This window comes from Chitinophaga sp. 22308, from assembly GCF_052045305.1.
Taxonomy (GTDB): Bacteria; Bacteroidota; Bacteroidia; order Chitinophagales; family Chitinophagaceae; genus Chitinophaga; species Chitinophaga varians_A.
This window is the reverse complement of record NZ_JBQEOP010000002.1, coordinates 749728-806990: the sequence shown is the minus strand read 5'-3', so window position 1 is coordinate 806990 and position 57263 is coordinate 749728. Positions and strand designations below refer to the sequence as shown.

54 protein-coding genes and 1 tRNA gene (1 of these 55 running past the window's edge) are annotated in these 57263 nt (G+C 51.6%); 22 read left to right on the top strand and 33 right to left on the bottom strand.

Annotated features, from left to right (window positions below; translation table 11 throughout):
* Positions 1-7: 7 nt before the first annotated feature.
* Entirely contained in the window at positions 8-1018 is a 1011-nt protein-coding gene (locus tag ACTJJS_RS10040; RefSeq protein WP_440663570.1) for a helix-turn-helix domain-containing protein, read from the bottom strand.
* Positions 1019-1107: 89 nt separating this feature from the next.
* Between ACTJJS_RS10040 and ACTJJS_RS10035 the strand changes: the two genes are divergently transcribed.
* A complete protein-coding gene (locus ACTJJS_RS10035) occupies positions 1108-2280 on the top strand; it encodes an FAD-dependent oxidoreductase (protein WP_440663569.1) in 1173 nt (390 codons plus the stop codon).
* Positions 2281-2438: 158 nt separating this feature from the next.
* Entirely contained in the window at positions 2439-2768 is a 330-nt protein-coding gene (locus tag ACTJJS_RS10030; protein ID WP_440663568.1) for a cyclic nucleotide-binding domain-containing protein, read from the top strand.
* 206 nt (positions 2769-2974) lie between these two features.
* Here ACTJJS_RS10030 and ACTJJS_RS10025 read toward each other — a convergent pair.
* From ACTJJS_RS10025 to ACTJJS_RS10015, 3 genes are all read right to left on the bottom strand, one after another.
* Positions 2975-3047 (bottom strand) — tRNA-Lys (locus ACTJJS_RS10025).
* Positions 3048-3125: 78 nt separating this feature from the next.
* Positions 3126-5555: a penicillin acylase family protein gene (locus ACTJJS_RS10020; RefSeq protein ID WP_440663567.1), complete on the bottom strand. Its 2430-nt coding sequence runs from the start codon at positions 5553-5555 to the stop codon at positions 3126-3128.
* 54 nt (positions 5556-5609) lie between these two features.
* Complete coding sequence (locus ACTJJS_RS10015; RefSeq protein WP_440663565.1) at positions 5610-6725, bottom strand: aminotransferase class I/II-fold pyridoxal phosphate-dependent enzyme; 1116 nt, start codon at positions 6723-6725, stop codon at positions 5610-5612.
* Positions 6726-6806: 81 nt separating this feature from the next.
* Between ACTJJS_RS10015 and ACTJJS_RS10010 the strand changes: the two genes are divergently transcribed.
* The gene (locus tag ACTJJS_RS10010) at positions 6807-7403 is read left to right on the top strand and encodes a tRNA-(ms[2]io[6]A)-hydroxylase (RefSeq protein WP_440663564.1); all 597 of its coding nucleotides are present in this window, start codon (positions 6807-6809) and stop codon (positions 7401-7403) included.
* A gap of 78 nt (positions 7404-7481) precedes the next feature.
* Here the strand turns inward: ACTJJS_RS10010 and ACTJJS_RS10005 are convergent, their stop codons facing one another.
* Entirely contained in the window at positions 7482-9683 is a 2202-nt protein-coding gene (locus ACTJJS_RS10005; RefSeq protein WP_440663563.1) for a patatin-like phospholipase family protein, read from the bottom strand.
* A 200-nt stretch (positions 9684-9883) separates the two neighbouring features.
* Here ACTJJS_RS10005 and ACTJJS_RS10000 point away from each other — a divergent pair, with 200 nt between their 5' ends.
* Positions 9884-11341 (top strand): MFS transporter, encoded by a 1458-nt coding sequence (locus ACTJJS_RS10000; protein ID WP_440663562.1) that lies wholly within the window; start codon positions 9884-9886, stop codon positions 11339-11341.
* Here ACTJJS_RS10000 and ACTJJS_RS09995 read toward each other — a convergent pair.
* From ACTJJS_RS09995 to ACTJJS_RS09965, 7 genes are all read right to left on the bottom strand, one after another.
* Positions 11336-12319 carry a GSCFA domain-containing protein gene (locus ACTJJS_RS09995; RefSeq protein ID WP_440663560.1) on the bottom strand — a complete coding sequence of 328 codons (984 nt, stop codon included), beginning with the start codon at positions 12317-12319 and terminating at the stop codon, positions 11336-11338. The genes ACTJJS_RS10000 and ACTJJS_RS09995 overlap by 6 nt on opposite strands.
* A gap of 3 nt (positions 12320-12322) precedes the next feature.
* Positions 12323-13171, bottom strand: a complete 849-nt coding sequence (locus ACTJJS_RS09990; RefSeq protein WP_440663559.1) for a hydroxymethylglutaryl-CoA lyase — start codon at positions 13169-13171, stop codon at positions 12323-12325.
* Positions 13172-13238: 67 nt separating this feature from the next.
* Positions 13239-14048, bottom strand: a complete 810-nt coding sequence (rlmB, locus tag ACTJJS_RS09985; protein WP_168872790.1) for a 23S rRNA (guanosine(2251)-2'-O)-methyltransferase RlmB — start codon at positions 14046-14048, stop codon at positions 13239-13241.
* Positions 14049-14073: 25 nt separating this feature from the next.
* Entirely contained in the window at positions 14074-14634 is a 561-nt protein-coding gene (locus ACTJJS_RS09980; RefSeq protein WP_168872789.1) for an NUDIX domain-containing protein, read from the bottom strand.
* A 26-nt stretch (positions 14635-14660) separates the two neighbouring features.
* Positions 14661-15101, bottom strand: coding sequence for an N-acetyltransferase family protein (locus ACTJJS_RS09975; protein ID WP_440663558.1), 441 nt, complete (start codon positions 15099-15101; stop codon positions 14661-14663).
* 122 nt (positions 15102-15223) lie between these two features.
* On the bottom strand, positions 15224-16135 hold the full coding sequence (locus ACTJJS_RS09970; RefSeq protein WP_440663557.1) for an EamA family transporter: 912 nt from the start codon (positions 16133-16135) through the stop codon (positions 15224-15226).
* A complete protein-coding gene (locus ACTJJS_RS09965) occupies positions 16128-17540 on the bottom strand; it encodes a pyridoxal phosphate-dependent decarboxylase family protein (protein WP_440663556.1) in 1413 nt (470 codons plus the stop codon). The genes ACTJJS_RS09970 and ACTJJS_RS09965 overlap by 8 nt, the downstream gene beginning before the upstream one ends.
* Positions 17541-17919: 379 nt before the next feature.
* Between ACTJJS_RS09965 and tnpA the strand changes: the two genes are divergently transcribed.
* The gene (gene tnpA, locus ACTJJS_RS09960) at positions 17920-18381 is read left to right on the top strand and encodes an IS200/IS605 family transposase (RefSeq protein WP_440663555.1); all 462 of its coding nucleotides are present in this window, start codon (positions 17920-17922) and stop codon (positions 18379-18381) included.
* 88 nt (positions 18382-18469) lie between these two features.
* On the opposite strand, the gene ACTJJS_RS09955 is transcribed toward tnpA, so the two are convergent.
* The 4 genes from ACTJJS_RS09955 to ACTJJS_RS09940 all read right to left on the bottom strand — a co-directional run bounded on the left by ACTJJS_RS09955 (position 18470) and on the right by ACTJJS_RS09940 (position 20603).
* Complete coding sequence (locus tag ACTJJS_RS09955) at positions 18470-18958, bottom strand: methylated-DNA--[protein]-cysteine S-methyltransferase (RefSeq protein ID WP_440663554.1); 489 nt, start codon at positions 18956-18958, stop codon at positions 18470-18472.
* A gap of 1 nt (position 18959) precedes the next feature.
* Entirely contained in the window at positions 18960-19871 is a 912-nt protein-coding gene (locus ACTJJS_RS09950; RefSeq protein WP_440663553.1) for a DNA-3-methyladenine glycosylase family protein, read from the bottom strand.
* 126 nt (positions 19872-19997) lie between these two features.
* Positions 19998-20225: a hypothetical protein gene (locus ACTJJS_RS09945; protein WP_440663552.1), complete on the bottom strand. Its 228-nt coding sequence runs from the start codon at positions 20223-20225 to the stop codon at positions 19998-20000.
* Positions 20226-20249: 24 nt separating this feature from the next.
* Positions 20250-20603, bottom strand: coding sequence for a SnoaL-like domain-containing protein (locus ACTJJS_RS09940; RefSeq protein ID WP_440663551.1), 354 nt, complete (start codon positions 20601-20603; stop codon positions 20250-20252).
* Between the two features lie 96 nt (positions 20604-20699).
* Between ACTJJS_RS09940 and ACTJJS_RS09935 the strand changes: the two genes are divergently transcribed.
* A complete protein-coding gene (locus tag ACTJJS_RS09935) occupies positions 20700-22139 on the top strand; it encodes a PLP-dependent aminotransferase family protein (RefSeq protein ID WP_440663550.1) in 1440 nt (479 codons plus the stop codon).
* A 48-nt stretch (positions 22140-22187) separates the two neighbouring features.
* The gene (locus tag ACTJJS_RS09930; protein WP_440663549.1) at positions 22188-23618 is read left to right on the top strand and encodes a PLP-dependent aminotransferase family protein; all 1431 of its coding nucleotides are present in this window, start codon (positions 22188-22190) and stop codon (positions 23616-23618) included.
* A gap of 200 nt (positions 23619-23818) precedes the next feature.
* On the opposite strand, the gene ACTJJS_RS09925 is transcribed toward ACTJJS_RS09930, so the two are convergent.
* The 3 genes from ACTJJS_RS09925 to ACTJJS_RS09915 all read right to left on the bottom strand — a co-directional run bounded on the left by ACTJJS_RS09925 (position 23819) and on the right by ACTJJS_RS09915 (position 25940).
* Positions 23819-24583 (bottom strand): SDR family oxidoreductase, encoded by a 765-nt coding sequence (locus tag ACTJJS_RS09925; protein WP_440663548.1) that lies wholly within the window; start codon positions 24581-24583, stop codon positions 23819-23821.
* A gap of 142 nt (positions 24584-24725) precedes the next feature.
* On the bottom strand, positions 24726-24995 hold the full coding sequence (locus ACTJJS_RS09920) for an ArsR/SmtB family transcription factor (protein ID WP_168872777.1): 270 nt from the start codon (positions 24993-24995) through the stop codon (positions 24726-24728).
* A 66-nt stretch (positions 24996-25061) separates the two neighbouring features.
* Positions 25062-25940 carry an AraC family transcriptional regulator gene (locus tag ACTJJS_RS09915; RefSeq protein WP_440663547.1) on the bottom strand — a complete coding sequence of 293 codons (879 nt, stop codon included), beginning with the start codon at positions 25938-25940 and terminating at the stop codon, positions 25062-25064.
* Between the two features lie 88 nt (positions 25941-26028).
* Between ACTJJS_RS09915 and ACTJJS_RS09910 the strand changes: the two genes are divergently transcribed.
* Complete coding sequence (locus tag ACTJJS_RS09910; RefSeq protein ID WP_440663546.1) at positions 26029-27117, top strand: alkene reductase; 1089 nt, start codon at positions 26029-26031, stop codon at positions 27115-27117.
* Between the two features lie 84 nt (positions 27118-27201).
* Positions 27202-27657 (top strand): hypothetical protein, encoded by a 456-nt coding sequence (locus ACTJJS_RS09905; protein ID WP_440663545.1) that lies wholly within the window; start codon positions 27202-27204, stop codon positions 27655-27657.
* A 62-nt stretch (positions 27658-27719) separates the two neighbouring features.
* Here the strand turns inward: ACTJJS_RS09905 and ACTJJS_RS09900 are convergent, their stop codons facing one another.
* The 7 genes from ACTJJS_RS09900 to bla all read right to left on the bottom strand — a co-directional run bounded on the left by ACTJJS_RS09900 (position 27720) and on the right by bla (position 36933).
* On the bottom strand, positions 27720-28274 hold the full coding sequence (locus ACTJJS_RS09900; protein ID WP_440663544.1) for an outer membrane beta-barrel protein: 555 nt from the start codon (positions 28272-28274) through the stop codon (positions 27720-27722).
* Between the two features lie 4 nt (positions 28275-28278).
* Complete coding sequence (locus ACTJJS_RS09895) at positions 28279-29538, bottom strand: TolC family protein (RefSeq protein WP_440663543.1); 1260 nt, start codon at positions 29536-29538, stop codon at positions 28279-28281.
* Between the two features lie 5 nt (positions 29539-29543).
* A complete protein-coding gene (locus tag ACTJJS_RS09890; RefSeq protein WP_440663542.1) occupies positions 29544-32624 on the bottom strand; it encodes an efflux RND transporter permease subunit in 3081 nt (1026 codons plus the stop codon).
* Positions 32625-32631: 7 nt separating this feature from the next.
* On the bottom strand, positions 32632-33738 hold the full coding sequence (locus tag ACTJJS_RS09885) for an efflux RND transporter periplasmic adaptor subunit (RefSeq protein ID WP_440663540.1): 1107 nt from the start codon (positions 33736-33738) through the stop codon (positions 32632-32634).
* A 217-nt stretch (positions 33739-33955) separates the two neighbouring features.
* A complete protein-coding gene (locus ACTJJS_RS09880) occupies positions 33956-35320 on the bottom strand; it encodes a HAMP domain-containing sensor histidine kinase (RefSeq protein ID WP_440663539.1) in 1365 nt (454 codons plus the stop codon).
* A gap of 2 nt (positions 35321-35322) precedes the next feature.
* Positions 35323-36003: a response regulator transcription factor gene (locus ACTJJS_RS09875; protein ID WP_440663538.1), complete on the bottom strand. Its 681-nt coding sequence runs from the start codon at positions 36001-36003 to the stop codon at positions 35323-35325.
* A gap of 36 nt (positions 36004-36039) precedes the next feature.
* Entirely contained in the window at positions 36040-36933 is an 894-nt protein-coding gene (bla, locus tag ACTJJS_RS09870; RefSeq protein ID WP_440663537.1) for a class A beta-lactamase, read from the bottom strand.
* A 180-nt stretch (positions 36934-37113) separates the two neighbouring features.
* On the opposite strand from bla, the gene proB reads away from it, so the two are divergent.
* Together proB and ACTJJS_RS09860 are read left to right on the top strand one after the other, a co-directional pair.
* Positions 37114-38148 (top strand): glutamate 5-kinase, encoded by a 1035-nt coding sequence (gene proB, locus ACTJJS_RS09865; protein WP_168872767.1) that lies wholly within the window; start codon positions 37114-37116, stop codon positions 38146-38148.
* A 12-nt stretch (positions 38149-38160) separates the two neighbouring features.
* Positions 38161-39405 (top strand): glutamate-5-semialdehyde dehydrogenase, encoded by a 1245-nt coding sequence (locus ACTJJS_RS09860; RefSeq protein ID WP_440663536.1) that lies wholly within the window; start codon positions 38161-38163, stop codon positions 39403-39405.
* A 121-nt stretch (positions 39406-39526) separates the two neighbouring features.
* Here the strand turns inward: ACTJJS_RS09860 and ACTJJS_RS09855 are convergent, their stop codons facing one another.
* Positions 39527-40600, bottom strand: coding sequence for a class I fructose-bisphosphate aldolase (locus ACTJJS_RS09855; RefSeq protein WP_440663535.1), 1074 nt, complete (start codon positions 40598-40600; stop codon positions 39527-39529).
* A gap of 126 nt (positions 40601-40726) precedes the next feature.
* On the opposite strand from ACTJJS_RS09855, the gene ACTJJS_RS09850 reads away from it, so the two are divergent.
* Positions 40727-41617 carry an NAD-dependent epimerase/dehydratase family protein gene (locus ACTJJS_RS09850; RefSeq protein WP_440663534.1) on the top strand — a complete coding sequence of 297 codons (891 nt, stop codon included), beginning with the start codon at positions 40727-40729 and terminating at the stop codon, positions 41615-41617.
* Between the two features lie 2 nt (positions 41618-41619).
* Here the strand turns inward: ACTJJS_RS09850 and ACTJJS_RS09845 are convergent, their stop codons facing one another.
* Complete coding sequence (locus ACTJJS_RS09845; RefSeq protein WP_440663533.1) at positions 41620-41793, bottom strand: hypothetical protein; 174 nt, start codon at positions 41791-41793, stop codon at positions 41620-41622.
* A gap of 101 nt (positions 41794-41894) precedes the next feature.
* On the opposite strand from ACTJJS_RS09845, the gene ACTJJS_RS09840 reads away from it, so the two are divergent.
* Positions 41895-42482, top strand: a complete 588-nt coding sequence (locus ACTJJS_RS09840) for a histidine phosphatase family protein (protein WP_211092683.1) — start codon at positions 41895-41897, stop codon at positions 42480-42482.
* Between the two features lie 54 nt (positions 42483-42536).
* On the opposite strand, the gene ACTJJS_RS09835 is transcribed toward ACTJJS_RS09840, so the two are convergent.
* Positions 42537-45911: a M43 family zinc metalloprotease gene (locus ACTJJS_RS09835; RefSeq protein WP_440663532.1), complete on the bottom strand. Its 3375-nt coding sequence runs from the start codon at positions 45909-45911 to the stop codon at positions 42537-42539.
* Positions 45912-46382: 471 nt separating this feature from the next.
* Positions 46383-47897, bottom strand: coding sequence for a glycoside hydrolase (locus ACTJJS_RS09830; RefSeq protein WP_440663531.1), 1515 nt, complete (start codon positions 47895-47897; stop codon positions 46383-46385).
* Between the two features lie 281 nt (positions 47898-48178).
* Between ACTJJS_RS09830 and ACTJJS_RS09825 the strand changes: the two genes are divergently transcribed.
* The 6 genes from ACTJJS_RS09825 (at position 48179) to ACTJJS_RS09800 (ending at position 52923) form a co-directional block, all read left to right on the top strand.
* Positions 48179-48931, top strand: a complete 753-nt coding sequence (locus ACTJJS_RS09825) for a glycoside hydrolase family 16 protein (protein WP_440663530.1) — start codon at positions 48179-48181, stop codon at positions 48929-48931.
* Between the two features lie 178 nt (positions 48932-49109).
* Positions 49110-49538, top strand: a complete 429-nt coding sequence (locus ACTJJS_RS09820) for a MarR family winged helix-turn-helix transcriptional regulator (RefSeq protein ID WP_440663529.1) — start codon at positions 49110-49112, stop codon at positions 49536-49538.
* 9 nt (positions 49539-49547) lie between these two features.
* A complete protein-coding gene (locus tag ACTJJS_RS09815) occupies positions 49548-50156 on the top strand; it encodes an isochorismatase family protein (protein ID WP_440663528.1) in 609 nt (202 codons plus the stop codon).
* Positions 50146-51510, top strand: a complete 1365-nt coding sequence (locus ACTJJS_RS09810) for an MFS transporter (RefSeq protein ID WP_440663527.1) — start codon at positions 50146-50148, stop codon at positions 51508-51510. The genes ACTJJS_RS09815 and ACTJJS_RS09810 overlap by 11 nt, the downstream gene beginning before the upstream one ends.
* 48 nt (positions 51511-51558) lie before the next feature.
* On the top strand, positions 51559-52275 hold the full coding sequence (locus tag ACTJJS_RS09805) for a hypothetical protein (protein ID WP_440663526.1): 717 nt from the start codon (positions 51559-51561) through the stop codon (positions 52273-52275).
* A gap of 75 nt (positions 52276-52350) precedes the next feature.
* Positions 52351-52923 carry a dihydrofolate reductase family protein gene (locus tag ACTJJS_RS09800; RefSeq protein ID WP_440663525.1) on the top strand — a complete coding sequence of 191 codons (573 nt, stop codon included), beginning with the start codon at positions 52351-52353 and terminating at the stop codon, positions 52921-52923.
* Here the strand turns inward: ACTJJS_RS09800 and ACTJJS_RS09795 are convergent.
* The 3 genes from ACTJJS_RS09795 to ACTJJS_RS09785 form a co-directional block, all read right to left on the bottom strand.
* Positions 52870-53850: a S41 family peptidase gene (locus ACTJJS_RS09795; RefSeq protein ID WP_440663524.1), complete on the bottom strand. Its 981-nt coding sequence runs from the start codon at positions 53848-53850 to the stop codon at positions 52870-52872. The two genes, ACTJJS_RS09800 and ACTJJS_RS09795, sit on opposite strands and share 54 nt — an antisense overlap.
* A 78-nt stretch (positions 53851-53928) precedes the next feature.
* On the bottom strand, positions 53929-54708 hold the full coding sequence (locus tag ACTJJS_RS09790; RefSeq protein ID WP_440663523.1) for a helix-turn-helix transcriptional regulator: 780 nt from the start codon (positions 54706-54708) through the stop codon (positions 53929-53931).
* A gap of 15 nt (positions 54709-54723) precedes the next feature.
* A complete protein-coding gene (locus tag ACTJJS_RS09785; protein ID WP_168872753.1) occupies positions 54724-55719 on the bottom strand; it encodes a GlxA family transcriptional regulator in 996 nt (331 codons plus the stop codon).
* Positions 55720-55854: 135 nt separating this feature from the next.
* Between ACTJJS_RS09785 and ACTJJS_RS09780 the strand changes: the two genes are divergently transcribed.
* The 3 genes in view from ACTJJS_RS09780 to ACTJJS_RS09770 are tightly spaced (at most 28 nt apart) and all read left to right on the top strand, a layout consistent with a single transcriptional unit that may run on beyond the window.
* Positions 55855-56340: a VOC family protein gene (locus ACTJJS_RS09780; RefSeq protein WP_440663521.1), complete on the top strand. Its 486-nt coding sequence runs from the start codon at positions 55855-55857 to the stop codon at positions 56338-56340.
* Between the two features lie 28 nt (positions 56341-56368).
* The gene (locus tag ACTJJS_RS09775) at positions 56369-56773 is read left to right on the top strand and encodes a hypothetical protein (RefSeq protein ID WP_440663519.1); all 405 of its coding nucleotides are present in this window, start codon (positions 56369-56371) and stop codon (positions 56771-56773) included.
* A protein-coding gene (locus ACTJJS_RS09770) for a dihydrofolate reductase family protein (protein ID WP_440663518.1) crosses the window boundary here: on the top strand, positions 56770-57263 show its 5' portion. The gene runs 115 nt beyond the window's last position; 494 of the gene's 609 nt are visible here — the first part of the coding sequence; the start codon lies at positions 56770-56772; the stop codon falls past the right edge of the window. Before ACTJJS_RS09775 ends, ACTJJS_RS09770 begins: the two co-directional genes overlap by 4 nt.

Genomic DNA, 57263 nt, shown 5'->3' with positions numbered 1-57263 from the left:
TATTCAATCATTCTTCTGTCTGCACATTAGTTTGTCTTTTTGCTTTTTGGAAAGTTTTTGGGTTTTCTCCAATGTATCGCTTAAACAGTTTGGTAAAATGACTTAGATTGGAAAACCCTAGTTTATAGCCGACTTCGGAAACGGTCATATGGCCTTCAAGCAATTTGGAGGCTTCAGAAATTCTAATTTTCTGATGGTAGTTATAAATTGGTGATCCAAAAATTTGTTTGAACATACGGTTTAGTTTGCTTTCGCTTATTCCTGAAAATTTCGCTATTTCTGATAAATTAGGCGTTATGGAAAGATCCGAAAGCAAGTTATCTCTGACCTGATATACCAATTTTACGTCTGCGGGATTTAACGGATAGTAATCAAGACTTTTCCTTTTAAGGAATTCCAGCAAAAAATAATAAATCAACTCTTCACACCTTATTCTTAAACTGAATACAGACAGTTCGCTATTAATATCAGTTAGCGAAATTTTTGAAGCAATAGCCCGAATGGCTGGTGATACAAACTCTTCATACAAGAATGGCTTATCATTCAAGATGATTTTCTGTAAAAGGCTTTTCTCATTGAAAGTATATATGAGGTCTAATAAAAATTCTTTGTGAACCGATATAACCAAACTGTTAATTATCGTGTTGGGTGGATAAGAAAAGCTAACGTTCATATCACATGTACTTACTTGTACTGCCGTAGTCTCACCTTTTGATTTTGGAGGGGTATTAAAATTATTTTTTTCAACATCGTCTCCTTTAAATACGTTGCGAAAACTGAAAACAATAATATCTTTCTTAAGAGGGTCACTTTTTTTTTGTCCTTCCAGCGCTACTAAAAGTTGATAATTGTGAATCATCAGATTCATGGATTTGCCAAGTTCAACAATCATCATATAGCCTTTTCCCAGGTGTGCTGGTATCGGCAGCTTCACATTTCGCTCTGCATTATCGGGAATGAATGCTGTATTCTCTGTAATCTTGTCTTGGCCCGTTTCGGTTTTTTCAATTTTAGCCATCCTCTTTTGAGCTATTTTTTGGCAATTTACAGGTATTTTAGCATACTATCTATGTTTAACTTTGGGTTTCAAATCAAGATTATAAGATTATGGCATATCTCATTCAAAACAAAAAAATAGCAATTATCGGTGGTGGCCCGGTAGGCTTAACTGCTGCCCGTCTTTTACAAATGAAAGGTGCAAACGTCGTAGTTTATGAACGCGATACAAATGCGGAAGCCCGTATGCTTGGCGGAACACTGGATATTCATAAAGATACCGGTCAAAAGGCGATAGAAGAGGCTGGCCTTTTAGCAGAAATTTATCAATGGTCCAGGCCTACCACTGAAAGGATGGGCGATAAGGATGGAAATATACTCATCGAACTGGCACCAAGTGGCGACAACCTGTATATCCGCCCCGAAATTGACCGTCCGGATCTTAGGAATATACTCTTGAAAAGCCTCTATCCAAACACTGTAATCTGGGATTCTCACGTGATAAGCGTGAGCATGACTGATCATTTGCCGGTGATCCATTTCGAGTCTGGAGCATCGGAGTCAGCTGATCTCGTCATCATTGCTGACGGATCTATGTCTAAGGCAAGAGCGTCCGTCACAGACGCAAAACCCAAGTTTACCGGAACGTATTGTATTGAAGGGGAGATCTTTTATCCGGAGATTAGTACACCTAATTTTTATAAGCTGATCAATAGCGGAAATCTCGCCATCGTAGAAGATAAAAAGACCCTGTTTGTGCATACGAAAGGAAATGGGCATCTCAATTACTATGTAACTTTTCGCGAGCCGGATTCATTTAAAACCAGAGCGTTAAACTTTAAGGATACTGTCGGCGTCGAAAATTTTCTTATAGATCGATATAGTGATTGGAGTGAAATTTTTAAAGAATTATTCTATGGGACCGACGAATTCCATGGGTTTCCATTTCGGCTCCTTTCAGCGTTTGATAATTTGAAGGCACACGCCAATGTTACTTTGATTGGCGATGCCGCACACGTTATGCCTCCATTTGGTGGGCTGGGAGTAAATCTAGGCCTCCTTGATGCCCTAACCTTGGCTACTAATCTTACCTCTGAAGAATTTTCTACGATTCAGGAGGCCATAGATGATTATGAGCAAAAGATGATTGCTTATACAAAACCGTTATTGCTGGAGACTGGGAAAGCTGATGAAGAAATTCATACACAAACTTTAACAACAGCTGAACGAAAAGCAAAGAGAGACAAAATTAGCAAACTATTTGACAGAGAATTTAACGGGTGATTACATTATCTAATAACCTCGCCGGGAAGGAAAAGCAGCAGCATATTTCAAGAAGGGGGCAGGATTGTGGTAAAATGAAAAAAGAAGAAAAGCTGCTTCCACCGCCTGGAAGTTGCTGCCAAAACCACGCTTTTACATGAAGGCGAGATCTCAAAAAAATGTTCCTGATTGAAAAGGGCTGCATCCGTGTGTGGTTTAACAATAAAGGTAAGGACGTTACTTCCCAGTTCTTTTTCGAGAATGAAACGGTTGGCTCTATTGAAAGTTTCCGGAAAAATATTCCGAGCCAGACAAATATTGAAGCCATTGAACCGAGTGTGGTATGGTATGTCTACAAAAGAAATTTAAGCAGGATTCTGGACAAGATCAAAGAAATTCCACATTTAAGGGATATGTTTATTGATAAAGTTTTTGAGAGGACATTCGACTATATGAAGTATTTCATTTCGTCTACATGGATACACCACAACAACGTTACCCCATCCTGATAAAAGAAAGACCGAAATTGTAAACCGTGTTCCACAGCATTACATTGCCTCCTATCTTGGACACTAAACTTAGACTTTTTTTGTGTATCCTTTTTTGTATCCTTTCAGATTCGTTTGATATGATTTATCTTTTCATACCAAAAACAGAAAAGCCGCATAAATCCTACGATTCAAGCGGCTTTAATTTCCTTTGATAATCTTATCTGTGATCCCGCTGGGACTCGAACCCAGGGCCCATACATTAAAAGTGTATTGCTCTACCAACTGAGCTACGGAATCTTAACACCCCGTTTGTTTAACGGAGTGCAAAGATAGGAATAATTACTTTTCTTCCAAATTCTTTTCTAAAAATTTTTCCTATTTGCCTGTAAACACCACCTTGTAGCGGATGAGCGGGTCATCTTTTTCCTGATGGTCAAATACGTGCAGCATGTAATACTTGCCAACGGCCCAGTCATTGACAGCGTTATCGTAGTATGGACTTCCGGGGTTACCGCTTTGTCCGCCGGGGTAGATGCCGTATGCTTCTGTTTTATCTGAGAGCTGTACTACCATACGCCAGGAAGGGCCGTGGAAGCGCTTCGTGGCATTGACGATATGTTGCCCGCCGCCGGTATTGAGGTGTAAGGCGCTGAAGGCTGGTATGCCACGGGAGAGATGGCGGATATCTGTTCCACGGGCTTTGCCCAGCTCCAGTTTACCGGCTTTGTTCAACTCTGCCATTTCTTTGATGATGGAAGTGAAAGAGCCCTGTACCAGGCCTGACAATGTTTCTTTCTGCGGAGTGTTGATATTGTCCACAAAATGCACGGCGCTGTCGCGCAGCAACATCAGTAAAGCGGTGGTGGCCTGCGGCATGGCCAGTATGGTAGAATCTTTCGGCTCCAGTTCGTCCAGGAAAATGGTGTCTGTCAGTTTTCCCCACAGGGAATTGAAGATGGTAGCGGCCTTGCTGTCGGGAGAGGAGACACAGTCCCACTGCGACAACAACTGCCAGTAAGGGCGTTGATCATCGGTGAGCGCGGCGGTATCTATATGTTTGCGGATGAGCGGCATGGCTGCGGCGGCAAACAGGTTTTTGTTGTCATTCTGTAGCGTCATCATGTCCTGTGGCGTGATCTGGTTCATCTCGGCCAGGCGGCGGTTGATCCGCTCACCACGGAACAGGTCATAGTCGGAGCTGTACAGATTGTAAGGATACGTGTTGTCAGTAGGACGCTGATTAGCGGAACTGACGAAGTTACGTTCCGGATTTTTGATATGTGGCAGCTCATCATGGGGAATATATCCCTGCCAGGCGTAGGTGCTGTCGTTGCCGGGCATGATCCATTTACCCTGGTCTTTCCAGCGCAGCGGATACTGGCCGTTGTGCCAGATGGCGATATCACCGCCTTTATCGGCGAATACGAAGTTCTGTGCAGGGCAGGTGTATGTGCGCAATGCCTCCAGGTAATCCTCGTAATTACGGGCCTTATTGAGCCGATAGAAAGTGCGCAGCTCGTTGGAGGAATCCAGGGCTTTCCAGCGCATGGCGAGGAAAGTCTGTCCGGTTATTTTTTCCGGGAAGGTGTTGTCGAAGGTGACTGGTCCGAATACGGTGTAAGCCACGGTATCATATACAGTAGCGCCGCCTCTTACCTTGATGGCTTCCACCCGCAGGTCTGCCGGGCGGTAGTTGCCGTTGAACAAGTATTCTTTTTTACCGTTGCGGAACTGCATCCGGTAAAAGTCTTTCACATCTTCTTCGCCGTTGGTAACGCCCCAGGCGATATGGTCATTAAAGCCGATGATCACGCCGGGTGCGCCGGGCAGGGAAGCGCCGTAGACGTTCATGCCGGGGGTATGGATCTGTACTTCGTACCAGAGGGAAGGCAGGCTAAGTCCCAGATGGGGGTCGCTACAGAGGATGGGCGCGCCCGAGCGGGTTTTACTGCCGCCTACGGCCCAGTTGTTACTGCCATTGTCAGGATCGGGTTTGTCCTGCTTAAACTTCATATATGCGGCATCGACGGCCAGCACGCTGTCCGGCGGCGCCACCGCTTTGGCGGAAGCAGCCGCAAAAGATGTTCCTTTGGGAATAATGGGATCTAATGTGTCCTGGAAATCAGGGTATAACAGGTTGAAATCGGCCATAGAGAACAACCGGCGCGCATTGGTAAATTCCAGGTCATTGCAGGACCCGGCCAGGTCGGCCGACATGTACTTGAGCAGCAGGGCGGATTTGATCACGTCCCACTTCTCCGGCTTATAATCGAGGATCTTGTATTCTACCGGCAGTGTGGCGGGCGTGAGCTGGGCAATGAAGGCATTTATCCCGTCGGCATACGAGTGAATGGCTGTCCTGGTGGCCGGGTCAGCCTCCATCACGGCTACTGACCGCTCTGCGCCGTATACCATCCCGTCACGGCGCTTGCTCCTGTCGTAGTTCACCATCCCGGGCCCTAATATCTCAGACAACCGGCCGGCAGCGGCAAATGTCTGCAGCTCCATCTGCCAGAGGCGGTCACGCGCAGTTACGTATCCCTGCACATAATAAGCATCTGCTTCGTTTTCAGCGAAGATGTGCGGCACGGCACGGTCATCGTACCATACCTCCACTTTTCCGGTCAAACCGGGCAATACCATCTTCTCATGTGGCCGCTCTCCTATTACTTCTGCATTCTGCCAGAAACCTGTTTGCGGGCTTAACAATTTTCCCATCGGGGGAAGCTTACCCAGCTTGGTGTTGAGCGCATAGGTAAGAGACAATGTAACGGCGGCGGTGATAACTGCTGGGATGATTCTCATAAATAGTAGCTCAGATGTATATATGTAAAATACGCCATTTTTTCGTCAAACGAGCTAATGCAATAAGACTTTTATCAGCAGGTCCGTTTCTTCCTGCGTGTTGAAGCTATGTAACACGATCCGCAACCGCTCCTCGCCCTGTGGCACCGTCGGATGCAGTATGGCCCGCACGTCCAGCCCGGCCGATTGCAACATGGCCGCAATAGTACGCGTGTTCTCGTTTCCCCGCGTCAATACGCCCTGAACAGGCGTCTCTCCGGGCAATAACGTCAACGAATGCACGCCGGTCCTAAACTGCCGGATAAGGGCCGACAGGTGGGCACGGGCTTCATCCATATAGGGAAAAAGACTGTAGCTGGCCTGGATAGCGGCGATGGCCGTCGGCGGCAAGGCGGTGGTATAAATAAGCGACCGGGAAAAATTGATCAGGTAGTCCCGCAATGTGGCAGAACCTAATACTACAGCGCCATGACAGCCCACTGCTTTACCGAAGGTATGCACCCGTGCAAAACAGGCGTCTTCCAGGCCCAGTGCCTGTACCAGCCCCGCTCCTTTCGGACCCGCCACACCGGTGGCATGGGCCTCGTCCACAATCAGGTATGCTCCATATTCGTTGCATAACGATACAATGGCCTGCAGAGGCGCCATATCGCCATCCATCGAATAAACCGACTCCACAGCCACAAAGCAGTTGCCACTGGCATTATTGATCTTTTTACGGAGATCGTCCATATCATTATGCCGGAAAGAAAAGGTCTGCGCATTGGACAAACGCATGCCATCACGGATAGAGGCATGCGCCAGCTGGTCATATACCACCGTGTCGCCTTTCTGCGGCACACTGGAAAAAAGACCCAAGTTGGCATCATAACCAGAATTGTAAATCAGCGCAGCGTCAGCCTGATGAAAGGCCGCCAAATCAGCTTCCACGTCATTGATCCATTGATAGTTGCCAGCCAGCAACCGCGAACCGGTACTGCCATGCCATACCGGCCGCTCCTGCTGCAGCTCGCGGACCTTCTCCTGTAAAGCGGTACTGCGCGCCAGTCCCAGATAATCATTGGAACAGAAATCAACAAGTTGGCCCGGCAACCGCAACTCCCGGAATGAATGATGTTCACGCCGCTGTAACAACGGCTGCAACAAAAACGGCTCTGGACTTCTGTGCATATACAAATGGGCTTTTAGCAAATTAACAGATTCAATACTATCTTCGCACGACAAAAATAATCAATACCAGAAAGCGAAAACATGAGCAAAGTATCCATACTCGGATTAAAATTACCTACCGATCCCCGTTGGGTGAATCTCGCAGCGATCTCCCTGCAGGACATCCTCACGGACCATGCCTACTGTGAACAGAAAGCTGCCTCCTCCGCCATCTCCCTTATCCAGCGTAATCCGGAAAGAGAAAGACTGGTAGCGGAACTGGCGCCCATCGTCACGGAAGAATGGGGACATTTCCGGCAGGTACTGGCCGAGTTGAAGAAAAGAGGCCTCCCCCTGGGGAAACAACGGAAAGACGATTATGTGAACGCCCTCATGGACAACCGCGTCAAAGGCGGCAGCGCAGATGATGCCTTCCTCGACGCCCTGCTGATCTTCGCCCTCATCGAAGCCCGCAGCTGCGAACGCTTCCGCCTGCTCAGCGAAGGACTGGAAGATGAATACCTGCGCGACTTCTACCGCCGCTTCATGATTTCCGAAGCCGGCCACTACAGGCTGTTTATCGATCTGGCCAATGAATATTTCCCGGAAGAAAAAGTACGTAAAAGATGGGAGGAATGGCTGAAAATGGAAGCCGAAATCCTGAAGAATATTGAAGTGCGCGGTGACCGTATGCACTAATATTTTTTTATTTTGATATTTCACGGGGCCTTTCATCATAACAGCCCGGTGAAATATCAAACTATCAAAATAAAAAAATTAAAAGTTAAACCCGAGATTGACATAAAACTTCAGCTTGCCCGACTGATCACTATACATCATCGTGGCTTCTATCGGCCCCAGGAAACTGGCGTATCCCGCTCCCAGCCCATAACCTGTCAACCCGCTGTAAGTACTTTCGGCACCAATCAGGCTGCTGTTGTACAAAGCCGCCCCTACTCTCGGTATCGCATAAAACTTCCGTATAATTTCATATTGCCATGCTGCCTGCACTGCCGCCACCTTTGAAGACATCACCTCTCCTTCAAACACTCCCACGAACGGCACCTGGTTACGGACCACATCATTCATCCCGCCCACGACAAAAGCACTTACGACCGATTCATGATAGTTAAAATTCCATCCCAGGTTACCATTGAACTGCAAGGCTGATTTCCGCCCCAACGGCACGTAGTATTTGGCATTGACCAGCAACCGCTGATAGTCATTGAACCGGACGCCGGCGCTGTCCAGGTCCAGCGGAAATCCGCTGTTATTGACATTGATACCGGAATGCTGGTTGTAGATATATCCACCCTCTATGTTGAGCAGCAACCCGCTGGTAGGATACACCTTGCGGTTGACAGAATTTACGCCCAGGAAAGCATAGCTGTTCAGCTGGTTGGTACTGCCCCTTATCTCCACAAACGTCGAATACTGCGGCTTGAATTTGATGTACTCCCACCGTGTGCCGGCGCCGAAAGCAACATTACCGCTGGGAGAATATTGCAGGTTGATGTCTACATTCGCGTACTTATTGCGATAGGGCTGCATCTTGGTCAGGTCTTCATCATAAAACGTCAGTCCGGTATTTTCGTAATAGGCGCCCAGCCCGAAACCAAAGCTGCGGCTGCGTCCCAGGTACTTGAAATACTGCGCCTCCAGCCGCGGGTTTTCGCTCACGGCCACGCTCACAAAAGACCGGGAGTTAGGCACGATAAAATTCCGCTGCGTAAGGTTGAGTATAGCACTGGCGCCGGTAAGGGTGTTATAGTTGATCGCAAACTTAACGTAGGTGAGCGGGTTCTCTTCTGCAGTAATTTCCATCCTGTATTGACCGTAACCTTCGGGATGCAGGTTATAGGTGATCAGTTTGAAGAAGCGGGTGCCATACACCCGTTGGATGGCCTCGCGCAGCTGCGCATTGGTGTAGCAGCCACCGGGCTTCAGGTGCAGCCTTTGCAGGAAAAATTTCTCATCGGAATGTACCAGCCCCGACACATGGATACTGCTCAATTCAATATCAGCCGCAAACGGCAGCCGGTTCACCACTTCAAGGCGCGCATTCAGCGAGTCTGCCAGATGTTTGAACGCCGGGTACATCTCCCGCCCTTTCCGTTTGCCAATCTCGATAATAGAGTCCACACTGCCAAAAGCGGCCGCAGAATAGCTTTCCAGCTCTTCATTGATCGGAATATAGATATTGCACAGTTTCCGGGCTTTTTCAAAATCAGCAGCGTCTTTATAAAATCCCAGCTGGTACAGGATATCAAAAGGGGTCACCAGCTGATCTGCCTTACGCAGTCCCCCGCTCACATTGGAGCCGATCACGATGTCTGCCCCCATGTCTTTGGCGGTGATCACCGGGAAATTACGGACCACGCCACCGTCTACCAGTTTGCGGTCCCCTATTTTTACCGCCGTAAAAATGGAAGGAATGGCCATACTGGCACGCATACTCGTCACAATCTCTCCTGAATCCAGCGTAACAACCTGGCCTGTGGCCACGTCCGTGGCAATACATTTGAAGGGGATATCAAACGTCGAAAAATCTTTTTTGTCCTTCACCGGCCAGCTGAGCTTCGCCAGCTCCAGCCACAGGGCCTCACCGGAAATAACACCGGAAGCCAGCTTGGGACGGCCATACTCAAAGGGTATCTCGATAATATATTTGTTGTACTCGCTTTTTTCTTCGTAGGAAACATCTGTCAATACCGGCTGGTTGGTAAATAGGCTGTTCCAGTCCAGCCGCCGGGCCACGGCCTCAATGGAATCGCCGGAGTAGCCCATGGCATAGAGCGCGCCCACAATACTACCCATACTCGTTCCCGTGAGATAATCGATTTTGAGCCCTGCGCTGTCAATGGCCTCCAGGATGCCGATGTGCGCAAGGCCGCGGGCGCCGCCTCCACTGAGCGTCAGCCCTATCCTGGGGCCGTTATGGGCAGGCTGCTGCGCCTGTAGGCCAGTACAGAAAAACAACAGACTGAATAAAAATGTAAAAAATAATCTACTGAAATGTAATAACTGTCCCTGGTTCATCATAGTTTATAGCAGCTGTCATTAAAGATAAGGCTTTATTCCGTTCAAGATTCCTGTGCCGGCACTTGCACCCATAATAATTATTTCCTATCTTTTTCCCTTAACCGACAACCAAAACCCATCGCTTAAAAAATCTCATAATGCAACAAACCGGGACTAAAACCATCTGGCAGGTGATCATGGCCTCTTCTGCCGGTACACTGATAGAATGGTACGATTTCTACATTTTCGGCAGCCTGTCGGCCATTATTTCGGAAAAATTTTTTCCGCCCAGCAATCCGGAACTGGCGTACATCGCTACGCTGGCCACCTTTGCTGTAGGCTTCATCGTAAGGCCCTTCGGCGCCATCGTTTTCGGCCGCCTCGGCGACCTGGTAGGCCGGAAATACACTTTCCTCCTTACCCTGCTGATCATGGGCGGCTCTACTTTCGCCATCGGCCTGATACCCAGTTACCATACCATCGGGGTACTGGCGCCTATGCTGGTGCTGATACTACGTTTATTACAGGGCCTCGCGTTGGGCGGCGAATACGGCGGGGCTGCCACCTATGTGGCGGAACACTCCCCCAATCATCGCCGCGGCTACTACACCAGCTTCATTCAGACAACCGCCACGCTGGGGCTGTTCGTCTCCCTGGCCGTCATACTGATCACCCGCTCTGTCATGACACCGGCCGACTTTAACAACTACGGCTGGCGTGTTCCTTTTCTGTTGTCCGTGTTGCTGGTGATCATGTCTTACTACATCCGCATTCGCTTACAGGAATCCCCTTTATTCATCCAGATGAAAAAAGAGGGCAAAACATCGGCTAATCCCATCAAAGAAAGCTTTGGCAACAAGGAAAACCTGAAACTGGTACTGATAGCGCTCTTCGGCGCGGCCATGGGACAGGGCGTGGTATGGTATACCGGACAGTTCTATGCCCTCTCTTTCCTGCAGAAAACGATGAACATCGAATTTGTGCAGTCCAATATCATCATCGCGCTGGCGCTGTTGCTGGGCACACCGCTGTTTATTTACTTCGGCTCGCTGTCCGACCGTATCGGCAGGAAAAAAATAATGCTGGCAGGCATGCTCATCGCGGCACTGGCCTACTACCCGATCTACAAAGCCATGGACACCATCGGTGATGTGAAACAGAAGACGGAACTGACAGAACTGTACAAGATTGAAAGCAACCAGTCAAAAAATGACGCCGGACAATTTGTACAGCATACCACCAAGGTGCATACCTATTCCGATGGCAGCGTGCTACGCATCAGTGAAGGCAAACCGGAACTAACGGTCAACAATACACGGATGGCCATGCTGGTATTCCTGATTTTCGTACAGGTAGTGTTCGTGACCATGGTTTATGCGCCCATAGCCGCTTTCCTGGTGGAGATGTTCCCTACCAGAATACGGTATACCTCCATGTCGCTGCCATATCATATCGGCAACGGCGTTTTCGGCGGACTGCTGCCCACTATCTCCACCATACTGGTGACCAAAACAGGTAACCATCTGGCCGGATTAATTTATCCTATAGCCGTGGCCGTTATCTGTTTCGCAATAGGCCTGGTATACATTAAAGACAATAAAGGAGCTGATTTATAGAGGCTGGTCTTCAAAACAACGAAGGAGATCATCCCATGCCAGCTGCGGGTGCGCCTGCATCAGCTGTTTCACCTTCTCAGCATATGTGCGGCGAAACTGCTGGTGTTGGCTGCTCTCCGGGTTAAACGGCCGGTGTTGCGCCGCCCTGTTGATCTCAGCGATGGTATGCAGCAACGGCTGGCTGCCGCTGTGGACGGCAGATTTCACTACATGGTCCCACACATAGTTGACAGCCGTTTCATTGGGATGCACCATGTCTTCCTTATAAAAACGGTAGTCGCGCAGGTCATCGATCACCAGTTCATAAGCCGGAAAATACCAGAGGCGGGAAAATTTGTTGACCATATGATGCACTGCCTGCAGCAGCACTGCTTTGCTGAGGTTGTTTTCCACCACGCCGTCGCGTACATAACGCACCGGACTAACGGTGAAGAGTATATTTACTTTCCGGTTGCGGAAAAACAGCCGGTGCATCATGTTATCGAGGGCCGTCACGATCTCTTCCACTGTCAGCAGTCTTTTATAGAAGCTGGCAGCCGGCACCTTGTGGCAGTTGCCTGCCAGGTGGCTCCCTTCTTTCAGGAAATAAGCGTGGGCTGAGCCCAGCGTGAGCACGAGCCAGTCGGCCTGCTCCAGTGTTTGTATAGCCGCCTGCTGCGCGGCATTGATCTGTTCCAGCACCGTTTCCGGTGTGGTACCGGAGAAGCGGCTGTGGTGGTCCCAGCTGTGCCAGGTGTCCTGGTGCAGAAAGAGGTCGTCCCGGGTATACACTTTACCGTCCAGGTAAGTGGTGAGTGCCTTTGTGAGGCTCAGCGGGTTAAAGAGGATACCGTGTGGATTGAGGAGGGTATTAAAACGATGCTCCTGCAGTTTAGCCCCTATCTCTTCAGCGAAACAGGAGCCCATGAGCATGATTTTGTCGGTATATTGGATGCCCGGTTCTATAGTATCTACCGGGAAACTCAGGTGAAATTGCATGTATTAATCTTTAAACACCACGTCTGCCAGCTGCCGGGCGGCCTGCAGGGCGGTCATATCGAGGGTCAGCGGCACCTGGCGCTGCTGACAGAACCAGATCAAATTTTCTGTGTCCAGATTGCCTACCAGTTCATCTTTTGCCATCGGGCACCCGCCAATTCCTTTGATAGCGCTGTCAAAACGCCGGCATCCCTGTTCCCATGCGGCCTGTACTTTCTCTTCCCAGTTGTGGGGAGCGGAATGAAAGTGGGCGCCAAACTCCACGCGGGGATAAGCGGGTATCAGGTGCCGGAACAGGCTGGTGATCACGTCCGGATTGGCTACGCCTACGGTATCTGCCAGTGAAATGGTCGTAATTTCCATTTTCACCAGTTCATCTATCCAGCGTAATACGATTTCGGGACTGTAGGGGTCTTCATAAGGATTACCGAAGCCCATGGAGATGTACACGACCAGCTCTTTGCCGTTTTTGATACAGAGTTCCTGCATGGTCTGCACCTGTTCCAGTGATTCAGCGATGGTTTTGTTGGTATTTCTAAGCTGAAATGTCTCGGAGACAGAGAAGGGGAAGCCGAGGTAGTTGATTTCCTCATGGACCACCGCTTCTTCAGCGCCCCTCACATTGGCCACAATGGCCAGCAGCTTGCTGTGGCCGGCTGACAGGTCCAGCCGTGACAACACCTCGCGGGTGTCTGCCATCTGCGGAATAGCTTTAGGAGATACAAAGCTGCCAAAGTCGAGGGTGTCAAAACCTACTTTAAGCAGCGCCTGCAGGTAGTTTACCTTTTCTTCCGTGCTGATCATCCTGTGCCATCCCTGCATGGCATCACGCGGACATTCGATTAGTTTCATAGTCATTAGCGGTTACCAGCTACAAATTACGAATTTTACGCCAAGCGAGATCCGTCATTGTCATTGGCTACACTGTCCGCTGTTTCATGGCCTCATAGAGGATGATCCCCGCTGCCACTGACACGTTGAACGATTCGAAATTACCCGCCATCGGTATGCGGAACAATACATCGGATGCTTTGATGAGCGCAGGATAGACGCCTTTATCTTCAGAACCCATGATAACGGCTACCGGCTCACGGAGGTCGCAATCATAAAGTTTGATTTCTGTTTCCATTTCACTGGAGAGGACTTTGATACCGTTGAGATGCAGGGTATCGATCGCTTTCAGGAGGCTGTTCACCCGGCAGATCGCTATTTTCTCAAGTGCGCCGGCGGAAGACTTCATGGCTTCCTCATTGAGGGCCGCAATGCCTTTGTCGGGGATAATGATGGCCTGTGCGCCGCAACATACCGCGCTGCGGGCAATAGCGCCGATATTACGGACATCTGTAATACCGTCAAGTATAAGGAAGAGCGGTGTTTCTCCCTGTTCAATCACATGAGAGATCACATCCTGTAAATCGAGGTAGCTGACCTGGCCGGTGAGCGCAATAACGCCCTGATGATTGGCCTGGGTGAGGCCGTTGAGTTTCTCTACCGGCACTACATTGATGGGAATATTACCAGTAAGGGCTTTTTCTTTGATCTGAGGGATGATATCGCCGGTGGCGGAGCGCAGCATGTAGATACGTTCTATCGGTTTGCCGCTGTTGAGGGCTTCCATCACGGGCTGCCGGCCAATAATCAGTGACGACTGCTTCGGCCGCGGGCTGGCGGGCCTTTTGGGACCGCCGGATCTTCTTTCACCTTTGAAAGCGTTAAATTTTCTTTCCATTTGCTGCAAAGAAACGCATTTTCTGTCAATCCAGCTCCCCTTCCAGCATCATCAGCTTTATTTTCTGAATAGCGACAACAGAGATAGAATCAGTGATATCATAGTTTTTAACCATTTGATAGACTTCCTCAAACGGTAATTTTTTCACGAACAGTTCTTCGGTGTCTTCCGGTTCTGCTGTCCTCTGTTCCAGCTCCCGGGCCAGAAACACCACCCCAATTTCGTCAGTCACGGAATTGGACACCGCCAGTTCACAGATCACGTCCCACCGGTTGGCCACCAGGCCTGTTTCTTCCAGCAGTTCCCGCCTGGCCGTATCCAGCGGATATTCTCCCAACGGGCCGCCGCCTTCCGGTATTTCCCAGCTGAATTTTTTCAAAGGGAAACGGTACTGTCCCACGAGGTAGGTATTCTGCTGTTCGTCCAGCGCGATCACGCCGATCGCCAGGTTCTTGAAATGCACCACTCCATAGATACCTGGTCCGCCAGCCGGATTTAATCCTTCATGGTGGACCACCTGAATCCATTTGTTGTCATATCTTACCTCGCTGGAATGTATCGTCCAGGGATTCTTTGTAATATCCATGCTGCAAAGAAAAGGAAATTCCTCTATCAGAGCGTCAGGTAGAAATAAAACGAGTTGGTGTCTTTTTTGAAGCCTTTGGATTGATAAAGCTTCTGTGCGCCGGTGTTGGCCACATAAGTCTGTAACATCACCCAGGCGGCATCTGTTTTCCGCCCATGTTCTACGGCGGCATCCACCAGCGCTCCGCCAGCTCCTTTGCCACGATGCTCTTCCAGCACATACACATCGTTGAGCAACCATCCGCGCTTCATGCCCAGAGAGGTAAATAACGGATACAGCTGGGCAAAGCCCACGATCTCGTCTTTTTCAAAAGCTACAAAAATAACACTGTCCTGTTGTTTAAATCTTTCACTGATAAACGCCAGCGCGCCTTTGAAATCCGGCGCCTGATCAAAGTAACTGCGGTATGCATCGAACAACACGGCGACTTCGTTGGTATGCATGGTTGATGCCTGGACAACTTCCATAAGATCTGATTTATTTTGCGGGATCACATACCTTAAATTTAGCTCATTTCAGCGGACAAAAAAAAGATGCTCATCCGGTAAAAACCGGGGCGAGCATCGGACTTAACTTCTACCTTAAATATTTATTGCAGTTGCTTCTGTTTGTTTTTATTGACCGCATCATTGACAAGATATACGCCCCCTATCGTCACGAGGCTGCACAGGCCCATCATCCAGGTCAGGTTCTCTTTCAGCAATATCCATCCCAACAGCACGGCCACAATAGGGTTGATATAAGCATACACAGACGCCAGCGACGGCGGCAGGTTGTTCAGCGTAAACACATAAGCAGAATAACTAAGCACAGACCCTACCAGCACCAGGTACAACAAACTTTCCCATAACTCGGCCGTGAAGCTGTCTGCCGAAAATTGTTGCCCCATAAACAAGGTAGCGATCAGCAACATCACAATGCCACTGAACAACATCTGAAAACCGGCGCCGAAAAGATAGTTTACGCCCAGCGCCCACTTTGCGGTCAGCACAGAGCCCAGTGCCCAGAAGATACAGGCGAAGAAACACAACATAATGCCGAAGCGAAAATCCGGGTTCATGAGACTCGACAAATAATTGTAGAAGATCCCCGCCACGCCCGCAAATCCGAGCAACATGCCCACCAGCAGCTGTATACTGATGCGCGTCTTCTTCACCAGGAAATAGCTGAAGATGGTGATCCAGATAGGCACCGTGGCACTGATCACGGCCCCCAGCCCGCTGGGAACGTACTGCATGGCCCAGGTCATCAGGCCGTTGCTGCCTACCAGCATCAGCAAACCCATCACAAAGAGTTTGGACAATACTATTTTTTCAGGCAGCTTATAGCCTTTCAGGAGGAAAAAACCGGTCAGCAGCAACCCGGCAGTACTCTGTCTGATACCTGCCAGCATGATGCCGTGAATATGTCTGACGCCGATTCGTGAAGCCAGATAGGTGGTCCCCCAAAAGATACTTACAATAGCCAATGCGATATAAGCATTGGTGCTTGATTTACGCATATGTATACAGATTCAAAACAGTAGCAACAACTTCTTTCATTGTCTGAAAAGCCAACTGTACGTCGTTGGCCGTGGTACGCCAATTCACCAGCGCCGCGCGGATGCCCGGCTGACCGGCATAAACGGTGCGTGTCATACACACTACGCCGGTGGCGTTCAGCGCCTGGAGGAACCGGTCTACCGCCTCTTCCTGTTCAGCTGCCTGCACGTTCAGTGTAAAACACACCACGCACATTCTTACCGGTGCCAACAAACGGAAGGCCGGATGTTCGTTCAGCAGACCGCCCAGTTGTTGCGCCAAAGCCACGTTCTCTTCCACGATATGCCGGTAGCCGTCCTTACCATAGGCCATCAGCGAGAACCATGCAGGCAGAGCACGTAGCCGGCGCGAGTTTTCCGGGATATGATTAATGAAATTGAAATTTTCCGCGGGGTCGCCCAGGTAAGCGGCGCCTGCATTCTGAAACACGTCCACCTGTAATCCCGGATGGCGGGAGAAAATCATCGCGGCATCATAGGGAACATTCAGCCACTTATGTGCATCGATGGTGATGGAGTCTGCCTCCTCCCACCCGTTCAGCAGATGCCGGTAGTGCTCACTGCAGGCGGCAAATCCGCCGAAAGCAGCATCTACATGCAACCAGAAAGGATATTGTTTTTTCAGTTCCACGATGGCAGCGATATCGTCAAAATCCACCGTGTTGACCGTGCCCGCACTGGCCACATAAATCACCGGTTGACCATTACGCGACTCCAAATAGGCACGCAAAGCACTGATGTCCACACTTTCCCTTCCCGGCAACACCGGTATCTTTACCACGTTATCCCGGCCCAGGCCCAACATGGCCATGGATTTGGTCACGCTTGAATGCGGCACACAGGACACCACCTGTAAGTCGTGCAGTCCGGCCATGCCCTCTTTACCGATATCAATGCCACGTTGTTGGCCCAGCCACTGCCGGCCCAGCGCCAGCCCGGTGAAATTAGCCATGGTGGCGCCGGTAACGAAACAACCCAGGAATGCTTCCGGCAAACCAAACAGCTGTTTCAGTAAAGCAATGGTTTCCGTTTCTATGGCAAAAGCAGCAGAACCTTTATCAGATGAATTCAAATCCATCGTAGCAGCCAGCCAGTCGCCCATCAGCGCCGCCGGCGTTACACCTCCCGTCACAAAGCCCCAGTACCGCGGCCCTACGGCCGCTGTGACAGCATTGCCATACTGCTGCCGGAACAGTTCCAGTGCGGCCACGCCGCCCACACCCTCTGCAGGCATCACCTGTCTCACCGGTATGTCAACCATCTTGTCTGCCGCCAGCCGGTCGAGTGAGGATAAAAATTTACTGCTGAATTCTTTAGTCAACTGTAACAGGCGGTCGGTATGTTTTAAATCTTCCTGAAGCTTCATTATATAGGCGGTTTAAACGGGAATGGATAGATGCAACGATTTCAAGTGTCAAAATTGCGCATAAAAAAGATCATAAAACAGATTCAGTTTTGTGTTTTTTGAGCATATCAGTTGTTTAGTGGCAGGGAGCCCAGGGCTAAAGCCCTGGGTCACAATTAGCTCCCCTGAATTGAAGGCCGGGCCGTTTATTCAGAAACAGGGCCGCTAAGAACGCTATTGGAGATTCAAAGCAAAAACTACGTTCACAGTAAAATAAACCATACCCCAATGAGTTATTGTTTCACTCAATTGCATACATTCACAATAGAATAAACCATACCCCAATGAGTTATTGTTTCACTCAATTGCATACATTCACAGTAGAATAAACCATACCCCAATGAGCCATTGTTTTACCCAATTGCATCTGCAAATCATATTTGTAGTAAAATATCGCGCTGCATTGATCAGCGATAAATTTAAGTCGGACTTATATGAATACATGGCCGCTAACATCAGGCGAAGGTCACATGTATGCATTATTATTAACGGGATGCCGGATCACGTTCATCTCTTCATCCGGATGCATCCTGCAGAATCGCTCGCTTCCCTGGTACAGTACATCAAAGGAAGTTCATCCAGGTGGATCAACCATTATTACCCTTCGCAACGGCCATTTAGGTGGCAGGAAGGCTACGCGGCCTTTTCCTATTCTAAATCACAAATCCCCAGAGTATTCCGGTACATAAAAAATCAGGAAAAGCATCATCAGAAAAAAACATTTCAGGAGGAATATCAAGACATGATAAACAAATATGATAATCCCCCGGATGCAACAAACCCGTTACATCCGTTTCTTTAATCAGAACCCCAACACGCACACTATAAACATTCAACCAGAAAATTGGCGATTCCCTGTTTAAGCAAACAACTAACCGTGACCCAGGGCTTTAGCCCTGGGATGCCGAAAACAAATCCGGCCGCTCATGGTCCAGCAGCCAGCGTTTCCGCCATAGCCCGCCGGCGTATCCTACCAGCATCCCGTTAGCCCCGATCACGCGGTGGCAGGGCACGATGATGGCCAGTTGGTTTTTACCGTTGGTGGTGCCTACGGCCCGGATGCTTTTAGGGTTACCGATGCGGTGGGCCAGTTGCAGATAGGAGATCGTCTGACCGAAGGGGATGCGTGTCAGCTGTTCCCATACGGTTTGTTGGAAATCGGTGCCGGGCTGCTGAATGGGCAGGTCGAAGATTTTGCGTTCACCGGCAAAGTATTCATGCAGCTGCTGAGCGCATTCTAGCACCAGATGTGGTGGCTGAGGGAAGGCTGTCGCCGGTTCTTCCGTGAAGTTAACGGCCTGTATATATTCATGGGTGCCGCTAATCAGCAGCGGCCCTACGGGGGTGTCTATACGAAGATGTGACAATGCTGGTTCCATATCAAACATTTAATGGGGGTAATAAAGAGCGCCACAAATAAAAGATGGCATATGCCGCATGTTGTTGCCAGGGCCGGGCATATTCCTGTAACTGTGCCATTGTCGGTTTTGCTGGCAGCTGCAACCGTTGCCGGATAGCGTTTTGCAGTCCTACATCTTCGAGCAGTACGGCCTGCGGAAAACGGCTGTATTTCATCAACGTGTAGTTGGCCGACCAGTTGCCGATTCCTTTCAGTGCCACCAGGCGGTCACGCGCGGCGGCGTAGTCCAGCGTGGCCATTATTTGCTCCGACAGTTGCCCGCTGGCCAGCACTTTGGCCGTCTCAACAAGGTACAGTGCCTTACTGCGGGAAAACTGCATCGGGGTCAGCGCTTCCGGCGATAGGGAAGCGATGACGGCAGGATGTGGGTAAAGATAATAATCTGTTCCGTCAACCGGTGCATGATAACCAAAATGATGAATAAAACGTTGCCGCAGCGTGTAGGCGAAGGAGAGATTGATCTGCTGACCAATAATAGGCCAGGTAACGGCTTCAAACAAATCGGGCATGCCTACCAGCCGCAGGCCCCGGTATTCGGAGGCCAGGCCACGCAGCAGCGGGTCTGTCAGGGTGTAGTCGTAGAACTCACGCAGGTCTGCGTCCAGGTGGAGCCAACGGGTAACAAAATCCTGTATGTCTTTCTCCGGGAAAACAATACCAACAGGCGCCAGTACGGTCGCTTCAAGATAAGCGGCATCATTGCCCGGAGCAATCTCCACCACGACAGGCTCTCCTCCTGCCAGTATCATCCTGCGCAATTTCCCGTCAACGATATAATGTAAACACTCTTTGTCGGACCTGCCCAGGAAATGCAGGCACTCCTGAAAAGAGAAGTTGGCAGGGTCATTCACCGGGATCTTTATCTTTTGCATGGTCATTTGCAAAATTACTGAAACCAATCACAGGCACCACCCGATTCTTGTCATTTTGGCGTCGTTATTTAGAAGCTCCTGCCCGTAGGAAACTTCTAAATAACCACGCCCGGTGTCACGGTACCGCTAACCGACAGCCGTGCGAGAGGTAACGACAATACGGTTCCAGGCGTTGATCACCACAATGGCCATGGTTACAACAGCCACCTCTTCTTTTGTGAAGACAGCCGTAGCGGTGGAAAATACCTCATCAGGCACGTGCGTATCGGTCAGCAGTGTCATTGATTCTGCCAGCGCCTCTTCCATTTCCAGCATCGCCTGAAAGCCTGCCGGAAAAAGCTCCGAAACCTCCATTCTGGGCCCTATCGCTGACTTGATTTACACGTGATAAAAAAACTGTTCCCGGACGATTTTTCCGTCTTTTACTTCATACACGATGATCTCGTTACGGGAGCGCCGGCCAATACCTTTAACCGTCAGCTCTGAATGAAACTGTACCGCAAAGTACCCGTCAGCCACCACCGGGTCTGATATCTCCAGCAGGTGAATGGTTTCGATGTTGGCAAGAAATGCTTTCTCTTTGGCCATAATGGCGTTCCTTCCTGTGGTAACACGGCCGTCGGCTTCGATGTTAAGACAATCTTCGTGCAACAGTGTCTCCTGCGCTTCCAAGAATTTCCATTCCCGGCAAAGGCCAACCAGCTGTTGAGCTAATGTGTGGATAGTAGTCATCGTCAATATTGATTGACACAAAATAATCATAAAAACAGACACCAGAACAGATACAGAATTACTTACTTTTGACCATAACAGATTTTATTTCGGGAGATGAATAACAGGAAAGATTTTTTGTACCTGCAGCTGGCTGACAAGATCGAGGCCATGATCATCAACGGCACCTATAGTATCGGCGACAAGCTGCCGTCGGTACGCAGCCTGCATGCGGAGCATGGTATCAGCATCAGCACCGCCCTGCAGGTATACGTACACCTGGAAAGAAAAGGCTGGGTGGAAGCACGGGAAAAATCGGGCTATTATGTCAGCTACTCCCGGCAGCAGCTACTGCGACTGCCGGAGATATCTGCGCCATCACGCACGCCCGCCCTGGTGAAAGTCAGCGAACGGGTATCGCTGGTGCGCCATACGGTAGCGCGCGAAGGCATCGTTTCCCTGATAGGCGCCTCACCGCATATCAGCCTGCTGCCGGTGGCCAAGCTGAACAAAGCTCTACGGCAGGTGGCCCGCGAAGAGAAAAATACGTATATCCCTTACGGTGATATTGACGGCTATCTGCCGCTACGCAGGCATATAGCGCGGCTGTCGCTGGCGTGGGGCGGCAGCGTGGCAACAGAAGACATCACTGTTACCAATGGAGCCATCGAAGCGGCCAATATCTGCCTGCGCGCCGTGGCAAAGGCCGGCGATACCATCGCCATCGAATCGCCGACGTTCGTAGGGCTACTCCAGTCTATTGAGAACCTGGGCATGAAAGCACTGGAAATACCTACCGACCCGGTCACCGGCATCTGCCTTGACCAGCTGGAAACAACGTTCAAAAAAGGGAAAGTGGCAGCCTGCCTTCTTATCAGCAATTACAACAATCCGCTGGGCAGCTGCATGCCGGACAAAAACAAACAGCAGCTGGCGCACCTGATAGCACAATACCAGATACCACTAATTGAAGATGATGCCTACGGCGACCTGCATTTTAATGCGGAACGGCCGCGTACCATCAAAAGCTATGACCGTGCCGACCTGGTACTGTACTGCTCCTCTTTCTCAAAATGCATCGCCGCCGGCCTGCGGGTCGGTTGGATCATCAGCCGGCGCTACCACGAACGGCTGGCGCGGCTGAAGTTCATGTCTTCCGCTGCCACCGGACTCCTGCCGCAACTGGTGCTGACGCGGTTCCTGGACCAGCAACGGATGGACCTTCACCTGAAACCATTGCGACAGGCGCTTCGCACGCAACAGGCACAGATCAGCCACGCCATACAACAGTATTTCCCCGCCGATACACGGCTCACCCGTCCGGAAGGCGGTCTTAGCCTGTGGGTGGTGCTGCCTCCCAAAGTGGACGGCTGGGAGGTACACCGCAAAGCGCTCCGGCAACAGATCGCCTTTACGCCCGGCAGCTTGTTCTCCAGCCAGCAGCAGTACAACAACTGCCTGCGGCTCTCCAACGCCAATCCATTTGATGACGACCAGCACTGGGCTATACAAACAATCGGCAAACTGATACGCCAGCAACTGGACGGCCGCCGTTAAATATCAGATTACATTTTGTACTTTTGAAGCATATCAGATTTCAGGATTATGATCAAGACTGCCGACCATCTGTATCTGCAGGTAGCAGACAGAATAGAACAGATGATAGAAAAAGACGTCATGAAAATGGGGGAAAAACTTCCTTCCGTGCGCATGCTCAGCAAACAACAGGGCATCAGCCTGACGACCGCCTTTCAGGCTTATTATCACCTGGAAGGAAAAGGACTGATAGAATCACGTCCAAAATCGGGATATTATATCTGCCGCAACGCCCGCCGCATGGCGCCCATGCCGGGCACGTGCGCGCCTGTACGAAAACCGGTCAGCGATGTCACCGTCAGTGATATGGTGATGGAAGTGTTCAGCCACATATCCAACGACAACATTCTGAAATTCTCCGTGGCCACGCTGCCCGTGAGCGTGCTGCCTTCCGCCAAAATGGCCAAGGCGGTGGTCCACGCGCTGCGTGAACAGGAGGCCGGCGGTATGGGATATGAACCGCTGCAGGGCAATGAGCTGCTCCGCAACCAGATCGCCCGGTTGTCGCTCGGCTGGGGCGAAGTATTCACCGCCGATGACGTGGTGACCACCCACGGCTGCATGGACGCGCTCACCCTCTGCCTCACCGCCACTACACAACCAGGCGATACCATCGCGCTGGAAAGTCCTTCTTATTATGGCGCATTACAGCTGGCGGAAGGCCTCGGCCTCAAAGTGCTGGAAATACCGACCAATCCCATTACCGGTGTAGACCTCGATTACCTGGACAAAGCTATTCCGCGGCATAAAATCAAAGCCTGCCTGTTTGTGACCAATTTCAACAACCCGCTCGGTTGCTGTATGCCTGATCAACACAAACGGGAACTGGTAAAAATCGTGGAGAAATATGACATCGCGCTGATTGAAGATGATATTTACGGCGATCTCTATTTTGGTAAACAACGGCCGCTTACCTGCAAAACATTCGACAAACAAGGCAACGTACTGCTGTGCAATTCCCTGTCAAAGTCAGTGGCGCCGGGCTATCGCGTGGGATGGACCATGCCAGGCAAATACAAGGACAAAGTCCTGCGCATGAAACATCACCATGCTATTTCCTGTACATCGCTGACCCATGCGGCGGCTGGACATTTCCTGGAAATAGGCCGCTATGATTTTCATCTGCGCAACCTCCGTAAGATGCTGCATACCCAAAGCCTCCGCTATGCGCAGGCCATCTGCGAATATTTCCCGGAAAGTGCCCGCGTAACGCGTCCTCAGGGCGGTTGCGTGTTATGGGTGGAACTGGACGACCACATCAATACGTTTGAACTGTTCCAGCAAACACTCAAACACAAGATCAGTTTTTGTCCCGGCCGTCTGTTTTCATTGCAGAACCGGTACAACAACTGCATGCGCATCAGTTATGGTAATCCGTGGAGCAAGCAGGTGGAAGAAGGGTTAAAGACGATCGGTAAACTGATCCACAAAATGGAATAGGGCTAAAATAGTGCTGCCGGACACTGGTGTGAAACACTAAACACGACCAGCGCCCGGCAAGCAAAATATTTGGAATTATACATTCAATGGCAACCTTGTAACTTATCAACTGTAAATCAAAATATCTGATATAAAAAAGAAACACGTCGTTGTTGGGTGCTTCAGGATTAAACCGGCGGCAACCGCTGGTTGTCGGCAGTTTAACCCTGGACCCCCGGATGGACCATCAGTCCACCATCTATAGTATATTCTCCGCCGGTTATAAACCTTGCTTCGTCAGATACGAGGAAGGACACCAGACTGGCCACTTCTGTTGCCTCTCCCAATCTTCCCAGCGGAATACTGGCCGTCATTTTATCTCTGATAGCGCCGGCCTCTTCATGGCTGACACCAATTTTTTCGATCAGGGGCGTATCAATAGGCCCTGCATTCACTACGTTAACTGTTATCTTACGGGGCGCCAGCTCTCTGGCCAATGTTCTGGCCACAGCGTTGAGCGCCGCTTTACTGGCTGCCAGCACTGTGGTGCCCGGCATGCCTGCGTAGGCGTTAATGGCGGATAGAAAGACTATACTGCCACCATCGTTGAGCAAAGGGAGTAACTGTTGCGCAGTAAAAAAGGCCCCTTTGAAATTGATGTCGATGATTTCGTCAAACATCTCCGTAGTTACCCCTTCAAAAGGAGCAAACTTCGCGATGCCGGCGTTGATAAACAGGATGTCTACCTTGCCATAACGACTACGCGCGTACTCTGCCAGCTTCTTTGAGTCCTCCAGCTTAGATTGGTCTGCTGTTAATCCTTCCGCCGGAAAACCGAGTGCGTGTACGGCCCGTTGCACCGCACCCGGATTCCGACCGGTTATCAATACCTTTGCTCCTTTCGCCAAAAATTCAGCTGCTGTTGCATATCCGATGCCACTGTTACCTCCCGTGATAATAGCGGTCTTGTTCCTAAGCTGGTCCATTCTGATGGTTCTTGTAATTGATTTATTTAAAAGTATCAATGTTTCCCGGTAAAAAAATAGAGATGCCCGTCTCTATTCGCTTTATCGGATATTTATTTATTTAAAACTATCGATGTTTTAGCCGATAAAAAAAGCTGTTTGCTCAGCTTAATTGTAAAAAGAACAATGATAATTGTTTCATCATCTCCTTGTTGATCGTCAGCTCCACAATACGTCCGTTCTTGATGGAATTCAACACTCCGCTGTCTACCAATATCTTCACGTGATGCGAAACAGTAGGCTGTGACAAGGAACAAAGACAACAAACATCACCGCATACTATGCTGCCCTTTTGGGCGATCTCCATAATAATTGATAATCTGTGTTTATCGGCTATGGCATTTGCTGCTTTTTCTATAATTCCCACATCCATGACACAAAGGTAATGCTTTTTTTGAAACATCGAAATATTTCAATGAATTTTTTTTGGGGGTGATGACTACATGGTAGTGCCTGCTTTTTCTGCGAGTTTGTTCCGGCGATACGCCGCCGGGCTTACACCATAGTATTTACGGAACAACCGGCTCAGGTGACTTTCATCGGTGAAGCCCAGTTCATCGGCTATCTCCCCGATCGTGAGACCGCTGTTTTCCATCCGTAACTGCACCAGCTTCAGCTTATAGCTGATAATAAACTGCTGGATGCTCTCTCCTGTTTGTTTCTTGAAAAACTCTCCTATATAATTTACCGACAGGTTGAACTTCGCCGACAGCGCCTCCAGCTTCAACTGATCAGGATAATAGATATGCTGACGGATATGGGCGATCATCCGGCCGATCAGCGGCCCTGTTCCTTCCGTACCGACCATCTCCACCTCTTCTGTTACATTACGCGCGATAATATTCAGCAACAGCGCTACATACAACTGCAGGTTGGCTTCGTAGTACGGCGGCCGGTGCTGGTATTCCTGTACCATATTCCGGATCAGCGCCGTGATCATCTTACAATCATCCGTATGTTTGATCAGCACCGGCTCATGACGGTTGTGCTGAAAGAAAACGTACTCCAGCTGCCTGAGCCACTCACAGATACGCCGGCGTTCTTCCGTGGAACGCCGCTTCTCCAGGAAATTCCCGGAAAACCGCACCGACGTAAAACGCGTGGGCTTCGTTACTTCAAAACCACGGCAATCGCGGGGCGTAAACAGGATCACGCTGCCCGGTTTGTACGGGAAACGGTTCTGGTTCACCACACGGGTACCTTCTCCCTCCCATATATGGATGATCTCAAAAAAATAATAAATCAGCGGGCGCGATTCCCACTCGCTCATATCTGCCTCAAACAATTCAAAAGGCATATGCAGGTTTCTCTCTCCCATAGCCTCCAAAATTACAACAGAATCCCCGGATTATACCGACGGCGCCGCCAGTCGCGCTGCTACTTTTGCAACAGCAAAGTAAAAAATCATGAAACTACTGGAACCTATAGCCACACCGGAGCTGTCACTGGCCAACCGCATCGTGATGGCCCCCATGAGCAGAAGAAGGGTGGAAAACGAAGGCGTGCCCAGCGGACTGTTAGCCCGTTATTACGCACAGCGCGCCAGTGCCGGCCTTATCATCGCCGAAAGCACCGTTGTCAGTCGCAGCGGCATGGGCATCTCCCTGCTTCCCGGCATCTACAGCGAAGAACAGATAGCCGGCTGGAAAAACGTCACCGATGCAGTACATCAGCAGGGCGGCAAAATATTCGTACAACTGGTACATTCCGGCCGCATCGGCCATCCGCTGAACATCCCCGGGGGACTATCACCGGTGGCCCCTTCTGCTATTGCTGCAGCAGGCACTATTTCCACACCGGCCGGCACACAAACATTGCCGGTGCCGGAAGCATTGTCCGCCGAAGCGGTGGAAGAAATGTACCACCTTCATATGCAGGCCACCCGCAACGCCCTGGCAGCGGGCTTCGACGGCGTAGAGCTGCACGCAGCCCACGGTTACCTGATGGAACAGTTTATTCATCCTGCCGCCAATCAACGTACCGATCAATACGGCGGTAGCATTGAAAACCGCTGCCGGCTGCCTCTGCGCATACTGGAAGGCATGGTGGCCATCGCCGGCGCAGATCGCGTGGGAGTGCGTTTTTCGCCATTCGCATCATTGAACGGCCTGTCTCCTTTCGAAGAAGAAACAGCCACCTACTGCTACCTGGCTACTAAACTCGATAAGATGAAAATACGCTTCATTCATCTGTCAGACCAGTCCTCCAACGGCTACCCGCCTATACCGCCGGCATTCACGGCCTTACTGCGTGAACAGTTTCATCAGTGGCTCATCCTCGCCGGCGGCTACAATGCCGACACTGCACAAAATGCGCTGCAACAGTTCAGCGCCGATCTCATCGCCTTTGGCAGGCCGTTCATCTCCAATCCGGATTTAGTGGCCCGCATCGCGCAGCAGCAACCCTTTGCGCCGGCAGATAAATCCACTTTCTATGAAGGCGGCGCCAAAGGGCTCATCGACTACCCCTGTATGGCTGCCTGCGCTAGTAGCTAAGCTGGCATTTTTTGTTTATCTTTAAGGCTTGCGTTGCCCATGACCGGGGCCGCGCAAGCCTATATGCCAAACAAATAACCGCCCATGTATAGTTTGAAAAACCGTAGCCTGTTGACCGTTGCTTTGCTCACGCTGATGGCCTGCCACCAAACGCCGGCCACACACGAAAGCACTGATGCCGCACCACCTGCACACGCCACCATGCGCGTGATCTCAGAACCGTGCGCCGTTATCTATACGCCAAACCATCATAAACAGGAAAAACTGAAACAGGAAAACGGCGACGAGAGCTTTTATGCACTCGCCAATGACAGCGAAACCTGTATCAGCGACTGCCAGGATTTTCTTCAGAACAAAGCGTTCAAATCTGTTACGGCCGAAGGCGGAAAAATCACTTTCCGCCATCAGGACGGCGGCACCACCGTCATCGATCTCGACGATCCCAAATATACCTGGGAAGTGTTTCTCTTCGATGGTAAAAAAGTCACCAATATCGACATCACGGACATAGAAAGCGAATACCAGAAAGTATTCATTTAATTATTGGATCATTTTGATATTTTAAATGAGCATCATTGCATTAAAGCGTCAATAATAAAATATCAAAATAGTATATAACCCAGCGTAAATCCAACATACTGCCGGTGCGCCTTTAGCTGGTCCTTCGTCCCCGCATTTTCCCCCAGCGGCGCAAATCCCTGAACATAACGGAATTCAGCGCTAAACCGCTTACGAAACGTATAACCGGCCCCGATAGTAAACCCTATATCATTTTTGGTGGCATAACCCTTGTCCATAGTGCCATTTCCATAGTTATCCGAGCGCAGCAGGATGCCCATATACGGCCCGGCAAACACCTCCAGGTTGTATTTCCGGTAAGCGATGCTTACAGGGAACAAGTCCAGCCGTGATTCGTTTTTCTGCATCGCCAGGAAAACATCATGTTTTAAAGCGACCGATTTCCCTATGGGAGACAATGCGCTCAATCCCGCCAGCCATCCGGACGCAGCATAACCTGCCACGCTGTCTTTTGCAGCACCGTATACCCGTGGCAGTTGTACACCGGCTTTCACCTGCAGGGAGAAAGCCGGCAATTCCTGGGCCCTTGCGCCCGACATCACTAAAAGCAACAAAAAGATACCTGCTGTTATTTTCATACGATCAGAATTGAATATCCCACACCGCGGCGGCCCTTTCCAGCTCTACCAGCGCGGAAGCGTGACGATAAATGGTTTCATAATATTGTTGCTGCACATCATTGTAGGTGCGCTGTGCATTGAGTACTTCCAGCAAGGAGGTTTCTCCCCGCTGGTAACTGTAGCGGCGGCCTTCCAGCACCTTTCGGGCTTCCTCCAGCAGCCCGCTGTCAAACTGTTCCCGCTGCCTGCCGGCGCCGAGGTAGCTGAACCAGGCCGTCGTCACTTCCGTCTGCACCTGTAACAATGTTTGCCGATATACTGCCTCCTGCTGCCTTACGCCGGCATTGGCCGCCAGCAGATCGCCCCTGTTGCGGTTGGAGAACTTCAGCGGGAGACTGACGCCTGCTGATACAGTATTCATCGACGGCGTAGGTGCGACCACGTTAGTCACCACTGCAGCATTATTGACACCGAGGGTGAGGCCCAGGTCTATCATCCTGGCCGCTTTTGCCAATTGCAGCGTCTTCACCGACACATCTTTTTGCCGCAGGGCCGCCAGCAGGTCCGCCCTCTCCTCCTGCGCACGGGCCACCAGCTCCGGCAGCGAAAAACGCCGTTCAAAGCGGTCCATGTCGCCAACAGGGCTTACCAGCGTATCGCCATGATAAGCGCCAGCCAGCTCATTCAACTGCACCAGCGCCGTTTTCATTTCTGCCGCCACGCCAAACGCTTCATTGAGCAGCATCCCTGCTTCCACGCGCGACTGCCGCGCGTCAGCCTCGGGTATCAGGCCGGCTTTGAAACGGATACTGTCTGCCTGCGCCAGCTGTAACATATACAGGTACGCTTCCATCTTGATATCATATAACCGTTGCTGTTGCATCGCGTTCAAAAACGCCAGCGTGGCGTCTGCCCGCAGGTTACGGAAGTAGTCTTCCAGCAGGTAGCGGGCCACCTCCTGCTCACTTTTAGCCAAACCTATCCGTGCGTGCCTTTTACCGCCCAGCTCCAGCGTATAACCGATGCTGCTGCTGAAGCCATACCCCTGCTGCATCCGGCGCTGACCGTTGTCAAACACGCCGGCACTGATTTCCGGGTCAGGAAAAACTTTCGCCATCAGCACATTGGCGGCCGCCACGTCTATATTGAACTTCTCAGCGGCATATCCCAGGTTGTGCTGTCTTACACCGGACAGATAAGTGGCAAAGTCCAGCTGTTTTTCCTGTGCGGCGGCCATGCCGCTATATAAAAGCCATAAAAACAACAGCCCTCTTGTCTTCATAAAAATCAATTTGATTGGTGAACACCTTTTCTCTCCGTCAGGTAATAAAGCGCCGGCAAGGCAAACAACGTGATCAGCGTGGAGCAGAGCAGTCCATATACGATCACGGTGGCCAGCGGCCTTTGCACATCAGACCCAATGCCGGTAGCCAGGGATGCAGGCAGCAGGCCCAGCGTGGCCACCGTGGCCGTCATTAATACAGGCCGGAAACGGTCCCTGGCAGCTTGTATCACGGCCTCTTTCAGCGATGGCAGCTCTGCGCGCAACTGGTTCATCTGTGACACCATCAGTACCCCGTTCTGGACCGCCACGCCGAACAAGGCGATGAAACCCACTGCGGACGACACATTGAGCGTCATGCCACGCACGTTCAGCGCCAGCATGCCGCCGAATAACGCTAACGGCACTACGGTGAGGACCAGCGCCGCCTGCCGGGCCACGCCAAATGCGGCATACAACCAGATAAACATCAGCCCCAGCGCCACCGGCACAATAATCGCCAGGCGGCTGTAAGCACGGTTCCTGTTCTCGAACTGTCCTCCCCATGCAATAGTGATATTGTCCTTGTTGTATTTCACCTGCTGGTCTATCCGCTGTTGCGCGCTACGCAGGAAAGTGGTCAGGTCAGTGCCCCGGAGGTTCAGCCGCACGGTCAGGTGCCGTCGTCCCATCTCTCTTGTGATGGTGCTTTCTCCGGTGGCCAGCTGCACTTTGGCCACCTGGGACAATGGTATCTTTATTCCGTCGCCATTGGTGAGCATCAGGTTACCGATCTTTTCCGGTGTATTACGGGCATCTTCCAGGTAACGGCAGCTGATATCATATACCCTGTCACCGGAGAATATCTGCCCTACGGCCTTTCCGCCGACTGCCACTTCTATCAGCTCCGCCACGTCGCTGATGTTGAGGCCATAACGGGCAATAGCGGCGCGGTCGACCTGTATCTGCAACTGCGGCAGCGGCGGCTCCTGGTCAATGGCCAGGTCGGCAGCGCCCGGCACGGTGGCCAGTGTGGCCATCACGGCTTCGGCTGTACGCCGTGTTTCGCGGAAATCTTTGCCATATACTTTTACCACCAGTTCACTATGTGCGCCGGCTATTTTGTCCATCACCCCGTCGATCATCGGCTGACTGAAGCCCACCGTATACCCCGGCATGCCTGCGTAATCAGCTGCCAGCTCTTTGATCAGGTCTTGTTTGGTTTTGCCGGAAGGCCAGTCCCTGTACGGCAGTAAACCGATGGAGCATTCATAGTGCGACGGCGTGAACGGATCGGTGCCATCATCATTGCGTCCTGTCTGCGTCATCATATAAGTCACCTCCGGATGCCGCAATGTCCGCTGCCGCAGGGTGTCAGCCATTTCGCGGGCTTTGGCCAGCGATACGCCGGGTGGCAGCTGTACCTGCAACCAGATGGAGCCTTCATCCAGCGGCGGCAGAAAGTCCTTGCCCACCGTAACACTGAGCGCTGCTGCCGCCGCCAGTATCAGCGCCAGCGGCGCCCATATCTGCCGCGGACGTTCCATCACCCGCTCCATCCGTTGTTGATAAAGATTGGTCAGCTTTTCCAGCCAGCGGTTGTGGTACAGCTGCTGCGGCTTACGGTAAAGCATATACGCCAAGCCCGGTATCAGCAGTAGCGCCACGGCCAAAGCACCCAGCAACGCATACCCTACGGTGAAAGCCATTGGGGTAAACAGCTTCTTTTCCACCCGTTCAAAAGCAAACAAAGGAAGATAAGCGGTGATGATGATCAGCGTGGCAAAAAACACCGGCCGCGCCACTGACCGCGCCTTTTGGGCAAAACTTTTCTCCTCCAGCATTTCCATGGGATGGTCTTCCCGCTGCCGCAGCATGGTCTCCGTCATTACGATGGCGCCATCTACGATGATGCCAAAGTCCACCGCACCAAGCGACAGCAGGTTGGCCGGTATATGCGTGAAATGCATCAGGATAAAGGCAAACAATAAGCTCAGCGGAATAGTCACCGCCACCAGCAAAGCTGCTCGCCAGCTGCCAAGAAAAACGATAAGCACGAGCAGTACCAGCGCCATGCCTTCCAGCAGTGTATGCGTGACCGTATTTAATGTTGTGTCCACCAATGCGGTACGGTCCAGGAAGGGGTGGATTTTCACGCCGGGCGGCAGTCCGCCGTTGTTCAGTTCCTCCACTGCTTTATGCACACCGTCTAGCACTTTGGACGGATTTTGTCCTTTCAGCAGCAGCACAATGCCTTCTATACTTTCGCTATAATGCCGTTGATGATCAGTAAAACCCAATACGCCTTTACGTTCAAGATTGCCGTAGCGTAGTTTGCCGATGTCCTGTAAAAAGAGGGGCACGCCCTGCTGCGACTGTATCACCGTTTTACCGATATCATCGAGCGATTTCATGAGGCCGATGCCTCGCACCACATAACCCAGGTCGCCGCGTTCCAACACGCTGCCCCCGCTGTTGCTGTTATTGTTGTTAATAGCTTCGGTGACAGTATGCAGCGGCAGATGGTACTGTTCCATCTTCTGCGGGTCCAGCTCCACCTGGTATTGTGTGGTGATGCCACCGAAGTTGGTCACATCGGCCACGCCGGTCACCTGTTTAATGCGGGGGATGATGACCCAGTTTTGCAGGTCTGTCAATGTCCGCAGGTCCACCTGATCACTTTCAATGATGTAACGGTAAATTTCGCCAATGGGCGATGTCAGCGGGTCCAGCCCCGGCTGTGCGCCATAGGGCAGGGTCACATCACCCAGCCTTTCTTTGATGCGTTGCCGCGCCCAGTAGTCGTCCACCCCGTCTTCAAAAACGATGGTGATCATGGAAAGGCCGAAGGTAGAGCGGGACCGCATCACATGCGTGCCCGGCATACCGTTGAGCGCCCGTTCCAGGGGTATGGTGATTTGTTGTTCCACTTCTTCCGCTGCCAGTCCGGGCACCTGCGTCACCACCTGTGAGGTGACATCGGCGATATCCGGGTAAGCTTCTACCGACAGTTGCTGCCAGCTGTACCAGCCGCCGGCGGCGAGTAAGGCAAATAGCGTAGCCATCAGCCAACGTTTTTGTATAGCTGTATCGATCAGTTGTTTCATAAGCCGCTTATTTTACTGCTGAGAGATAGTAGGCGCCCTCGCCTATAATTTTATCGCCGGGCCGCAGGCCGCTGCGGACCACCACCTGCTGACCGGTTGTTTCGCCCGTGATGACTTTGCGGCGTACGTACGTTCCCGGTAGTACCTCCGCCAGTACATAACTGTAGTCGTTGTCCTGCAACACCGCCCTGGCAGGAATAGTCAACACTTTCTCCGGCGCATCTTTAAAACTGACACTGGCGTACATGCCCGGCTTCAGCTGATGTGCAGGGTTATTGCATAACATCAGTACATCTGCCGCGCGGGTGTTTTCATCGATGGTACGCCCCACATGAAAGACTGTTCCAGTGAAAGTGGTATCCGGCAATGCTGCCACCTGCATTTGTACCGCATCGCCTTCATGCATAAACCGCAGGTCTTTTTCCTTTACCTGCCCGGCTATCCATACCTGCGCCAGTTGGGCCACCACGGCCACCGGGCCGTCTTCCGCCTTCAGGAACTGGCCGGTGACCAGTTTATTGCTGATCACCTCTCCTGCAATAGGAGCCCTGACAATCAGCGGTTCACCGAGTACCTGCTGTTGGGGGTTGACATTAAACACCTTCAGTGCGGCGGCCGCATTCTCCAGCTCCTGCCGTTGCACCGCCAGGTTGGTATTGGCCTCCTCCAGGTCGCGGGCAGCGCCTACCCCGTGCTGGTGCAGGTCCTGCTGCCGCCGTTGCGCCAGCACCGACTGCTGGCATAACTGGTTTGCCTGGAACCAGGCTTTCTGTGCCGCATAAAAATCAGGGGAAGAAATAGCAAACAAAGGCGCACCCGCATTGACCTTCTCACCCAAACGCACATACGCTTTCACCACCCTGCCGGCAAACGGCGCCGCTATTTCCGCATAGTTGTTAGGGATGGCTTTTACGATACCTGCCGTCAACAGCTGCAGCTGGTAAGGCTTTTCCGTTACCTCAAACAAGTGCAGTTTGGCCGACAAAGGCGCGGCGGCAGGCACCACCACCGTATCTCCCCTGTTCTCCCATGTTACTGTTTCTTTTTCTTTTTCCGGATGATGACAGGACGCAGCCATCAATACCGCGCCGCAAGCTGCAGTAAACCTTTTCATGACGATCTGTTTTTCGTGTATCTGTTACAGTAAGCGCCGCAAAAGTACACACCACGGGCAAAGGCGGCCGTTAGAGATGGTTTAGAATGTTATTAGAAATTCATTAGATCAAAAAAGAGAAAGAAAAAGAGAAAGATAATAACCCCTCCATAAAAAACACTTCCCCCAAAACAATCCAAAACACAACGTAGCCCAGGGCTTCAGCCCTGGGACGCCGTCAAATATGCGGCAGCTCCACGGTAAAAGTAGTGCCATGGCCGGTTTTGGACACTACGCTGATATTCCCCTTGTGCAGGCGCACAATTTTCAGGGCAAGGGACAGCCCGATGCCATTACCTTCAGCATAAGGGCGGTTATCTCCCCGGTAAAAAGGGGTAAATATATGGGGCAGGTCTTCCTTCGACATACCAATTCCTGCATCTGCAAAACGCAGGATGGTATGGGCTTTAAACCAGGTGACCGTAACGGTGGTCTCCGGCGGGGTGGAGAACTTACAACCATTTTCCAGCAGGTTGATAAACGCTACTTTCAGAAGATATTCGTTGCCGTTGACGGACACCATATCATCGTCATCAGCTTCTTCGAAGACCACATTGATTTTATATTCGGGATGTGCCTGTAGGATGGCGCTGCGCGCGTCCATCAGTACTTCATCCAGCCTTATTTCCCGGAAATTGATCTCTGAAGGGTCGTAGCTGGCTTTGGCCAGGTCGAGCAGGCTGTTAGAGAGTTTTACCAGCCGCTGCGCGTCAGCGATAGCGTGGCGCATAGACTGCCGGTATTCTTCTGCGGGCCTGTCGCGGGAGGCGGTGATCTCCAGTTCGGCCATCATGGCGGTCAGCGGCGTACGCAGCTCATGGGAGATATTGGAAACGAATTGTTTCTGTGCATCGAAAGACTGCTCCAGCCGGTCCAGCATGCGGTTGAACGTCTGTGCCAGCTCGGCTATCTCATCTTTGCCTGCGGCGCCGGCGAGGCGCAGGTCCAGGTTGGTGGCGGTAATTTCTTCTACCTTGTCCACCATATCAGATACGGGTTTCAGGGCCTGCCGGGAAAAAAACTGCGCTACCAGGAACACAAACACCACTGCTACCAGAAAGGTGATGGCCAGTGTGCGGAAGAGATGCTGAAGTTGGCGAAGGCCGTATTCATCTTCAGCGGCGGCGGTCACAATATAGTCGGTACCGTTATGAGGGTACAGGAAACCCACTACCTGTAAGCGTCCTGCATGAAAAGTGATCTCCCTGTCCCTGATGATCTCTTCGATCATCTGCCGGGTTTCTTTTACTTTATCAATATTCACCGCGTCGTGGTACAGGAGGTTAAAAGCGGTGTCATAGACAGCCACTTCCTCCTGGGAACGGGAACCGGCGGTATTTTTATAGATCAGCTGCAATACTTCAGGGCTGACTTTTGCGTCCAGCAGGAGGTTGGCTTTCGTAACGGCTTGCTGTTGCAGGGTTTTGTAGTATTCGTCTTCCCGGTCATGGGAGTACGAAACATATACCACCCAGGCAAACAGCAGCAACAGGGCGGCTATCATACCAGTGAACAATAAGGTGAGCCTGTTACGGATCTTCATGGTCAGCCTGCTTTAAAAATGAATCCCATACCGGGTTTCGTATGGATCAGTTTTACGTCGAACGCTTTGTCTACCTTTTTGCGGAGGTAGTTGATATATACATCGATGAAATTGGTGCCGGTATCGAAATGTGTTTCCCACACTTTCTCTGCTATTTCTGCGCGGGAGAGCACTCTTTCCCTGTTTTGCAGCATAAATTCCAGAAGCCGGAATTCTTTGGGCGTGAGGCTGATCTCCTGGCCGTTGCGGGTAACGTTTTTCGTTTGCAGGTCCATTTCCAGGTCTGCATATTTCAGTACGGTGGATTGCGGTGTAACCGGGCCGGGGGTGCGTTTGAGCAGTGCGCGGATACGTACCAGCAGCTCCCGCAGGTCGAAGGGTTTCACGAGGTAGTCGTCAGCGCCGGCATCGAAGCCTTCCACTTTATCATCGGTGGTGCCTAACGCGGTGAGCATGAGGATGGGAATGGAGGGCAGGGCCGTCCGTATGGCGCGACTTAGTTCTAGTCCGTTGATACGGGGCAACACGATATCGGTGATGACCAGGTCAAAACCGCCGCCCAGCGCCAGCTTCAGTCCTGCCTCCCCGTCCCATGCCAGTGTAACGGTATAGCCTTGCTCTTCCAGACCGCGCCGGATAAGTGCTCCTACGCGTTCTTCATCTTCTATGACTAATATCTTCATGATGCAGAAAAGCCAAAGCTATCCATTTTTTCTTTCTTAAGGTACAAAATGGTCCCATGCCGCTTTCGCGATATCGGCGATGGTCTTCTCCCGGGTTTGCTGATCGGCGTAGGAGTCCCTGATGAACACGGAGATCACCATATGCTGACCGTTGGGCAGTGTGATGATGCCTGCGTCGTTGGTAGCACGGGTAAGGCCGTTCTCCGTGCCGGAGGTGCCGGTCTTGTGTGCCACCACGGTACCTGCCGGCAGCTTCGCTTTCAGCCGTCTTGCGCCCGGGCCGGAATTCACCAGCAGGTCGAGCAGGAAATGGAAGCTGCTGTCGGACAATACATGGCCTGTGTAGAATTTTTTAAACAGGGCATTCATGGCGTCCGGCGTACACCAGTTCTGGTACTGCATAGGTTCATTGGGCACCTGTACTTTTTCTGTCAATGCGATGGACATGTCCTTAATGCCAAGGCTATGCACGTACTGGTCGGCCGCCTTAGTGCCGCCGATGAGGCGCAGCAGCACATCGCAGGCCGAGCCGTCGCTTTCCGCCACGTTGTAGCGCAGCAGTTCCGCCACCGTTACGTCCACGTTGCCGGCAGGATGCTCGTCGCGCAGCGGGCTGTGGCCGGGCTTGGGAATGTAGTCCGACGGCAATACTTTAACAGACTGTTGTAGCTGCAGCTTGCCCTGGTCTACCTGCTGCAATACCGCCATGGCAATGGGGAACTTGTAAACGCTTTGCATCGGGAACCGCTGGATGCTGTTGTACCCCATCCGCTGGCCGGTTTCCAGCACCTGGACTGAGACACCTACTTTACCTTTAGCCGCTTCGGCGATGACTGCAAATTGCTGGGGAAGGGTGTTTTTTGTTTGAGCGATAGACAGAAGAGGGCATATCAGCATGATAGCCAGACAGGAAAGTGGGCGCATGAACATACAAAGGGTGGATTAAAATTAAGGACTACAAAGGTATTTAAAACACCGCTGTTCTATTGCGTTAATTTAACCGTTATTTATCCAGCTGTTCACATTTTTTAGCCAATAGGGCGTGTGTTTCATTTTACATTTAGAATTTCCCGGATCAGGTATTAATTTTAGCCTTTAAAACGAAAGGCTTTGAGCAAACCAATACTAGTTATAAAGTTCGGCACAGCGTCTATCACCCATGCCAACGGTGATCTGGACGAAACTGTCATAGCCGGCATCGCCCGTCAGGTGGCGGAACTGCATCAGCAATATCATATTGTGCTGGTGTCTTCCGGCGCGGTGGCCGCGGGCAAACAATACATGAAGGAGTACGAAGGCACTATCAGCCAGCGCAAGGCAGCTGCCGCCATCGGCAACCCGCTGCTGCTGAGTAAATACAGCCGTTATTTTGCTCCGTACAATATCGCGGTGGCGCAGAGCCTCTGTGAACGGCAGCATTTCTCCAACAGGGACCAGTTCCTGCAGCTGAAGCGTACCTACGAAGAGCTGTGGGCCAATAATATTATCCCTATTGCCAATGAAAACGATGTAGTGAGCAGCCTGGAGCTGAAATTCTCCGACAACGACGAACTGGCCACGCTGATCGCCGTAGGCTTTGGCGCCTCCCTCCTGCTTTTCAGCACCAGCGTGGCGGGAGTGCTGGACCGTGAAGGCCAGGTAGTGCCGCAGATAGACGTGATCGACAAAACCGCCTTATCGCTGGCCGACAAGGAAAAATCAGCGCTGGGACTGGGCGGCATGGTGTCCAAGCTCACCTTTGCCCGGCTGGCCACCCGCATGGGCATCCGTGTGGTGATCTTCGGTATCCGTACCAACGACGGTATTCTCAATGCCATGGCCGGCAAAACCGGGACGCTCTGTTTACCACAGCCCTGCAGCATGCCTGCCCGCAGAAAATGGCTCGCCAGCGGCAGCCTCGTTACCGGCAGGATACTGATCGACGCCGGCGCGCAACAGGCGCTGGAGAGCCGTCACAGCCTGCTCGCCGTGGGCGTGAAGGAAGTAGTGGAAAAATTTGAATGTGGCGAAGTGATAGAGATCATTAATGAAGATAATATAGCCATCGCCGTAGGCAGGGCCAAAATATCTTCCGATATACTGGAAACAAATCACAAAGCACAAAACACAGAAGTAGCACATGCCGACGATATTGTGCTGTTATAAATGTAATGTATCATGACGATCCAACCCCTTTTAGAGAAGGCCCGGCAGGCCACAGTGTCTATCCGGACACTGCCCGACGCGCAGAAACAGGCACTCCTGCAACAGCTGTCCCGTACCCTGCATGAAAATATCCCCGCTATCATGGCGGCCAACCAAAAGGACCTGGACCTGATGCCGGACGAAGATCCAAAGAAAGACCGGTTGCTGCTCAATGCCCCGCGCATTCGCAGCCTCGCCGCCAGCCTGCAGGACATCGCCAGGCTTCCGGACCCGGCCAATCAACTGCTGCTGGAAAACCATCTCGACAACGGGCTCCTGATACAGAAAAAGACAGTGCCACTCGGCGTGGTAGGCGTCATTTATGAGTCCCGCCCCAACGTCACAGTAGACGTAGCGGCGCTCTGCATCCGCTCCGGCAACGTATGCGTGCTGCGCGGCGGCTCCGATGCCATCCATACCAACACCATCCTCGTATCCCTGATACAGGAAACACTGCGTGGTTTTAATACCGACGAAAACGCTGTGCAGCTGCTGCCCACCGACCGTGCGCTGGTCACTGAAATGCTGACGGCCTCTCAATATATTGACATCATCATCCCGCGTGGCTCACAGCAGCTGATCGACTTCGTACGTCAGCACTCCCGCGTACCGGTGATAGAAACCGGCGCCGGCGTATGCCACACCTATGTGGAACGCTCTGCCAACCTGGAACAGGCGGCAGGCATCGTGACCAACGCCAAGGTGTCGCGCCCCTCCGTGTGCAACGCACTGGACACCGTACTGGTAGACGAGCCCGTTGCCGCCAGCTTCATCGCTCTGCTGGCGCCACAACTGGCAGCCCATGAAGTGGACATCTATGCAGAACCGGCCGCCTACGCGCTGCTGGAAGCACAACAATACCCGCACCTCCATAAAGCGCAGCCAGAGGATTTCGGCCGCGAATTCCTGTCGCTCAAATGCTCCATCAAAATAGTGCCTGATACAACAGCCGCACTGGCGCATATACAGGAATTCTCTTCCCGCCACTCGGAAGCCATCATCTCCCGCGACCCTATCATCAGTGAACAGTTCCTCAATACCGTGGATGCCGCAGCTGTTTACGTCAACGCCTCCACCCGTTTCACAGACGGCGGCGTATTCGGACTGGGCGCCGAAATCGGCATCTCCACGCAGAAACTGCATGCACGCGGGCCTTTTGCTTTGGAGAAACTGGTAACGGAGAAATGGTTTGTGTATGGCAGCGGACAGGTGAGATAAAAAGTTCAGGCCCATGCGAACTAATGTACAATACAGATAGGTGGATTAACCAATACTATTATAAAAAAACAGGCAGCCTTAAAAGTTACACAACTTTTAAGGCTGCCTGTTTTTAAAGATATTACGCTATCGTCACTTCCGGGTTCAGGTACACGTCCTGGATAGCATTCAGCAAGGCCGCTCCATCCTTCATCGGCCGCTGGAAGGCTTTGCGGCCGGAGATCAGTCCCACGCCGCCGGCTCTTTTATTGATCACAGCTGTCCTTACGGCATCGGCGAGATCAGCGGCACCTTGTGAAGCGCCGCCCGAATTAATGAGGCCCATACGGCCCATGTAGCAGTTAGCTACCTGGTAACGGCAAAGATCGATGGGGTTATTGGATGTCAGTTCGGTATAAATGCGTTCATCCAGTTTACCATAAGAGGAGGTGCCGGTGTTCAGCGCTTTGTAACCTCCATTTACTTCCGGTAGTTTTTGTTTGATGATATCCGCCTGGATGGTCACCCCGAGGTGATTGGCCTGACCGGTGAGGTCTGCTGCCAGGTGGTAGTCCACATCTTTTTTGAAAGCATCGTTGCGGAGATAGCACCACAGGATGGTGGCCATTCCCAGCTCGTGGGCCAGCTCAAAAGCCTGCGCTACTTCCACCAGCTGCCGGTCGGCATTGTCCGAGCCGAAATAGATAGTGGCGCCAACAGCCGCGGCGCCGAGGTTCCACGCTTCCTGGACAGTGCCATACATCACCTGGTCGGCTTTATTCGGATAAGTGAGCAGTTCGTTATGATTGATTTTAACGATGAACGGAATGCGGTGCGCATACCGGCGCGATACGGAAGCCAGCACACCAAAGGTGGAGGCGACGGCATTGCAACCGCCTTCTATGGCCAGTTTCACAATATTTTCAGGATCAAAATAAGCGGGATTTTTGGCGAAGGAAGCGCCCGCGCTGTGTTCCACGCCCTGGTCTACCGGCAGGACGGACATGTAACCAGTGCCAGCCAGCCGGCCGGAATTAAACAGCTGCCCCAGGCTGCGCAATACCTGCGGATTGCGGCTGGAAGGCTGATAGATACGATTGACCGTATCCGGTCCCGGCAGATGCAGCATGTCTTTGGAGATGGTCTTGCTTTCGTGTTGTAAAAGTATATCGCTATCTTTACCCAGCAACTCACTGATATTTTCCAAGGATAACATAACAGAATCTTTTTTGGTTAGACTTAAATGTAAGGATTTAATCCCGCACAAAAACATCGCGAGGAAAATTCTGACGGACACTCGCTTCTACCATATTTGATCATCCATCTTTTAAAGTAACAACAGATGAAAACAGTATTTATGACGGGTGTCACCGGTTATATCGGCGGCTCCGTGGCGGCCCGGCTCCTGAAAGCAGGTTACAAGGTCAGCGGACTGGCAAGAAATGAAAAAGACTTTCCGGCGTTGACAGCTGTAGGTATTCAACCAGTGACCGGTTCTCTTGATGATGAAGCGGTCATCGCGCGGGAAGCGGCAGCGGCAGACGCTGTGATCAATACCGCTTCGGCAGACAATCCCTATGTGGTGGCCACTATCCTCGAAACGCTGGCCGGCACCGGCAAAAAGTTCATCCATACGTCCGGCTCCAGTATTGCAGGTGATAAGGCCAGGGGCGCTTATGCCAACATCGAACCATTTACCTTTATCCCTAAAAACCCGCGACTTGAAAAAGCGGCACGGGTAGCCATTGACAGGGCGGTACTGGCGGCAGAAGGCCACTACAGCGTCATATGCCCGACCATGATCTATGGTACCGGCACCGGCATCAAAAAAGATTCGGTACAAGTGCCCATGCTAACGGAAGCCGCAAGGGAAGCGGGGCATGGCGTCCATATCGGCGCCGGTGAAAACCGCTGGTCCAACGTGCATATTGAAGACCTGGCCGACCTCTACCTGCTGACGCTGGAACAAGCGCCTTCCGGTAGCTTTTATTACGCAGAAAACGGTATTCATTCCCTGAAAGAAATAGCTACCGCTATTAGCAAATCGCTGGGTTTCGGCGGAAAGACAGCGTCTATCACGATAGAAGAGGCCATCCGCCGCTGGGGCATAGAGGGCGCACATTTCGGACTGGGGTCCAACAGTATCGTGTCTGCTGTGGCTGCACGCAGCCTGGGCTGGTTACCGGTACACAACAACCTGCTGTCAACGATCGTGCAAAGCGAACGCGACTAAAATTAATAGGGCCGGGGCCTCTCCCGCTCCGGTCTTTCTTCCTGTTCTTCGGATACGGTTTCTGTGCCTTCAAAAGCTCCGCCGGAGCCATCGTGTATAATGACCGGCTCCTCCGGCTGTGTTTCGGTATTATCAGGCTTTGGACTATTCTCAGCGGGTATGATCATTGTTTCCATATGTCAAAATTATGGAATATCCCTGCGCTTTCCGCCTCCTGAGGATGAATTTACCACCTTCGTTGTTTATCTTTGCTACCCTAAAAAACGAGCAGACATTTATGGTGACCCGTATTGCAATTATTCGTCATGGTAGCACATCCTGGAACAAAGCCGGCCGACTGCAGGGATATTCTGATATTCCGCTGGATGAAGAAGGTCTGGAACAGGCCCGCAAACTGGGATCACGCCTCGCCGGACAGCCATGGGACATCGTCTGCTCCAGCCATCTGATCCGCGCCCGGCAAACAGCGGCCGTTCTCGCCGAACAACTGGGCATCGACACCATCTGGCAGGACACCCGCATCGGGGAAGCCGGCGGCGGACTGATAGAAGGCACCACCGAAGAAGAACGGCTGGAAAAATGGGGGCCCGACTGGAAATTGCAGGACCTCGGCATGGAAACCAATGCCTCCGTATTGGAAAGAGGCATGTCTTTTCTGAATGAACTCATCGCCACAGAAAAAGGGAAACAAATTATCATCGTCACCCATGGCAGCTTTATCCGGCAAATGCTGGCCCATCTCCTGCCCCACCTGCCGCCACCGCCACCCATGAAGAACACGTCTATCACCCACCTGGAACTGGCAGGCGATAAATGGGAATGCCCGCTCTTCAACTGCGTGGAACACCTGGAATCCGCGTCATAAAAAAAGGCGCCTCATCTGCTGATGAGACGCCCGGTATAATTGGTTAGTCAGGAACTACTTCACCACTTTCACGCTGATGCGCTCAAAACCACGGGAGATATCTATCAGATAAACACCGGATGGCAAGGTGGAAAGACTGTTCACCTGTATTCTGTTCATGCCTTTGATCACCTGCTCCCTTTGCTCTTTCACGATATGGCCATCGAGACCATATAACCGGACGATCACCGGACCATTCCAGACAGACTGGAAATACAATTGTATACGGTCATCAAACGGACTGGTAGCCGTCAGCATCGGTTTATTTACTGCTTCCTTCATCGTCATCAGGGAAGAACCACCGCTCACATTGACTTTATAGTCCTCTACTTCTCCCTGGTAAGCATCTATGCCACAGGGTTTCACGTTGCTGCCATAGCCCATGCGTACGCGCATCAGGGTTGGACCAGTTTTCGCATTGGCAGGCACGGTGATGGTCTGGCTAAACGGACCGCTGCCACGTTTCACGTATACTTTTTCTGTAGTGTCGTTCAGCTGTTTGTCCCCGTTCCAGTCTATCCATACCGCTACGGAAATGTCAGGCCAGTATTCCACGCCCAGGTTGACCTGCAACTGATAGGACTGTCCGGCTATCACATTCGCGGACAACGCGGTGAAGTCTTTGTAGCCGTCCCATTGTGAACTGTTGTCCAGGTTGGCGAAGCGTACGCGTGTGATGGTATTGTAATTCAATGCCGTGCTGGCAGTGCAATAGTCCTGTACCCGGAGACCGGTGTCCTGCGGCGGCGTGGATGACATCTGGCCTGCCTTGATACTGCCGCCCGGTAATGTATTGTAAGCATAGTCCATCAGCGTATAGCTGGTACCGTTAGCGTTGACTTTAAAACGGAACCACCCATAGAAGTTTTCACCACCGGAAGAGAAAGTGAATCCTGCATAGGCTGTCTGGCCTTTCCATGGCGTATAAGCCGTCGTTACCAGGTCATGCTCGTTAGGATAATCACCACCCGCCACAAAGTTGGACGAATCACTGATGACCGTACCGGCCGCCAGCATCGCGATGTTCCTGGTGGCGCCTACCGTCACTATTGGTTTCTTATAGGTTTCCAGCCGCAGTTTACCGCTGTCGGACCACAGGCCGTAAGCCGCATCCGCGTTGTTATCCACCAGGAAGTAGTACCAGTTGTTGGTAGCGTTAATGGTGTAAGTGGTATCGTTTACGTCCACGTATTTGATCTGGAATGGATCGCGGAAGCTGATGCTGAGCTGTTTCTGGCTGCTGTCAGGCGTTTGCGGGGTGCTGAACGCCGCCTGCAGGAACGTAATGGTAACGGTGGTACTGTTAGCTGCAGCGTTGCTGGTGGCTTTACCGGTAAAGGTTAAACGCGCCGTGGTGTTATTCAGTGCGGTCAGCTGCACACTTAATCCGGCCGGCAGATTGCTGACCGTATAATGCGTGTTGACGGTAAAGTTGCCGGAGCTGATGGCAAAGGTATTGCCCAGTATTCCTACTTCAGCCGTATCCGTTATAGCGCCGTCATTGGAAAGAGCTTCGCGGAAGGCTGTCCTGGACCAGGAAACGGTGGCCTTACCGGCATCACCCGTTCTAATGCTGCCGTTAGGCGCCTGGTTCCATGCATAGTCTTTGATGGTATAACTGCTGCCATCAGCAGCTACGCTGATGCGCATCCATCCATAGCGGGGTTTTCCGCCCATAGTGAACTTCAGGCCAATATAGGCGGTCTTGCCCGCCCATTTGGTATAGGTAGCGCTGTAAATATCGTGTTCATTGGGATAAGCGCCGCCCACCACAAAGTTGGAAGTATCGCCGATCAGCGTGTTGGCAGACAGCGGTGAGATATTAAGCGTAGTGCCTTCGCAGACAGCCGCTTTCTGATAGGTTTCGAAGCGCAGCTTGTTATTATCGAACCAGCCGCCGTATTCCGCATCACCGGCGCCAAAGCTGATGTACTGCCATGGATTGCCGCTGGTGATCGTAACATCGGGATAGTCTGTATAAACGATCTTATAGGGATCAAGGAAGTGGATACCGAAAACTACGTAGCTGCGGTACAGTGAGCTTACACCGCCTTGTATGGCCGCATTCAGGAAAGTGATTTTTACACTGTCATTGTTATTGGCCACCGCGTGCTGACTGGCGTTGCCGGTAAAAGTCAGTATAGCGGTTTTGCTGTTCACCACCTGCACCTGCACCGTCAGACCGGCGGGCACGTTCTGCGTGGTGAAATGCGTACCTGCTGTGAAGGTGCCGCTGCTGATGGCAAACTGTACGCCGCCCAGCAATTTCAGTGTATCCGTTCCCGTGATAGCGCCGTTGTTCACGTCACTTTCGTTGAAGAGCGTAAAGTTGGGCACCAGCCTTTTTACGGAATCAGGTAATAAAGTAGCGGCCAGGTTAGTGGCGCTCCACAGGTTGCTGCGCTGGGCCACGTTACCTGTCAGCGCCGCCAGCATACGGTCGCGCTGTCCTACTGTGAACATTTTAGCACAGGAGGAGTAGTCCATATAGTTCTCAACGTTCGCCACAGATCCGCACCAGTTGGCATTGAGGTTACATCCGCCGAAGTTGGACTGTGTAGGCGGGGTGTCATCCACCTCATCGCCAGGAGCGGTACAACCGTTTTCAAAAGTGTGCTGCAGGTTGAGGAAGTGCCCCACTTCATGCGTCAGCACTCTTTTCATATTGGGCTGGTTGTTTTCTGAGCTGCCCACACCGGGAGCGCCCAGGTAACGCCAGTTGTACACAACACCATCCAGGTGATTGGAAGCGACCCAGTCGTCAGGCAGATAGGTCCATCCTGAATTGTTGTATACTCCTTTCTGTTCCACCTCGCTCACAATCCAGATGTTGAGGTATTTGTTGCCCGGCCAGTAAGAAATGCTTTTTACAGCAGAGCCGGTACCGTCGGGGGAACGGCCGTCCAGGTCATTGTAATGGTAGGTGACCCCATTGGTGGGATTTCCCTGCGGATCAATGTCAGCTAAACGGAAAGTGATATGCAGATTAGCCGCCAGTCCGATAAAACGCGGATCGATAGACGAATAGTCTGCATTGAGCAGGTTATAATCCTGATTGAGGATATCGATGGCGGAGCGGATTTGTTCCATCGTAACCTTATAAGGGTTCACCGGGTCATTGATGTGAAACACTACCGGAATGGTATACTGTACAGGTCCTGCCAGCGCGGCTCTCTGCTGGCGCATAACGGCAATTATCTTTTTTATCTGCGCTTCCTGGTTGATGGCGGCCTGCCGGGAAGCGGGATGTTTTTTGTACAGGTCCTGCATGGCTTTTGAGGAAGCACAGTGATCGGGAAGCGGCGGAAGTCCGGGCTGCTGGGCATTAACCCCATAGCCGGCCACCAGACATAACAAGAGCGTTATTATCTTTCGTGATAAAGGTGACATATAATTGGTTTAAAATGTGGACACAGTAATTGCTATCCGCGGCAGTACGCCGCAGCAACATGTGTAAATAGCAGTAATAGCCGCACATGGCAGCAGGAAATGGGTAGACATAGACACGTTGTGCCTTTGACAGAGGGAAAAATTCTATTTCATAATGTGGTTTTTTATGGGTTGAAAATGGCAATTCAGGATAGCGTAACCCGGCAATACCGGTGAGGGCCGGGCATCGGCAAACAAGAGCAGATTGATTCTATTTGGTTGATATCACAGGCGTCAGGTCCTCGGTTTGTGCTCTACATACAACAACGTTACGAATTTAACGGAGTATGGATAAACCGGATGCCATGAAATTGATGAGTTATAGGCGGATATTAACCGGGTTAAAAAACGGATAGTGGTAAGCGTTAGATGAATATAAAATCCCAGGGCTAAAGCCCTGGGAATGATAAATGAATTTTCTGCATTTATAAATTATTGCGCGGTCCCTGTAAACGTAATAACGCTTGCAGGCGGCACTACCACTACAAAGCTACCATCAGCCTGTGCTGCTACCGGTGCGCTTTGTTGCCAGTGAGTGGTGGTATTATCGGCAGTCAGGTAAGAAGTGATCTGATTGCTGGCGAAGCCCGACAGTTTAATACGGGTACGGGTTTCAGCGCCGCCCGGGTTCACCACTACCACGCTGAATTTGCCGGTGGCCGGATCTTTCCAGGCTGACACCTTCAGCGTGGAGTTGTTGGCCAGTGCGGAATTGAACCGATAATACCCGGCATGTACGAACCTGGAATATTGTCCCATAACGTCATAGGTTTTAGGGTAGTCCAGTGAACCGTCACTGTTGGTACAGATCAGCGATTCGTTATTCCGGATGGCCAGCATCCCTAACCAGTACACATAGGCGTTCACGTTACATTCTGCCAGGAACTTGTGCATGTTGGTGGCGAGCTTCAGGCCGCCGGTCATGGTGGCGTCATATACACCGCTGTCATCGCAGGCTTCTGTTACCCATGTAGGACGGTTGCCGGTGGCGTAGTTCCATGTTTGCGGGTTCTGATTCAGTCCGCGTTTGCCCAGGATCAGGTCTCCGATCTCCACATAACCGTGTCCGGCGAGAATATCGACTTTGCTTTTGTCCATACCGGAGAGGAAGCTGTTGGCGGTGCCCCATGCAGCATTTTCAGAAGAGATGATTTTTACGGTGCTCAGTCCTTTGGCGTTTAAAGCAGGACGGAGATTGTTGGTGATAAATTCTCCCAGATGTGAGGCGGTCCAATAGGAAGCAGGCCAGTCAGAGAATACGTTCTCCGGTTCATTGCTCGGTGATACCGCGTAGAAGTTGACGCCTTCGTTTTGATAGGCTTTGGTGAAGCCTGCCACGTAGTTGGCGAAGTCTGTGGAGCAGCAGCTGTAGTTAAGGCCGTTGAAGTTTTTGGCGCTCTCCTGGGAAGTATTGTTTTTCATGGACAATGGCGGCGTCCAGGTGCTGGCGATCATAATAGGCACCTGGTAACGCTCTTTCAGTTTCTTCAGTATCCAAAGCTGCGCCAGTTGCGCTTTCTGGTTACCATTAAGGGCCTGGTAGGCAGCGCTGGAAGCATCCATGTCGATGGTAGTACCTGCCGGCTGGATTGTCACCGTGCCGGTTGTTTTGTCGAACGGATAATGGTACATCACTTCACCACGTACGATATTCAGCTGCAAACCGTCAGCACCCCAGAGCTGTTGCATGATGGTGTCGCGCTTAGGCGACTCAAAGAAAGGCGTAGCACGGCCGGCAAACGCGCCGAAACCTTCCATGCGCTGATAGGTGGTGCCCCAGTTCAGGGTAATGTTGGCAGTGTCGGTGCTGACTGCGGCAGCTACCACCTGGTTAGAGAGTTTACCGTCGGCAGCGGTCTTCAGGTCGTCCCGCATACTTTTGGAACATGCGGAGGCCAATACCATGGCCAATAAGGACAAGGAAATTCCTGGCAGATTTTTTTTCATTGTTACGAGGGTTTGGGTTTTATGGAAATAGGGTAAAGTGAATTACGAGTTTAAAATATCTATACTTTTCCAAAAATTGTTCACTGGCGCCGACAGTCAAAACACAGGTATCTATCTACCTCTTTTTTAAAAATAGTAATTATTTAGTTAACAAAAACTATACTTTTACAAAAAGGATAGTGATAACACAAATTTAATCGTCTATTAATATGTGAACCATGAAATGCATTCTTCCATCTCTATGCCTTCTGGTGGGTTTATCAGCATGCCGGACAACTCAATTGCCAGTACCTGCGTACATTCAAAAAGATGCGCATTCCCAGCAGCAATGGCAGCTGATATGGGAAGATAACTTCAACGGCTCTACGCTGGATACTACCAAGTGGACGCGCATCCCACCCAACGGGGCCGACTGGGGCAAACACATGACCAGCGATGACCGCTGCTATGTCCTGAAAGACGGGAACCTGTACCTCCGCGGCATCAATAATCCCGACACCACGAAAGACCCGAGACCCTTCCTGACCGGCGGCATCTATAGCAAAGGGAAATTCGCTTTCCAATACGGGAAAGTGGAAATCCGCGCTAAGCTGGAATGCACCCAGGGCGCCTGGCCCGCTATCTGGATGCTGGCAGAAAACAATAAATACGGCGCCTATCCCCGCAACGGAGAGATCGACATCATGGAACATCTCAACTACGACAGCATCATCTATCAGACCACGCACTCCTATTATACACTGGACCTGAAACAAACCCAAAATCCTCCCCACGGCGGTACAGCGGCATTGCTGAACAACGAGTTCAATGTCTTTGGCATCAACTGGTCCCCGGATAAGATCGTATTTCTCATCAATGGCAGGGAAACATTCACGTATCCACGGGTGGAAGGCGTAGACCCGTCGCAATGGCCTTATGATCAGCCATTTTATTTGTTGATTGATCAACAGCTGGGCGGCACCTGGGTCGGTAAGGTAAATCCGGATGATCTGCCTGTGCAGATGATTGTGGACTGGGTGAAGGTGTATCAGTAACTTCATGAAAGCAATCATACAGAAAAGGTCAGGGTATATATCCTGGCCTTTTTTTATTTTCCAGCCTTCGGCTGATAAATACCTGGTTTTTAATTTTTTTTGGTCAATAAAAATTCCCGGTGTAAATTTGTAAGGTAAACTTATTAGTTTTACTACATAAACAATTTACAATATTAATATGGACAGTTTCGCCACCGCCTCTTCCTTACGTCTTAGCATCTCCAACCTCAACAAGCGGCTGCGCAAGCAGGTATATTCCACAGAAGGGTTCTCGCTCAGCGAGTTATCAACACTTTCCTATGTATACCAGCAGGGCGCCATGTTTCCATCAGAACTGGCAGAGCTGGTAAAGGTGAAAAACCAGTCCATGTCGCAGATACTTAACAGCCTTGAAACAGGAGGGCTCATTACCCGCACACAATCGCCGGAAGACAAGCGTAAGATGAGCGTGACCATCACCCCAAAAGGGAAAAAGGTGGTAGAAAAAACCCGGCATGAACGGGACGAATGGCTGGCCGAAGCGATTGAACAGACATTATCGAAAGAAGAGAAAAAATTGCTGACAGCGGTACTGCCGCTGCTCAACAAAATTGCAGACTATAAATAAAGGAAAAACATGATCACGCGTATCGACAAAAACACCGCCCTTGTGCTCATCGATTTACAGACAGGCATTTTCAGCCGTCAAACGGCGCATCCGGTGAAAGACGTTATTCACAAGGCTGCTCAGCTGGCAGCGGCCTTCCGCAAGGCGGGCCTGCCTGTGATAGTTGTCAATGTAAACCCCATCGGCTCGCCGGCCATGCTGGTACGTGCTGATGTCAACAACGGCCTGCCTAAAGATCCCGTGGCACAGCAGCAACAGCTGGAAGCCATGAAAGCCGGCGGCTTCTTCGACATCGCGCCGGAAATTAACGTGCAACCGGAAGACATCCGTATCACCAAAGGCACATGGAGCGCTTTTCCGAATACGCCATTGCTCGGCATCCTGCGCGAACGCAACATCACCAACATTGTGCTGGCAGGCGTTTCCACCAGTATTGGCGTGGAAGGCACCGCCAGAAGCGCCAACGAAAATGGATTTAATATCACCTTTGCCACCGACGCCATGACAGACACACAACTGGCCTGCCACGAAAACAGCCTGCATTACATCTTCCCCCGCATCGGTGAAACAGGTACCACCGCAGATATCCTGCATCATCTGAATTTACGTGAAAAGTAAAGAACGTATACCCGTCGGGTTTATCACTCCGTTGGTGCTGGGCACCATGATGAACCCTCTCAACTCCACCATGCTGGCCACCGCGCTAACGACCATCTGCCAGTCCTTTGGCCGCAATATCAGCGACGGCGCCCTGTTGATCACACCGCTATATCTCACCTCTACCATCGGGCAACCGCTCATGGGAAGACTGGCCGACCTGTACAGCCCTAAAAAAGTAAACCAGCTGGGATTCCTGCTGGTGCTGCTAGCCGGTATTACCGGCACCATAGCGCCTACTTTTGACTGGCTCATCGTGTCCCGTGTGTTATTAGGCCTTGGCACCTCTGCCGCCTACCCTTCTGCCATTGCGCTGGTCAACCGGAGATATGCAGCGGCCGGCGAAGCGGTGCCCGGTGGCGTGCTGGGCATCATTGCCGTGTCCGGCCTGGGCAGCATGGTACTGGGGCCGGCACTGGGAGGCCTGCTATCAGAGACATTCGGATGGAAAGGCATTTTCTTTATCAACATTCCCTGGGTATTGGTATCACTCTGGCTGGCAAGGGCGTTGCCCGACACGCCACCGGCAACACCGGTCAGTATCCGGGAACTGCCACAGAAACTGGATATCGTCGGCATCCTGCTGTTCAGCGGTATGTTGCTCAACCTGCTGTTGCTGTTATTGCACCGCTCCTTTTCACCCGGAGGCACGCTGCTATTAGGTGTATTGTTTACATTGCTCATCCTCTGGGAAAGAAAACAGGACAGCCCATTCATAGATGTGCATTTATTTGTGCAACAACCTTCGCTACTGCTGGTATACCTGAGTGCGATGGCCACCAGTTACGTGATGTACCTGATGTTGTTTTCCCTGCCACAATGGATGGAGCATGTAAAACAGATTTCGCCCGCACGTACCGGCCTTTTGTTATTGCCAATGTCATTAGTGTCTGCTGTCGCAGGCTTACTCATCTCCCGGCATAACAGCCTGCTGGTGAAAAACGTGGCTGGCGTTGGTTGTATGATCGCCGCATGTGCGGCCCTGTTCTTCGTTCACGCAGGCATACCGATATACCAGTTGACCGGCATCACCCTGCTGGTGGGCCTGTCTACCGGCATCAATCCAATTGCCAATCAGGCATGGCTACACGAAGAAGCGCCGGCAGGACGCACCGGGGTTTCGTTTGGGCTTTACCGTACTTTCGGTTATATCGGCGCGATAGTATCCGGGTCACAAATGAAAACATTGTACCAACAGGGAGTGACAGACAACAGTTTTCACACCGTAGTATGGTTCACCACGGCCAGCTGTGTGCTGATGGTCTTACTGCTGCTACCGTCCATCAGCCGGAAAAAAGAGCTGTCATTGCGGTAGTCATTTATTTTCGTTAGCTTGGCGGCATTCAATCATTATCCTGATAAGATGAAGCAAAACATTGCCCTGGTTGTTTGGTTACCCGCCATATGCCTGATGATAGCCACCGGCTGCCATAGCCGTCCGCAAAGTACCGGTACTAACGATACCGCACAAACGACATCACGTGAAACAGCCGATACCGTGCCGGCAGCGCCACCACCAGCTATAGCCGCCACGGACGGGCCGGTGCGTTACAACGTATTTATGTGCGCCGCCACCGGCGATCTCAACAAAGACAATGTGAGCGATTCCGTGGTAGTGATGCACGACACCACTTCCGCAGAAAAGCCCTACCGCCTCCAGGTATTATTTGGCCGGCCCGATGGCCAATACCAGCTGGCGGCGACTTCTGAAACGGCGATACTGCCGGACGGCGGCGCTGGCGCACACGACGCCATCAACCTGGATTCTGTCCTCGTCAGCAAGGGCGTGCTTACGGTGAGGATATCGCTGCTGCGCGGCATGGCGGAGTACCTTTACCGCTACCAAAACCAGCGGTTCGAATTGATCGGCTACAGCCGCAACGAATCCGATGGCCAGGGCATGCTCGTCAGCGAACAGTACAATCTCTCCACCGGCCGCTACATCCGCTCTACCGAGGCATATGACGGAGAAGACAGGCCTACGGCACATACGGACACCATCATACCTATCCGGCCGCTGCCGGTCATGGACACGCTGGTGCCGTTTGAAACCTATCACGCAAAATATATCCTGTTCTAAGGTTTGACGGATTCACACCCTGTCAAAAATATTATTAACCTGTAAGTTTGTATCAGCACCCTCAAAACCATTAGCATGAGAAAGCTGATATTGCAAATGCAGGTGAGCGTAGACGGCTTCGTGGCCGATACCGATGGAGATACCCGCTGGCTGGTCAGCGACTGGGACCAGCCCCTGAAAGACTATGTGCTTGCCCTTACCTCCCCGGTAGACCTTATCCTGATAGGCCGCAAACTGGCCCACGAATTCATTCCCGCGTGGTCTGCCCGCGCCGGCGATCCCGATGTCGCCGACGTATATACGCATCGCATGAATGACCTCGACAAAATGGTCTTCTCCCGCACACAAACGGAACATGGCTGGAAGAACACAGTGCTTGTGAACGAAGACCTGACCGAAGAAGTAGCCCGGCTAAAAAAATCCCCCGGAGGCGATATTATCACCTACGGGGGAAGCAGTTTCGCCGCCAGCCTGATACAGGCACATCTGATCGACGAGTTTCATTTGTTCGTTAATCCGGTGGCCATTGGTAAAGGCCAGTCTATTTTTCATCTGCTGGACCAGCATTTGCCCGTAAAGCTGGTCAGCGCCACATCATTTTTGTGCGGTATCGTTGTCCTTTTTTATCAGCCCCAGTACCGCAGGTAAGTCCTCTTCCCGGTTGGTGGTGACAATGTCCGGCTGTACGCCTGTCAGCTCCCAGCTGTGGTCCGTGCCCGGGAATACCGGCGCCGCTACAGACACCGACAGCAGAAAGCGGTCATTCGCCGGATAAACTTCATTCATATGCGCACCGCCGGCAGAGCGCTGTCCTACGATCACCGCCCGTTTCAGGTGTTGCAGTTCAAAAGCGATGGCCTCCGCAGCAGATGCCGTATGATCATTGACCAGGATATACAACGGCTTCTCATAAGGTTTGATACCGCTCAGCGCCTGGGCTTTCATCAACTCATTTCTTCCATCCCGGCTTTTCACTTCCAGCAACGGGGTGCCGTCTTTCACAAAATACCCTTCCAGCACCAGGCCGATAGCGCTGCCGCCTCCTCCATTGTCGCGCAGGTCCAATACCAGCGCTTTTGTATGCTGCACGAATACCATCGCGGCTTTCAGTATGTCCACGCTGTTGGGCGACAGGTTAATTTCTGACAAGCGGATATAACCGACAGCGCCAGGCAATATCTTCGTCTCCGCAAAACCGAAATTCATATTGACCGCCCTTTCGTCGTAATGAAACGGGTCTTTAGCGCTATCCCCCTTTGCGGGCGGCGCTTTCAGCTCTTTGATCATCTCTGGGTTGTAACGCAGGAATACATGGCCGTCTTTTACGGTCTTCCGCAGGAGGCCGGTGACCGCTTTAGCAAAGACATGCACGCTGTCTGTTCCCTGCACCAATTGTTTTTCCTGTTGCAGCAGCGCCGCTGCCAGTGTTTTGCCTTTATCGGGATACACATAATGTTGTTCCAGCAGTTGTGCCGCCTGCCTGATCACCGCCTGTTTTTCAGCGGGAGTTACCATTTGCCCGTAGGCTGTTGACAGGCACAGGCCAAACGCCATCAGGGCATACCATTTTTTCATGTTGACATCGATTAGTACCACAAAGCTACTGTTCGGCTGAGGGCCAAAATTGCATAGAATTAGCGTGGGCGGAAAAAATTACAACTTACGGAAAGCACCAGGCAGGTAGCCCGTGTATTGTTTGAAATTGCGGATAAAATGGCTTTGGTCGAAGAACCCGCATTGCAGGGCGATAGCGGTAAGCGATTGTTTTTTATCCCGGACCAGTGCCAGCGATTTGCCCACTTTTATTTTCCGGAGATACTCGGCCATGGTACCATGGAAATACACCGGGAAATATTTGGAGAGCGTTACTGGGTGTATACCGATTTCTTCGGCCAGGAGGTTGAGCGAGAGCGGAGCGTCCCAGCGGTCATGCAGTAGTTGTTGCAACCGGGCCACCCATGCGGGCGTTCCTTTGCCGGCCCTGACCGGCGGGCCCCAGTGTTGCAGTAAGATCGTATGTGCCAGCGTATCATGTCCCGGCAGCAGCGTACATTCTTTATACAGGTTCAGCACGGCCAGTTGCAGCGCATGTTCCGGCAGGGTGTCCCAGCTGATTTCCGGCAGCCCGTAGGTCCTCCAGAAAGCAGGTTCCACTTCGAGATTGAGATTTCGGGAAGGGTGCAGTGTTTGCAGGTTGCGGTGTTCTTCTCCGGAGGCATAGCGGACCAGTTTGCCGGGCAGCACCTCCTGCTGACTGAAGCGGCGGTGTTCAAGGTTACCGCCCTCCAGCACCAACGAACAATGAGGATTGGCATGGTGGTGCCATTCTTCCGACACGGCGGCATGGTATACCGTTTCCGACAGGATGATGCCGGAAAGATGGTAATTGACTTTGTTTTTACCCAGAAAGGTGCCGCTGCCGAGTTGTTCCATTATACTGTTACGTTACTAACGCCTGCTGACTTCCACCGCCGCTTCTTTATTGTATTTCATGCGGTAGTCTGCCGGCAGCATGCCCGTTAGTTTTTTAAAGATAGCACGAAAAGCCTTACTGTCAGAATATCCCACTTCGTACATCACCTCATTGATGTTCATGCGGCTGGATTCCAGTTTCTTTTTAGCCGCTTCCATGCGTACCCGCTGGATATATTCCAGTGGCGTATTGTCCGTCGCTTTTTTAAAGCGGCGTACAAAGTGGCGGCGGCCGATGGCGAAGCGGTCGGACAGTTCCTCTACCGAGATACGCTGGTGGATATTGGCTTCAATATATTCCTGCGCCTGTCGGATGGGGGCGTCTTCATGTTTCTTTTGTCCGCTGAACATGGTAAAGGGCGACTGGCTGGTGCGGTCTATGTCCAGGGCATATACTTTAGACGCCATGATAGCTGTTTCGCGGTCGGTGTATTTCTCCACCAGGTGCAGCAGCAGGTTCCAGTAGGAATTGGCTCCGCCGCTGGAGAAGAGGCCGTCCTGCTCCGTTACGATGCGGCCGTTGACCAGCTCCACTTCCGGGAAGAGTTGCCGGAACAGGTTGGCCGAGGCCCAGTGGCTGGAGCATTCGAGGCCGTTGAGCAGGCCTGTGGCGGCCAGCATGAAAGCACCGGAACAGAGGCTGGCCACATCTGCGCCATTTTCTTTATATTGGTGGATGATCCAGGGGATGAATTCCCTGTTTTTATATAAGGTAGCTTCAAAATCCCCGGCGATAGCCGGGATAATAACCAAGTCTGTACGTTTTACCTCTTTCAGCATTTTATCGGTGTGTACGCTGAACAGGCCATTGTACTGTTTTACCATGGGCGTAAGGCCCAGCAGCTGCAGTTTAAAGGCCGGCGGCTTGCCCGCATCTTCGAGAAAGCCATTGACGCCGTTGAGCATCATATGAGGATCTACAATACTGGCCATCACGGCGTCATTGAGCACTAGTATGGATACATGTTTCATATGACCGGGGGTTTATACTTAAAGTTAAGGATATAAAAAGTCGCAAACTACCCTACGAATGTCTCTATACCACCCCATCCTGTAGCGGGCAGCGGAGTAACTTTGGTTCAGAACATCACACAAAATGCAACAATTATGAAAAACGAGCAAAAAATTACGCCTTTTCTCTGGTTCAATGACAATGCAGAAGATGCTATCAATTTTTACAAAGGTATTTTCAAAAATGCGGAAGTGGGGGGTATCAACCGTTATCCCGCCGGTGCGCCGCTGCCTGAAGGCACCCTGATGACCGCCACTTTCCAGCTGGAGGACCTGTCGTTCGTGGCCCTGAATGGCGGACCTCATTTCACTTTTACTGAAGCGATTTCTTTCGTGATTTCCACAGAAACGCAGGAAGAGACCGATCATTACTGGAACAGCCTTATTGCTGACGGCGGTAAAGAGGGGCAGTGCGGCTGGCTGAAAGATAAGTTTGGCTTGTCCTGGCAGGTGGTCCCTACCCTGTTGGCCCGTTTACTGGGGGCGGCAGACCGTCAGAAAGCAGGCCGTGCCATGCAGGCCATGATGGGCATGAAGAAGCTTGACATGCAGGGCTTACAGGACGCTTTTGACGGAAAATAACCCTTTTTTCAAGTTAAATACAGCTTATATGATACGCCTTATTGTAGCCATTATTACCGGTATGGTGGTGATCACGTTGTTATCAGTCGGCACCGACCATATTTTCCATGTCACCCATGTATACCCTCCTTACGGCGTCCCTATGTTTGACGCCGGACTGTTATTACTCGCCACCGCGTACCGGTTTGTTTACCAGGTGCTGGGTTCCTGGCTGGCCGGCGCCATTGCACGGTCTCGGGCCTCTGCCGCCACCTGGACCATGGGCATTGTCGGCGTGGTGATGTGGATCGTTGGCATGATTGCCATGAAGGGCGCCGGTCCTGCCTGGTATCCTTTGCTGGGCGCAGCGTTGTCTATACCCAGTTCATTGCTGGGGCGGCAGATTTATTATGCCCGTCACCGCCGGCAAAGTAAACATCTCAATGTAGTATGAGGAAAGTAATTGTATCGATGAACCTTTCGCTGGACGGGTTTATGTCCGGCCGGCAGCGGGAGCTGGACTGGCATCTGGCCAGCTGGGGCGCTGACATGAGCGAGCGGCTTACGCGGGACCTTACCGGGGCAGACACGCTGTTGCTGGGCAGGAACACCTATGAAGCCATGGCAGCCTACTGGCAGCGGGTGGAGATAGATTCCTTTTTTCCGCGGGAAGATATAGCCTATGCCGTGATGCTGAACACTACACAGAAGGTGGTGTATTCGCGGACGCTGAGCGTATTGCCGTGGAGCAACAGCCGGCAGGCGAAGGGTGATCTGCGGCGGGTGGTGGCCACGTTGAAGGAGCCGAGGCCTGGTCCTGAGAAGAATATTCTCGTATATGGGAGTGGGCAGCTGGTGGGCGCATTAGGTGATCTCGGGCTGGTTGACGAATACCATCTGTGGGTACATCCGATAGTGTTAGGCCAGGGTATGCCGATGTTTTC

Excerpts from the sequence above, each read along its gene's own strand:
- ACTJJS_RS09970 (WP_440663557.1), bottom strand. The coding sequence starts at position 16,135 with ATGCGTAAATCAAGCACCAATGCTTATATCGCATTGGCTATTGTAAGT.
- ACTJJS_RS10020 (WP_440663567.1), bottom strand. The coding sequence starts at position 5,555 with ATGAGAATCATCCCAGCAGTTATCACCGCCGCCGTTACATTGTCTCTT.
- ACTJJS_RS09885 (WP_440663540.1), bottom strand. The coding sequence starts at position 33,738 with ATGAAAAGGTTTACTGCAGCTTGCGGCGCGGTATTGATGGCTGCGTCC.
- ACTJJS_RS09875 (WP_440663538.1), bottom strand. The coding sequence starts at position 36,003 with ATGAAGATATTAGTCATAGAAGATGAAGAACGCGTAGGAGCACTTATC.
- ACTJJS_RS09840 (WP_211092683.1), top strand. The coding sequence starts at position 41,895 with ATGGTGACCCGTATTGCAATTATTCGTCATGGTAGCACATCCTGGAAC.
- bla (WP_440663537.1), bottom strand. The coding sequence starts at position 36,933 with ATGTTCATGCGCCCACTTTCCTGTCTGGCTATCATGCTGATATGCCCT.
- ACTJJS_RS10040 (WP_440663570.1), bottom strand. The coding sequence starts at position 1,018 with ATGGCTAAAATTGAAAAAACCGAAACGGGCCAAGACAAGATTACAGAG.
- ACTJJS_RS09930 (WP_440663549.1), top strand. The coding sequence starts at position 22,188 with ATGATCAAGACTGCCGACCATCTGTATCTGCAGGTAGCAGACAGAATA.
- ACTJJS_RS09950 (WP_440663553.1), bottom strand. The coding sequence starts at position 19,871 with ATGCAAAAGATAAAGATCCCGGTGAATGACCCTGCCAACTTCTCTTTT.
- ACTJJS_RS09830 (WP_440663531.1), bottom strand. The coding sequence starts at position 47,897 with ATGAAAAAAAATCTGCCAGGAATTTCCTTGTCCTTATTGGCCATGGTA.
- ACTJJS_RS09845 (WP_440663533.1), bottom strand. The coding sequence starts at position 41,793 with ATGGAAACAATGATCATACCCGCTGAGAATAGTCCAAAGCCTGATAAT.
- ACTJJS_RS10035 (WP_440663569.1), top strand. The coding sequence starts at position 1,108 with ATGGCATATCTCATTCAAAACAAAAAAATAGCAATTATCGGTGGTGGC.
- ACTJJS_RS10030 (WP_440663568.1), top strand. The coding sequence starts at position 2,439 with ATGTTCCTGATTGAAAAGGGCTGCATCCGTGTGTGGTTTAACAATAAA.
- rlmB (WP_168872790.1), bottom strand. The coding sequence starts at position 14,048 with ATGGAAAGAAAATTTAACGCTTTCAAAGGTGAAAGAAGATCCGGCGGT.
- ACTJJS_RS09920 (WP_168872777.1), bottom strand. The coding sequence starts at position 24,995 with ATGGATGTGGGAATTATAGAAAAAGCAGCAAATGCCATAGCCGATAAA.
- ACTJJS_RS09935 (WP_440663550.1), top strand. The coding sequence starts at position 20,700 with ATGAATAACAGGAAAGATTTTTTGTACCTGCAGCTGGCTGACAAGATC.
- ACTJJS_RS09980 (WP_168872789.1), bottom strand. The coding sequence starts at position 14,634 with ATGGATATTACAAAGAATCCCTGGACGATACATTCCAGCGAGGTAAGA.
- ACTJJS_RS09785 (WP_168872753.1), bottom strand. The coding sequence starts at position 55,719 with ATGAAACATGTATCCATACTAGTGCTCAATGACGCCGTGATGGCCAGT.
- ACTJJS_RS09925 (WP_440663548.1), bottom strand. The coding sequence starts at position 24,583 with ATGGACCAGCTTAGGAACAAGACCGCTATTATCACGGGAGGTAACAGT.
- ACTJJS_RS09805 (WP_440663526.1), top strand. The coding sequence starts at position 51,559 with ATGAAGCAAAACATTGCCCTGGTTGTTTGGTTACCCGCCATATGCCTG.
- ACTJJS_RS09790 (WP_440663523.1), bottom strand. The coding sequence starts at position 54,708 with ATGGAACAACTCGGCAGCGGCACCTTTCTGGGTAAAAACAAAGTCAAT.
- ACTJJS_RS09850 (WP_440663534.1), top strand. The coding sequence starts at position 40,727 with ATGAAAACAGTATTTATGACGGGTGTCACCGGTTATATCGGCGGCTCC.
- ACTJJS_RS09965 (WP_440663556.1), bottom strand. The coding sequence starts at position 17,540 with ATGAAGCTTCAGGAAGATTTAAAACATACCGACCGCCTGTTACAGTTG.
- ACTJJS_RS09945 (WP_440663552.1), bottom strand. The coding sequence starts at position 20,225 with ATGGAGGTTTCGGAGCTTTTTCCGGCAGGCTTTCAGGCGATGCTGGAA.
- ACTJJS_RS09880 (WP_440663539.1), bottom strand. The coding sequence starts at position 35,320 with ATGAAGATCCGTAACAGGCTCACCTTATTGTTCACTGGTATGATAGCC.
- ACTJJS_RS09860 (WP_440663536.1), top strand. The coding sequence starts at position 38,161 with ATGACGATCCAACCCCTTTTAGAGAAGGCCCGGCAGGCCACAGTGTCT.
- ACTJJS_RS09955 (WP_440663554.1), bottom strand. The coding sequence starts at position 18,958 with ATGGAACCAGCATTGTCACATCTTCGTATAGACACCCCCGTAGGGCCG.
- ACTJJS_RS09915 (WP_440663547.1), bottom strand. The coding sequence starts at position 25,940 with ATGGGAGAGAGAAACCTGCATATGCCTTTTGAATTGTTTGAGGCAGAT.
- ACTJJS_RS10015 (WP_440663565.1), bottom strand. The coding sequence starts at position 6,725 with ATGCACAGAAGTCCAGAGCCGTTTTTGTTGCAGCCGTTGTTACAGCGG.
- ACTJJS_RS09800 (WP_440663525.1), top strand. The coding sequence starts at position 52,351 with ATGAGAAAGCTGATATTGCAAATGCAGGTGAGCGTAGACGGCTTCGTG.
- ACTJJS_RS09815 (WP_440663528.1), top strand. The coding sequence starts at position 49,548 with ATGATCACGCGTATCGACAAAAACACCGCCCTTGTGCTCATCGATTTA.
- ACTJJS_RS09910 (WP_440663546.1), top strand. The coding sequence starts at position 26,029 with ATGAAACTACTGGAACCTATAGCCACACCGGAGCTGTCACTGGCCAAC.
- tnpA (WP_440663555.1), top strand. The coding sequence starts at position 17,920 with ATGAGCCATTGTTTTACCCAATTGCATCTGCAAATCATATTTGTAGTA.
- ACTJJS_RS09900 (WP_440663544.1), bottom strand. The coding sequence starts at position 28,274 with ATGAAAATAACAGCAGGTATCTTTTTGTTGCTTTTAGTGATGTCGGGC.
- ACTJJS_RS09795 (WP_440663524.1), bottom strand. The coding sequence starts at position 53,850 with ATGAAAAAATGGTATGCCCTGATGGCGTTTGGCCTGTGCCTGTCAACA.
- ACTJJS_RS09775 (WP_440663519.1), top strand. The coding sequence starts at position 56,369 with ATGATACGCCTTATTGTAGCCATTATTACCGGTATGGTGGTGATCACG.
- ACTJJS_RS09820 (WP_440663529.1), top strand. The coding sequence starts at position 49,110 with ATGGACAGTTTCGCCACCGCCTCTTCCTTACGTCTTAGCATCTCCAAC.
- ACTJJS_RS09780 (WP_440663521.1), top strand. The coding sequence starts at position 55,855 with ATGAAAAACGAGCAAAAAATTACGCCTTTTCTCTGGTTCAATGACAAT.
- ACTJJS_RS10010 (WP_440663564.1), top strand. The coding sequence starts at position 6,807 with ATGAGCAAAGTATCCATACTCGGATTAAAATTACCTACCGATCCCCGT.
- ACTJJS_RS09940 (WP_440663551.1), bottom strand. The coding sequence starts at position 20,603 with ATGACTACTATCCACACATTAGCTCAACAGCTGGTTGGCCTTTGCCGG.
- ACTJJS_RS09895 (WP_440663543.1), bottom strand. The coding sequence starts at position 29,538 with ATGAAGACAAGAGGGCTGTTGTTTTTATGGCTTTTATATAGCGGCATG.
- ACTJJS_RS09975 (WP_440663558.1), bottom strand. The coding sequence starts at position 15,101 with ATGGAAGTTGTCCAGGCATCAACCATGCATACCAACGAAGTCGCCGTG.
- ACTJJS_RS09855 (WP_440663535.1), bottom strand. The coding sequence starts at position 40,600 with ATGTTATCCTTGGAAAATATCAGTGAGTTGCTGGGTAAAGATAGCGAT.
- ACTJJS_RS09890 (WP_440663542.1), bottom strand. The coding sequence starts at position 32,624 with ATGAAACAACTGATCGATACAGCTATACAAAAACGTTGGCTGATGGCT.
- ACTJJS_RS09995 (WP_440663560.1), bottom strand. The coding sequence starts at position 12,319 with ATGCAATTTCACCTGAGTTTCCCGGTAGATACTATAGAACCGGGCATC.
- ACTJJS_RS09835 (WP_440663532.1), bottom strand. The coding sequence starts at position 45,911 with ATGTCACCTTTATCACGAAAGATAATAACGCTCTTGTTATGTCTGGTG.
- ACTJJS_RS09990 (WP_440663559.1), bottom strand. The coding sequence starts at position 13,171 with ATGAAACTAATCGAATGTCCGCGTGATGCCATGCAGGGATGGCACAGG.
- ACTJJS_RS10000 (WP_440663562.1), top strand. The coding sequence starts at position 9,884 with ATGCAACAAACCGGGACTAAAACCATCTGGCAGGTGATCATGGCCTCT.
- ACTJJS_RS09905 (WP_440663545.1), top strand. The coding sequence starts at position 27,202 with ATGTATAGTTTGAAAAACCGTAGCCTGTTGACCGTTGCTTTGCTCACG.